At 70.6% G+C, this 56,476-nt stretch carries 54 protein-coding genes and 3 tRNA genes (2 of these 57 running past the window's edge); 24 read left to right on the top strand and 33 right to left on the bottom strand.

What is annotated here, in order from left to right; genetic code table 11:
* Positions 1-1,095, bottom strand: the 5' portion of a protein-coding gene (locus tag ABT129_RS00795; protein WP_351894854.1) for a 3-hydroxyacyl-CoA dehydrogenase. The gene continues 594 nt to the left of window position 1, outside the view; only the first 1,095 of its 1,689 coding nucleotides appear in the window; its start codon is at positions 1,093-1,095; the stop codon falls past the left edge of the window.
* 125 nt (positions 1,096-1,220) lie between these two features.
* Here ABT129_RS00795 and paaN point away from each other — a divergent pair, with 125 nt between their 5' ends.
* On the top strand, positions 1,221-2,918 hold the full coding sequence (gene paaN / locus ABT129_RS00790; protein WP_351894851.1) for a phenylacetic acid degradation protein PaaN: 1,698 nt from the start codon (positions 1,221-1,223) through the stop codon (positions 2,916-2,918).
* Between the two features lie 20 nt (positions 2,919-2,938).
* Here the strand turns inward: paaN and ABT129_RS00785 are convergent, their stop codons facing one another.
* Genes ABT129_RS00785 through ABT129_RS00775 form a run of 3 tightly spaced genes read right to left on the bottom strand, consistent with a single transcriptional unit; the run spans position 2,939 to position 5,735 of the window.
* Positions 2,939-3,661: a TrmH family RNA methyltransferase gene (locus ABT129_RS00785; RefSeq protein WP_351894849.1), complete on the bottom strand. Its 723-nt coding sequence runs from the start codon at positions 3,659-3,661 to the stop codon at positions 2,939-2,941.
* A complete protein-coding gene (locus ABT129_RS00780; protein ID WP_351894847.1) occupies positions 3,658-4,914 on the bottom strand; it encodes an HTTM domain-containing protein in 1,257 nt (418 codons plus the stop codon). The genes ABT129_RS00785 and ABT129_RS00780 overlap by 4 nt, the downstream gene beginning before the upstream one ends.
* Positions 4,911-5,735 (bottom strand): DUF5819 family protein, encoded by an 825-nt coding sequence (locus tag ABT129_RS00775; protein ID WP_502981598.1) that lies wholly within the window; start codon positions 5,733-5,735, stop codon positions 4,911-4,913. The genes ABT129_RS00780 and ABT129_RS00775 overlap by 4 nt, the downstream gene beginning before the upstream one ends.
* A gap of 112 nt (positions 5,736-5,847) precedes the next feature.
* Between ABT129_RS00775 and paaA the strand changes: the two genes are divergently transcribed.
* The 6 genes from paaA (at position 5,848) to ABT129_RS00745 (ending at position 10,694) form a co-directional block, all read left to right on the top strand.
* Complete coding sequence (paaA, locus tag ABT129_RS00770; RefSeq protein ID WP_351894842.1) at positions 5,848-6,870, top strand: 1,2-phenylacetyl-CoA epoxidase subunit PaaA; 1,023 nt, start codon at positions 5,848-5,850, stop codon at positions 6,868-6,870.
* Positions 6,867-7,154, top strand: a complete 288-nt coding sequence (gene paaB / locus ABT129_RS00765) for a 1,2-phenylacetyl-CoA epoxidase subunit PaaB (protein ID WP_015034815.1) — start codon at positions 6,867-6,869, stop codon at positions 7,152-7,154. The genes paaA and paaB overlap by 4 nt, the downstream gene beginning before the upstream one ends.
* Complete coding sequence (paaC, locus tag ABT129_RS00760) at positions 7,151-7,888, top strand: 1,2-phenylacetyl-CoA epoxidase subunit PaaC (protein ID WP_351894840.1); 738 nt, start codon at positions 7,151-7,153, stop codon at positions 7,886-7,888. The genes paaB and paaC overlap by 4 nt, the downstream gene beginning before the upstream one ends.
* A complete protein-coding gene (gene paaD / locus ABT129_RS00755; protein WP_351894838.1) occupies positions 7,882-8,379 on the top strand; it encodes a 1,2-phenylacetyl-CoA epoxidase subunit PaaD in 498 nt (165 codons plus the stop codon). The genes paaC and paaD overlap by 7 nt, the downstream gene beginning before the upstream one ends.
* Positions 8,380-9,468 carry a 2Fe-2S iron-sulfur cluster-binding protein gene (locus ABT129_RS00750; RefSeq protein ID WP_351894835.1) on the top strand — a complete coding sequence of 363 codons (1,089 nt, stop codon included), beginning with the start codon at positions 8,380-8,382 and terminating at the stop codon, positions 9,466-9,468. It abuts the gene before it with no gap.
* 92 nt (positions 9,469-9,560) lie between these two features.
* Positions 9,561-10,694, top strand: a complete 1,134-nt coding sequence (locus ABT129_RS00745; RefSeq protein WP_351894833.1) for an acyl-CoA dehydrogenase family protein — start codon at positions 9,561-9,563, stop codon at positions 10,692-10,694.
* 10 nt (positions 10,695-10,704) lie between these two features.
* Here the strand turns inward: ABT129_RS00745 and ABT129_RS00740 are convergent, their stop codons facing one another.
* From ABT129_RS00740 to ABT129_RS00725, 4 genes are all read right to left on the bottom strand, one after another.
* Positions 10,705-11,049, bottom strand: coding sequence for a rhodanese-like domain-containing protein (locus ABT129_RS00740; protein ID WP_351894831.1), 345 nt, complete (start codon positions 11,047-11,049; stop codon positions 10,705-10,707).
* A 54-nt stretch (positions 11,050-11,103) separates the two neighbouring features.
* Positions 11,104-11,982: a hypothetical protein gene (locus ABT129_RS00735; protein ID WP_502981597.1), complete on the bottom strand. Its 879-nt coding sequence runs from the start codon at positions 11,980-11,982 to the stop codon at positions 11,104-11,106.
* A gap of 44 nt (positions 11,983-12,026) precedes the next feature.
* Positions 12,027-13,493 carry a DUF2252 domain-containing protein gene (locus ABT129_RS00730; protein WP_351894829.1) on the bottom strand — a complete coding sequence of 489 codons (1,467 nt, stop codon included), beginning with the start codon at positions 13,491-13,493 and terminating at the stop codon, positions 12,027-12,029.
* Positions 13,494-13,659: 166 nt separating this feature from the next.
* Positions 13,660-14,757: an ABC-2 transporter permease gene (locus ABT129_RS00725; protein WP_351894827.1), complete on the bottom strand. Its 1,098-nt coding sequence runs from the start codon at positions 14,755-14,757 to the stop codon at positions 13,660-13,662.
* Positions 14,758-14,863: 106 nt separating this feature from the next.
* Here ABT129_RS00725 and ABT129_RS00720 point away from each other — a divergent pair, with 106 nt between their 5' ends.
* Positions 14,864-15,343 carry a MarR family winged helix-turn-helix transcriptional regulator gene (locus tag ABT129_RS00720; RefSeq protein ID WP_351894825.1) on the top strand — a complete coding sequence of 160 codons (480 nt, stop codon included), beginning with the start codon at positions 14,864-14,866 and terminating at the stop codon, positions 15,341-15,343.
* Positions 15,344-15,446: 103 nt separating this feature from the next.
* On the opposite strand, the gene ABT129_RS00715 is transcribed toward ABT129_RS00720, so the two are convergent.
* The 3 genes from ABT129_RS00715 to ABT129_RS00705 form a co-directional block, all read right to left on the bottom strand.
* Entirely contained in the window at positions 15,447-16,106 is a 660-nt protein-coding gene (locus tag ABT129_RS00715) for a response regulator transcription factor (protein WP_351894824.1), read from the bottom strand.
* 38 nt (positions 16,107-16,144) lie between these two features.
* A complete protein-coding gene (locus ABT129_RS00710; protein ID WP_351895271.1) occupies positions 16,145-17,920 on the bottom strand; it encodes a sensor histidine kinase in 1,776 nt (591 codons plus the stop codon).
* A gap of 309 nt (positions 17,921-18,229) precedes the next feature.
* Positions 18,230-18,316, bottom strand: a tRNA-Leu gene (locus ABT129_RS00705).
* Between the two features lie 421 nt (positions 18,317-18,737).
* On the opposite strand from ABT129_RS00705, the gene ABT129_RS00700 reads away from it, so the two are divergent.
* The 6 genes from ABT129_RS00700 (at position 18,738) to pknB (ending at position 26,909) form a co-directional block, all read left to right on the top strand.
* Positions 18,738-19,595, top strand: coding sequence for an FHA domain-containing protein (locus ABT129_RS00700; protein WP_351894821.1), 858 nt, complete (start codon positions 18,738-18,740; stop codon positions 19,593-19,595).
* Positions 19,596-19,605: 10 nt separating this feature from the next.
* Positions 19,606-20,130, top strand: coding sequence for an FHA domain-containing protein FhaB/FipA (locus ABT129_RS00695; RefSeq protein ID WP_351894819.1), 525 nt, complete (start codon positions 19,606-19,608; stop codon positions 20,128-20,130).
* A 179-nt stretch (positions 20,131-20,309) separates the two neighbouring features.
* A complete protein-coding gene (locus ABT129_RS00690) occupies positions 20,310-21,800 on the top strand; it encodes a Stp1/IreP family PP2C-type Ser/Thr phosphatase (RefSeq protein WP_351894817.1) in 1,491 nt (496 codons plus the stop codon).
* 26 nt (positions 21,801-21,826) lie between these two features.
* Positions 21,827-23,269: an FtsW/RodA/SpoVE family cell cycle protein gene (locus ABT129_RS00685; RefSeq protein WP_351894814.1), complete on the top strand. Its 1,443-nt coding sequence runs from the start codon at positions 21,827-21,829 to the stop codon at positions 23,267-23,269.
* Positions 23,266-24,732, top strand: coding sequence for a peptidoglycan D,D-transpeptidase FtsI family protein (locus ABT129_RS00680; RefSeq protein ID WP_351894812.1), 1,467 nt, complete (start codon positions 23,266-23,268; stop codon positions 24,730-24,732). The genes ABT129_RS00685 and ABT129_RS00680 overlap by 4 nt, the downstream gene beginning before the upstream one ends.
* 155 nt (positions 24,733-24,887) lie before the next feature.
* Complete coding sequence (gene pknB / locus ABT129_RS00675) at positions 24,888-26,909, top strand: Stk1 family PASTA domain-containing Ser/Thr kinase (RefSeq protein WP_351894810.1); 2,022 nt, start codon at positions 24,888-24,890, stop codon at positions 26,907-26,909.
* Positions 26,910-27,026: 117 nt separating this feature from the next.
* Here pknB and ABT129_RS00670 read toward each other — a convergent pair whose 3' ends face one another.
* The 6 genes from ABT129_RS00670 to ABT129_RS00645 form a co-directional block, all read right to left on the bottom strand.
* The gene (locus ABT129_RS00670) at positions 27,027-27,701 is read right to left on the bottom strand and encodes a class E sortase (RefSeq protein ID WP_351894808.1); all 675 of its coding nucleotides are present in this window, start codon (positions 27,699-27,701) and stop codon (positions 27,027-27,029) included.
* A gap of 38 nt (positions 27,702-27,739) precedes the next feature.
* Complete coding sequence (locus ABT129_RS00665) at positions 27,740-28,957, bottom strand: class E sortase (RefSeq protein ID WP_351894806.1); 1,218 nt, start codon at positions 28,955-28,957, stop codon at positions 27,740-27,742.
* A complete protein-coding gene (locus tag ABT129_RS00660) occupies positions 28,954-29,592 on the bottom strand; it encodes an aminodeoxychorismate/anthranilate synthase component II (RefSeq protein ID WP_351894804.1) in 639 nt (212 codons plus the stop codon). Before ABT129_RS00660 ends, ABT129_RS00665 begins: the two co-directional genes overlap by 4 nt.
* On the bottom strand, positions 29,589-29,750 hold the full coding sequence (locus tag ABT129_RS00655) for a hypothetical protein (protein ID WP_017240377.1): 162 nt from the start codon (positions 29,748-29,750) through the stop codon (positions 29,589-29,591). Before ABT129_RS00655 ends, ABT129_RS00660 begins: the two co-directional genes overlap by 4 nt.
* 64 nt (positions 29,751-29,814) lie before the next feature.
* On the bottom strand, positions 29,815-30,486 hold the full coding sequence (locus ABT129_RS00650) for a class E sortase (protein WP_351894800.1): 672 nt from the start codon (positions 30,484-30,486) through the stop codon (positions 29,815-29,817).
* Positions 30,487-30,510: 24 nt separating this feature from the next.
* Positions 30,511-31,278 carry a DUF881 domain-containing protein gene (locus ABT129_RS00645; protein ID WP_351894799.1) on the bottom strand — a complete coding sequence of 256 codons (768 nt, stop codon included), beginning with the start codon at positions 31,276-31,278 and terminating at the stop codon, positions 30,511-30,513.
* 140 nt (positions 31,279-31,418) lie between these two features.
* On the opposite strand from ABT129_RS00645, the gene crgA reads away from it, so the two are divergent.
* Positions 31,419-31,673 carry a cell division protein CrgA gene (gene crgA / locus ABT129_RS00640; RefSeq protein ID WP_351894796.1) on the top strand — a complete coding sequence of 85 codons (255 nt, stop codon included), beginning with the start codon at positions 31,419-31,421 and terminating at the stop codon, positions 31,671-31,673.
* A 294-nt stretch (positions 31,674-31,967) separates the two neighbouring features.
* On the opposite strand, the gene ABT129_RS00635 is transcribed toward crgA, so the two are convergent.
* Complete coding sequence (locus ABT129_RS00635) at positions 31,968-32,852, bottom strand: rhomboid family intramembrane serine protease (protein WP_351894794.1); 885 nt, start codon at positions 32,850-32,852, stop codon at positions 31,968-31,970.
* A 22-nt stretch (positions 32,853-32,874) separates the two neighbouring features.
* Entirely contained in the window at positions 32,875-33,402 is a 528-nt protein-coding gene (locus tag ABT129_RS00630; protein ID WP_351894792.1) for a peptidylprolyl isomerase, read from the bottom strand.
* A 175-nt stretch (positions 33,403-33,577) separates the two neighbouring features.
* Here ABT129_RS00630 and ABT129_RS00625 point away from each other — a divergent pair, with 175 nt between their 5' ends.
* A complete protein-coding gene (locus ABT129_RS00625) occupies positions 33,578-34,288 on the top strand; it encodes a DUF5324 family protein (protein ID WP_351894789.1) in 711 nt (236 codons plus the stop codon).
* A 488-nt stretch (positions 34,289-34,776) separates the two neighbouring features.
* Here the strand turns inward: ABT129_RS00625 and ABT129_RS00620 are convergent, their stop codons facing one another.
* Positions 34,777-35,163, bottom strand: a complete 387-nt coding sequence (locus ABT129_RS00620) for a DUF6344 domain-containing protein (RefSeq protein ID WP_351894787.1) — start codon at positions 35,161-35,163, stop codon at positions 34,777-34,779.
* A 152-nt stretch (positions 35,164-35,315) separates the two neighbouring features.
* Positions 35,316-35,954, bottom strand: coding sequence for a TetR/AcrR family transcriptional regulator (locus ABT129_RS00615; RefSeq protein WP_351894784.1), 639 nt, complete (start codon positions 35,952-35,954; stop codon positions 35,316-35,318).
* Between the two features lie 180 nt (positions 35,955-36,134).
* Here ABT129_RS00615 and ABT129_RS00610 point away from each other — a divergent pair, with 180 nt between their 5' ends.
* Positions 36,135-36,800, top strand: coding sequence for a hypothetical protein (locus ABT129_RS00610; RefSeq protein ID WP_351894782.1), 666 nt, complete (start codon positions 36,135-36,137; stop codon positions 36,798-36,800).
* A gap of 79 nt (positions 36,801-36,879) precedes the next feature.
* Here ABT129_RS00610 and ABT129_RS00605 read toward each other — a convergent pair.
* Positions 36,880-36,952: transfer RNA gene (locus tag ABT129_RS00605), tRNA-Ala, on the bottom strand.
* Positions 36,953-37,081: 129 nt separating this feature from the next.
* Here ABT129_RS00605 and ABT129_RS00600 point away from each other — a divergent pair.
* Positions 37,082-37,630: a helix-turn-helix domain-containing protein gene (locus ABT129_RS00600; RefSeq protein ID WP_351894780.1), complete on the top strand. Its 549-nt coding sequence runs from the start codon at positions 37,082-37,084 to the stop codon at positions 37,628-37,630.
* Between the two features lie 61 nt (positions 37,631-37,691).
* Positions 37,692-39,095: a serine/threonine-protein kinase gene (locus tag ABT129_RS00595; RefSeq protein ID WP_351894777.1), complete on the top strand. Its 1,404-nt coding sequence runs from the start codon at positions 37,692-37,694 to the stop codon at positions 39,093-39,095.
* 125 nt (positions 39,096-39,220) lie between these two features.
* Here ABT129_RS00595 and ABT129_RS00590 read toward each other — a convergent pair whose 3' ends face one another.
* From ABT129_RS00590 to dnaA, 11 genes are all read right to left on the bottom strand, one after another.
* Positions 39,221-40,630 carry a hypothetical protein gene (locus ABT129_RS00590; protein ID WP_351894775.1) on the bottom strand — a complete coding sequence of 470 codons (1,410 nt, stop codon included), beginning with the start codon at positions 40,628-40,630 and terminating at the stop codon, positions 39,221-39,223.
* A 104-nt stretch (positions 40,631-40,734) separates the two neighbouring features.
* Positions 40,735-40,869, bottom strand: a complete 135-nt coding sequence (locus ABT129_RS00585) for a DLW-39 family protein (RefSeq protein ID WP_003958712.1) — start codon at positions 40,867-40,869, stop codon at positions 40,735-40,737.
* A gap of 158 nt (positions 40,870-41,027) precedes the next feature.
* Positions 41,028-41,101, bottom strand: a tRNA-Ile gene (locus ABT129_RS00580).
* Positions 41,102-41,199: 98 nt separating this feature from the next.
* A complete protein-coding gene (locus tag ABT129_RS00575) occupies positions 41,200-41,766 on the bottom strand; it encodes a DUF3566 domain-containing protein (protein ID WP_351894772.1) in 567 nt (188 codons plus the stop codon).
* 106 nt (positions 41,767-41,872) lie between these two features.
* Entirely contained in the window at positions 41,873-44,491 is a 2,619-nt protein-coding gene (gene gyrA / locus ABT129_RS00570) for a DNA gyrase subunit A (protein ID WP_351894770.1), read from the bottom strand.
* A gap of 41 nt (positions 44,492-44,532) precedes the next feature.
* Positions 44,533-46,560 carry a DNA topoisomerase (ATP-hydrolyzing) subunit B gene (gyrB, locus tag ABT129_RS00565; RefSeq protein WP_351894768.1) on the bottom strand — a complete coding sequence of 676 codons (2,028 nt, stop codon included), beginning with the start codon at positions 46,558-46,560 and terminating at the stop codon, positions 44,533-44,535.
* A 384-nt stretch (positions 46,561-46,944) separates the two neighbouring features.
* Positions 46,945-47,499, bottom strand: a complete 555-nt coding sequence (locus tag ABT129_RS00560; protein WP_351894765.1) for a DciA family protein — start codon at positions 47,497-47,499, stop codon at positions 46,945-46,947.
* Positions 47,496-48,617 (bottom strand): DNA replication/repair protein RecF, encoded by a 1,122-nt coding sequence (gene recF / locus ABT129_RS00555; RefSeq protein WP_351894763.1) that lies wholly within the window; start codon positions 48,615-48,617, stop codon positions 47,496-47,498. The genes ABT129_RS00560 and recF overlap by 4 nt, the downstream gene beginning before the upstream one ends.
* Before the next feature lie 57 nt (positions 48,618-48,674).
* The gene (gene gnd / locus ABT129_RS00550; RefSeq protein ID WP_351894760.1) at positions 48,675-49,553 is read right to left on the bottom strand and encodes a phosphogluconate dehydrogenase (NAD(+)-dependent, decarboxylating); all 879 of its coding nucleotides are present in this window, start codon (positions 49,551-49,553) and stop codon (positions 48,675-48,677) included.
* A 109-nt stretch (positions 49,554-49,662) separates the two neighbouring features.
* Entirely contained in the window at positions 49,663-50,793 is a 1,131-nt protein-coding gene (gene dnaN, locus ABT129_RS00545; protein WP_351894758.1) for a DNA polymerase III subunit beta, read from the bottom strand.
* 1,009 nt (positions 50,794-51,802) lie between these two features.
* The gene (gene dnaA, locus ABT129_RS00540; protein WP_351894756.1) at positions 51,803-53,554 is read right to left on the bottom strand and encodes a chromosomal replication initiator protein DnaA; all 1,752 of its coding nucleotides are present in this window, start codon (positions 53,552-53,554) and stop codon (positions 51,803-51,805) included.
* A 397-nt stretch (positions 53,555-53,951) separates the two neighbouring features.
* On the opposite strand from dnaA, the gene rpmH reads away from it, so the two are divergent.
* The 5 genes in view from rpmH to ABT129_RS00515 are tightly spaced (at most 29 nt apart) and all read left to right on the top strand, a layout consistent with a single transcriptional unit that may run on beyond the window.
* On the top strand, positions 53,952-54,089 hold the full coding sequence (gene rpmH / locus ABT129_RS00535; RefSeq protein WP_006381191.1) for a 50S ribosomal protein L34: 138 nt from the start codon (positions 53,952-53,954) through the stop codon (positions 54,087-54,089).
* A 21-nt stretch (positions 54,090-54,110) separates the two neighbouring features.
* The gene (gene rnpA, locus ABT129_RS00530) at positions 54,111-54,482 is read left to right on the top strand and encodes a ribonuclease P protein component (RefSeq protein WP_351894753.1); all 372 of its coding nucleotides are present in this window, start codon (positions 54,111-54,113) and stop codon (positions 54,480-54,482) included.
* A complete protein-coding gene (gene yidD, locus ABT129_RS00525) occupies positions 54,479-54,805 on the top strand; it encodes a membrane protein insertion efficiency factor YidD (protein ID WP_015034858.1) in 327 nt (108 codons plus the stop codon). The genes rnpA and yidD overlap by 4 nt, the downstream gene beginning before the upstream one ends.
* Positions 54,806-54,808: 3 nt before the next feature.
* Positions 54,809-56,134, top strand: coding sequence for a membrane protein insertase YidC (yidC, locus tag ABT129_RS00520; RefSeq protein WP_351894751.1), 1,326 nt, complete (start codon positions 54,809-54,811; stop codon positions 56,132-56,134).
* Positions 56,135-56,163: 29 nt separating this feature from the next.
* A protein-coding gene (locus ABT129_RS00515; RefSeq protein WP_351894748.1) for a Jag family protein crosses the window boundary here: on the top strand, positions 56,164-56,476 show its 5' portion. It continues 200 nt past the right edge of the window; the window shows 313 of its 513 coding nt (coding positions 1-313); it begins with the start codon at positions 56,164-56,166; its stop codon lies beyond the right edge, outside the window.

Genomic DNA, 56,476 nt, shown 5'->3' with positions numbered 1-56,476 from the left:
CTCGGGCGCCTTCGCGGGCGGCGCCGTGTGCGGTGCGGGCCGCTCGGCCCCCTCCGCGTACGAGAACCAGCCCTGGCCCGTCTTGCGGCCGAGCCGTCCCGACTCCACGAGCCGCCGCTGGGCGAGCGAGGGGGTGAACTTGGGGTCCTGGTGGAAGGAGTCCCAGACGGAGCGGGTGACGGCCTCGTTCACGTCCTGGCCGATGAGGTCGGTCAGCTCGAACGGGCCCATGCGGAAGCCGCCGCACTCGCGCAGGGCGGCGTCGATGGTGGCCGGGTCGGCCGCGCCCTCCTCGTACACCCGCAGCGCCTCCGCGTAGAAGGGGCGGGCGACCCGGTTCACGATGAAGCCGGGGGTGTCGGCGCAGCGCACCGGCGTCTTGCCCCAGCCCTTCACCGTCTCGTACGCGCTCGTGGCGACGTCCGGTTCGGTGGCGAAGCCGCTGACGACCTCGACGAGCGGGAGCAGCGGCGCCGGGTTGAAGAAGTGCAGTCCGACGAACCGGCCGGGCAGCCGGAGGCCTCCCGCGATGGCGGTGACGGAGAGGGAGGAGGTGTTGGTGGCGAGAACGGCGTCGTCGCCGACGACCTTCTCCAGGTCGGTGAAGAGCCGCTGCTTGACGGGCAGCAGCTCGACGATCGCCTCGACGACGAGCGCCGCGTCCGCGAGTTCGTCGAGTTCCCGTGCCGCGTGGAGCCGTCCGACGGCCGCCTCGCGCGCGGTGGCGTCCAGGCGGCCCTTCTCGACGAGCCGGTCGAGGCGGGCGGTGAGCGCGGTCACGGCCTCCTCGGCCCGGCCGGGGGCGCTGTCGTAGAGGCGGACGGGGTGACCGGCGACCAGGGCGACCTGGGCGATGCCCTGGCCCATGGTGCCCGTGCCGACGACGGCGACGGTACGGTCCCGCGCGACGGCTCCCCGGAGCTCCTCGGCTCCGGCCGGCGCGGTGCTCCCGGTCTCGGCGGCAGCCCCGGTCGCCGAGGCCTTCCCGGGCTCCCCGATGTCCTCGGTCCTCCCCGGCTTCCCGGGCTTCCCGGCGGCGGCAGGCTCACTGGCGGTCACGTCGTCGCTCCCCCTGACGGTCACGTTGGCGCTCATAGGAGTGATCCTCCCCGATGGGTTTTCCACAGGATCGACGGACCCCCCTTGTCCCGACCGATCGTTCGGTTACTCTAACTCCGTACGCGTCTCCCTGCCCAGCTCGACGAGGAGTTGGTCCATCGATGGCCACCGCCCAGCTGACCACCGACCGTCTGGCCGAGAAGCACCGGTCCACACTCGACCAGGCGCTCGCCACCATCCGGACCCGTGCCTACTGGTCGCCGTACCCCGAGCACCCGAAGGCGTACGGAGCGGACGGCTCGCTCGACGCGGCGGCCGGTCTCGCCGCCCACCAGGCCCTGCTGAACACCCGGTTCGAGCTCGACCAGCCCGGCACGGACGGCTGGACCGGAGCCGAGACCTCGCCGTACGGCCCGTCGCTCGGCATCGAGTACCCGCACGCCGACATCGACGTCCTGCTCCCCGCGATGCGCGCGGGCACGGGCGCGTGGCGCGACGCCGGGGCCGAGACCCGCGCCCTGGTCTGCCTGGAGATCCTCGCCCGGATCTCCGCCCGCACCCACGAGTTCGCCCACGCCGTCATGCACACCAGCGGGCAGGCGTTCATGATGGCGTTCCAGGCCGGCGGCCCGCACGCCCAGGACCGCGGTCTCGAAGCCGTGGCGTACGCGTACGCGGAGCAGACCCGCACCCCCGCCGGGCGCGCCGAGTGGTCCAAGCCCCAGGGCAAGCGCGACCCCCTGGAGCTGAGCAAGGAGTTCACCCCGGTCGGCCGCGGCGTCGCCCTGGTCATCGGCTGCAACACCTTCCCCACGTGGAACGGCTACCCGGGCCTGTTCGCCTCCCTCGCCACCGGCAACCCGGTCCTGGTCAAGCCGCACCCGCGCGCGGTGCTCCCGCTCGCGCTCACCGTCCGCGTCGCCCGTGAGGTGCTCGCGGAGGCCGGCTTCGACCCGAACCTGGTCGCGCTCGCCGTCGAGCGGCCGGGCGAGGGCATCGCCAAGACCCTGGCCGTGCGCCCCGAGATCCGCATCATCGACTACACGGGCTCGACCGCCTTCGGCGACTGGCTGGAGACCAACGCGCGTCAGGCGCAGGTCTACACCGAGAAGGCCGGGGTCAACACGGTCGTGGTCGACTCCACCGACGACTACAAGGGGATGCTCGCCAACCTGGCCTTCTCGCTGTCCCTGTACAGCGGCCAGATGTGCACCACCCCGCAGAACCTGCTGATCCCCCGCGACGGCATCACCACCGACCAGGGCCCCCGGTCGTACGACGAGGTCGTCGCCGACCTCGCGGCGGCGGTCGGCGGTCTGCTGGGCGACGACGCCCGGGCGAACGGTCTGCTGGGCGCCCTGGTCAACCCGGACGTGAAGGCGCGCCTGGAGGCCGCCGCGGGCCTCGGCGAGGTGGCCCTCGCCTCCCGTGAGGTGGTGAACCCGGAGTACCCGGACGCCGTGGTCCGTACCCCGGTCATCGTGAAGCTGGACGGCTCCAAGCCCGACGCGGACGCCGCCTACTTCTCGGAGTGCTTCGGCCCGGTCTCCTTCGCCGTCTCGGTGGACTCCACCGAGGACGCCCTGGAGCTGCTGCGGCGCACGGTCCGGGAGAAGGGCGCGATGACGGTCGGGGCCTACACGACCTCGGCGGAGACCGAGCGCGCGGTCGAGGAGGTCTGCCTGGAGGAGTCGGCCCAGCTCTCGCTGAACCTCACGGGCGGGGTGTACGTGAACCAGACCGCCGCGTTCTCCGACTTCCACGGCTCCGGCGGCAACCCGGCGGCGAACGCGGCCCTGTGCGACGGGGCCTTCGTCTCCAACCGGTTCCGGGTGGTGGAGGTCCGCCGCCAGGCCTGATCCAGGCGCGCGTGGGGGCCCTACGGGGCCTCCACGCCCCCTTGCGGGCTCTCGATCTCTGCGTACCGCTGCACCCACGCGTGCATGGCGACGGCGGCGGCCGCCCCCGCGTTGATCGACCGGGTGGAGCCGAACTGGGCGATCGAGCAGACCATCTCCACATGGGCGCGGGCCCCCTCGGTGAGTCCCGGCCCCTCCTGCCCGAAGAGCAGCACACAGCGGCGGGGCAGCACGGTCCGCTCCAGCGGGACGGCGCCCGGCAGGTTGTCGATACCGATGACGGGGATGCCCTCGGCCGCCGCCCACGAGGTCAGCGACTCGGTGTCCGGGTGGTGCCGGACGTGCTGGTAGCGGTCGGTGACCATGGCGCCGCGCCGGTTCCAGCGCCGGCGGCCCACGATGTGGACCTCCTTGGCCAGGAAGGCGTTGGCGGTCCGCACCACCGAGCCGATGTTGAAGTCGTGGCCCCAGTTCTCCACGGCCACGTGGAAGTCGTGGCGCCGGGTGTCCAGGTCGGCGACGACCGCTTCCCGCGTCCAGTACCGGTAGCGGTCCACGACGTTGCGCCGGTCGCCGTCGGCGAGCAGCTCGGGGTCGTACCGCTCGCCCTCGGGCCACGGCTCCGGGTGCGGCCCGACGCCGATCTCGGGGCCGAAGCCCTCGTCGTACTGGGCCGGCTCGGCGTCCTCGGCCGCGGCCCGGGCTGCCGCCCCGGCTCCGGGCTTCTCTTCGGTGGTGCTCACCCGACGAGGGTACGGGGGCCGTGCTCCTCACCCGTACGGCGCTGCTCGGGCAGCTTCTCGACGGGCGCCCGCCGCAGCAGCCGGTCCCGGCCGCGCACCACCCACGCGCCGAGCGCCACGAGGAAGGGCGTGGGCAGGAACACGGCGTCGGCGGAGATCATCGCGAGCGAGAAGACGGGCAGACCGAGCAGGACGGCGATGCCGGCGTGCTCCAGCATCATCACGACCAGCAGGACGTTCTTGACCTTGCGGTGGAAGAGCGTGAAGGGGAAGGCGACCTGCACGATCACCGTGCCGTAGGTCAGCACCAGCACCATGACCCCGCTGGCCCCGAGCAGCTCGGACAGGGCCGGCCAGGGCGTGAAGTAGTCCAGGTTGAGCGGGTAGAACAGCGCGGTGCCGTCCTGCCAGCGCGAGCCCTGGATCTTGTACCAGCCGGCCGTGGCGTAGATCAGACAGACCTCCGCCATGATCACGACGAGGGCGGCGTTGTGCGCGAGATGGGCGAGGGCGTCGAGCAGGGTGCGCGGCTCCTCGGAGGCGTACCGGCAGACCAGCCACCACAGGCCGTTCCCCAGCCACAGGACCCACAGCAGCACCGGCAGCCACCACTCGCCGGTGACCTCGCTGAACCAGGTCGTGGCGAGGAGGAAGCCGCCGAGGACGGTCCACAGGAGCGGGCCGACGCGATCGTCGCGCGGCGGCTCCCCGGCCCGGGCGGCGCGGGCCTCGCGGGCCGCCCGGCGGGCGTCGAGGGACCAGACCTGGGCGCAGCGGGTCAGCACGAGGTAGAGCGCGGCGAGGTGGAGGACGTTGTCGCCGCCGTCGCCCACGAAGACGGAGCGGTTCTGCAGCGAGAGCACCCCGACCATGAAGACCACCGAGACGGCCCGGGTGCGCCACCCCACCAGGAGCAGTGCGGCGGAGAGCACCGCGAGCCCGTAGACGAGCTCGAACCAGAGCCGTCCGTCCGACCACATGAGCACGGTGAAGGCCCGGTTGTCGGCGATCAGCCGCTGGGCCATCTCCCAGGACCAGGGGCCGTCGGGGCCGTACAGCTCGTGCCGGTGCGGCAGCTCGCGGAGCAGGAAGATCAGCCAGGTCAGCGAGAAGCCGATCCGCACGATCGCGGTCTGGTACGGGCCGAGGGAGCGGCCCGTGACGGTCTGGAGCGCGCGGGCGAGCCGGCGCTCGAAGGGCTCGCGGGCGGGCGCGCGCGGGGGGGAGTCCGGGGTGGGGGTGGGAGTGCTCATCGGCCCGCCTCCGTGCGGCTGCGGTCGGCTCCGGCGGGCCGGTCGGCGTCGGTGACCCGCCACCACGGGAGGTCGCGGTAGGAGGGGGCGGTGTCGCTCTTCTCGGTCGACCACCGGGGAGGGGGCACGGGCCGGGTGACGGTGCGGAGCTGGACGCGCCGCACGTCACCGGTGAGCGCCTGTCCGTCGGGGCCCCGGAGGACGGGGAGGGCGTCGAGGCGGAGCATCGCGATCCGGCGCATGTACTCCTCCGAGAGGCGGCCGCGCATCCCGTTGGGGGTGTGGTCGTCGGAGTGCGAGTTCAGGTAGAAGTCGATGGCCCGGCGGAGCTCGTTCTGCTGGGCGTGGCTGGGCATCGGGTTGTGGCGGATCGCCTCGATGTCCTGGGCCGTGAGGTTGATCCAGCGGGTGGTGCGGCGGGCGCCGTCGTCGGCGGTGACCTCGGCGCGGACCTCGACGGCGGTGTTCTGCTGGAGCGGGTTGGGCGCGAAGAGCTTCCAGTTCTGTTCGAACTCGGGGTAGATCCAGTCGTCGACGGCCTGGCCGTGCCGCTTGGTCACGGTGTTGGACGGCGCCACGTGCAGGAACACCATCGCGAGGTGGACACAGGTGAAGACCGTGGCGACGGCGAGCGCCACGGCGAGGACGACCTGGTAGGGAAGCGACAGGGCCATGATCCCGGTGGCCGCCCGCCCGTCCGGGGACGAGCTCTCCGGGGCGGCGGTCCGGGGGTCCGCCACGGGGTCCGCCGGGGGGTCCTCCCGGGCTTCCGAACGGTCGTCGTTCACCTCAGCCGCGTCCTTTTCGACGTACGCGTCCATCCCGCCCCGATCCCGATCGGCCCACCTCGGTTATCCACAGGGTTGACACCATACGGGCCGCCGACTCACCATTGAAGTCATTCAACCGAACGATCGGTCGGTAGGGGGTCCGATGACCGCAGTGACGGCAGGGACGACGGAGACCACGGGCGTGCCCGGTGTGTCGGACGCGGCCGTGGCGGCGGAGCAGGCCGCCTACGAGGCCGTGTTCGACGCCGCCGTGGCCGCCGACGAGCGGATCGAGCCGCGCGACTGGATGCCCGAGGCCTACCGGGCCTCGCTCGTCCGGCAGATCGCGCAGCACGCCCACTCCGAGATCATCGGCATGCAGCCGGAGGCGAACTGGATCACCCGCGCGCCCTCGCTGCGGCGCAAGGCGATCCTGATGGCCAAGGTGCAGGACGAGGCCGGCCACGGCCTGTACCTGTACAGCGCCGCGGAGACCCTCGGCACCAGCCGCGACGAGCTGCTCGACAAGCTCCACTCGGGCCGCCAGAAATACTCCTCGATCTTCAACTACCCCACGCTGACCTGGGCCGACGTCGGCGCGATCGGCTGGCTGGTGGACGGGGCCGCGATCACCAACCAGGTCCCGCTCTGCCGCTGCTCCTACGGGCCGTACGCCCGGGCGATGGTCCGGGTCTGCAAGGAGGAGTCCTTCCACCAGCGCCAGGGGTACGAGGCGCTGCTCGCCCTGTCGAACGGCACCGAGGCCCAGCACGCCATGGCGCAGGACGCGGTGGACCGCTGGTGGTGGCCCTCGCTGATGATGTTCGGCCCGCCGGACGACGAGTCGACCCACACCGCCCAGGCGATGGCCTGGAAGATCAAGCGCCACACCAACGACGAGCTGCGTCAGCGCTTCGTCGACATCGCCGTGCCGCAGGCCGAGGCCCTCGGACTCACCCTCCCCGACCCCGACCTCCGGTGGAACGAGGAGCGCGGGCACTACGACTTCGGCGCGATCGACTGGGCCGAGTTCTGGGACGTCCTCAAGGGGAACGGCCCCTGCAACGACCAGCGGCTGAGCAGGCGGCGCCAGGCCCACGAGGACGGCGCCTGGGTCAGGGAAGCGGCGGCGGCCCACGCGGAGAAGCACAAGAGCACCGGCAAGCACGGGGAGGCACAGGCATGACGAGCGACGGTTGGCCCCTGTGGGAGGTGTTCGTGCGCTCCCGCCGCGGGCTGTCCCACACCCACGCGGGCAGTCTCCACGCGCCCGACGCGGAGATGGCCCTGCGCAACGCCCGTGACCTGTACACCCGCAGGAGCGAGGGCGTGTCGATCTGGGTCGTCCCCTCCACGGAGATCACCGCCTCCTCGCCCGACGAGAAGGACCCCTTCTTCGAGCCGGCCGCGGACAAGCCCTACCGCCACCCGACGTTCTACGAGATCCCGGAGGGGGTGAAGCACCTGTGAGCACCCCCGACACGAGCGAGGTCTCCGCGATCGCCGGAGCCGCGCTCGCCCTCGGCGACGACGCTCTCGTCCTCTCCCACCGACTGGGGGAGTGGGCGGGATCGGCCCCCGTCCTGGAGGAGGAGGTGGCCCTGGCCAACATCGCGCTCGACCTCCTCGGCCAGGCCCGCGTCCTGCTCTCCCTCGTCGGCGACGAGGACGAACTGGCGTACCTCCGCGAGGAGCGCTCCTTCCGGAACACGCAGCTGGTCGAGCAGCCGAACGGCGACTTCGCCCACACCATCGCCCGCCAGCTCTACTTCTCCACCTACCAGCGCCTCCTGTACGGGCAGCTGGCCTCCGGCGGCGGACCCTTCGCCGGTCTCGCGGCGAAGGCCGTGAAGGAGGTGGCCTACCACCAGGACCACGCCGAGCACTGGACCCTGCGCCTCGGCGACGGCACCGACGAGAGCCACGAGCGGATGCGGAGCGCCTGTGACGCCCTGTGGCGGTACACGGGCGAGCTGTTCCAGCCCGTCGAGGGGCTCGACGTGGACCACGCGGCCATGGAGAGCGCCTGGCTGGCCTCGGTGACCGACGTCCTCGACCGGGCCACGCTCACCGTGCCCGAGGGGCCGCGCACCGGCGCCTGGGCCGCGGGAGCGGGCCGGCAGGGGCTGCACACCGAGTCCTTCGGACGGATGCTCGCCGAGATGCAGCACCTGCACCGCAGCCACCCGGGCGCGTCATGGTGACCATGACGGCGCTCGAAGAGGAACTGAGCCGGATCGCCGGCGCCGTCCTCGACCCCGAGCTGCCCGTCCTCACCCTGGCGGAGCTCGGCGTCCTGCGCGGCGTCCACGTGACCGGCCCCGGCCGGGTCGAGGTCTCGCTCACCCCGACGTACACGGGCTGCCCCGCGGTCGAGGCCATGTCCTCGGACATCGAGCGCGCGCTCCACGATCACGGAGTGCCGGAGGTCTCCGTCGTCACGGTCCTCGCCCCCGCGTGGTCCACCGACGACATCAGCGAGGAAGGACGGCGCAAGCTCGCCGAGTTCGGCGTCGCCCCACCGCGCCCCCAGGGCCCGGCCGGCGGCCCGGTGGCGCTGACCCTGGCGATCCGCTGCCCGCACTGCGGCTCCACCGACACCGAACTCCTGAGCCGCTTCTCCTCGACCGCGTGCAAGGCGCTGCGCCGCTGCACCGCCTGCCTCGAACCGTTCGACCACTTCAAGGAGTTGTAGATGGCGTCCTCAGGTTCCGGACGGGCCGGGTTCCATCCGCTCCGGGTGAGCGAGGTCGAGCGGCTCACGGACGACTCCGTGGCCGTCACCTTCGAGGTCCCGCCCGAGCTCCACGAGACCTACCGGCACCTGCCCGGCCAGCACCTCGCGCTGCGCCGCACGGGCGGGCAGGGGGAGGAGATCCGGCGTACGTACTCGATCTGCGCCCCCGCCTCCCCGGCCGGCGAGCCCCCCGTCCTGCGCGTCGGCATCCGGCTCGTGGACGGCGGCTCGTTCTCGACGTACGCGCTCAAGGAACTGGCCGTCGGTGACCTCGTCGAGGTCATGGAACCCATGGGCCGCTTCTCGCTCGCCCCGCGCCCCGGGCACTTCGCGGCCGTCGTCGGCGGCAGCGGCATCACCCCGGTCCTGTCGATCGCGGCCACCCTGCTGGCCCGGGAGCCCGAGGCGCGGTTCTGCCTGATCCGGAGCGATCGCACCGCCTCGTCCACGATGTTCCTCGACGAGGTCGCCGACCTGAAGGACCGCTTCCCGGACCGCTTCCAGCTGGTCACCGTGCTCTCCCGGGAGGAACAGCAGGCGGGACTGCCGTCGGGCCGTCTCGACCACGAGCGGCTCGCCGAGCTGCTGCCCTCGCTGCTGCCGGTCGGCGCGATCGACGGCTGGTTCCTCTGCGGCCCGTTCGGGCTGGTGCAGGGCGCCGAGCGGGCACTGCGCGGTCTCGGGGTCGACCGGGGCCGGATCCACCAGGAGATCTTCCACGTCGACGACGGTTCGGCGCCCGCGCCCGCCCCGGCGGCCGACGCCCCCGCGCACGCCACGCTGACCGCGACCCTGCACGGCCGCTCCGGCACCTGGCCGGTGGACCGCGGCGAGACGCTCCTCGACACGGTGCTCCGCTCCCGAGCGGACGCCCCGTACGCCTGCAAGGGCGGGGTGTGCGGCACCTGCCGTGCCTTCCTCGTCGGAGGAGAGGTGAGGATGGACCGGAACTTCGCGCTGGAACCTGAGGAGACCGAGGCCGGATACGTGCTGGCCTGTCAGTCCCATCCGGTCACTCCGGACGTGGAGTTGGACTTCGACCGCTGACGGAGTCCGGCGCCGCCATTCCCTTCCACTAGAACCTGTTCTATCTTGACGAACCGTCAGGACGAGCAGGGGCACAACGGGAGGGCAGGGCAGTGGACTTCACCTTCACCGAAGAGCAGCAGGCGGCCGTCGAGGCGGCCAAGGCGGTCTTCTCGGGCGTCGCGCCCGACGCGGTACCGAGCCCCGCCCTCACACCGGGCGCCGTCTCCGAGGACCTCGACCGACCGCTCTGGTCCCGTCTCGCCGCCGCCGACCTGCTGAGCCTCGTCATCTCCCCCGCGTACGGCGGCGGCGGGCTCGACCCCGTCGCCCTCTGCCTCGTCCTGCGCGAGTCGGCCCGCGTCCTGGCCCGCGTCCCCCTCCTGGAGACCGGCGCCGTCGCGATGACCGTCGAGCGGTACGCGCCCCGGGAGAAGGCCGCCGACCTGCTCCCCCGAGTGGCCCGCGGCGAACTCGTCCTCACCGCCGCCTCCCAGGGGCGCACCGGCCACGACCCCGCCGAGCGCGCCGTCACCGCGCGCCGCGACGGCACCACCTGGATCCTCGACGGCCTGCAGACCGCCGTCCCCTGGGCCCACGGCGCCGACCTCGTCGCCGTACCGGCGCACACCCCCGAGGGGAACACCGTCCTCGCCCTGCTGCCCCGCACGCACGACGGCCTCGCCCTCACCGCGCAGTACTCCACCAGCGGCGAACTCCTCGCCGAGCTGACGCTCGACTCCGTGCGCCTCGACGACGCCGACGTCATCGACGCCGAGGGCGCCTGGGAGTGGCTGCGCCAACTCCTCACCACCGGAACCTGCGCGCTCGCCCTCGGCCTCGGCGAGGCCGTCCTCACCATGACGAGCCAGTACACCGGGAAGCGCGAGCAGTTCGGCCACCCCGTCGCCACGTTCCAGGCCGTCGCCGTCCAGGCCGCCGACCGCTACATCGACCTGCGCGCCATGGAGGCCACCCTCTGGCAGGCCGCCTGGCGTCTGGCGAGCGGAGCCGAAGGGGCGCTCCCCGCCGCGGGGGACATCGCCGTCGCGAAGATCTGGGCCTCCGAAGGGGTACGGCGCGTGGTGCAGACCGCCCAGCACCTGCACGGAGGCTTCGGCGCCGACACCGACTACCCCCTGCACCGGTACCACGCCTGGGCCAAGCACCTGGAGCTGTCCCTCGGCCCCGCGGCGGCCCACGAGGACGCCCTGGGCGACCTGCTGGCCGCCCACCCCCTCGGCTAGCCGGTACGCGTCAGAGGACGAAGGCCGGGCTGTCGTTCCCCGTCACCATCGGGCGCCCGGCGCCGTCCCAGGCGAGCATCCCGCCCTCGATGTTCACCGCGTCGAAGCCCTGCTGCACCAGGTACTGCGTGACCTGCGCCGACCGGCCGCCGACGCGGCACATCACATACGCGCGCCCGTGCTCGGCCACGGCCTCCGTCACCTCACCGAAGCGGGCCACGAAGTCGCTCATCGGCACGTGCACCGCGCCCTCGACGTGACCGGCTGCCCACTCGTCGTCCTCCCTGACGTCCAGCACCAGGGCATCGGCCGGCACGGCGGCCGCGTCCACCGAGGGCAGCGGGGAGAAATTCATGGGACCGGCCTTCTCTCGTCAGTTCCGCCCGAGGTCTCGGACGCACGGAAAAACCTACTGCACCAGCTCGGCCAGCTCGTTCTCCCGCTCGGAGACCTGCGCGAGCAGCTGCTCGGCGATCTCCTCCAGGAGCCGGTCCGGGTCGTCGGGCGCCATCCGCAGCATCGCGCCGATCGCGCTCTCCTCCAGCTCGCGCGCCAGCGCAGACAGCATGTCCTTGCGCTCGGCCAGCCACTCCAGGCGCGCGTACAGCTCCTCGCTCTCGCTGAGCCGCTCCTCGGCCGGCGCGGGACCGGCCTCCCACTCCGCGGAGAGCTCACGGAGCAGCGCCTCGTCACCTCGGGCGTAGGCGGCGTTCACCCGCGTGATGAACTCCTCGCGCCGCTTCCGCTCGTCCTCCTCGCGGGCCAGGTCGGGGTGGGCCTTACGGGCCAGCTCCCGGTAGAGCCTGCGGGCCTCCTCGCCGGGTCGGACCCGCTTCGGCGGCTGCACCGGGCGGCCGGTCAGCATGGCCTCCGCCTCGGAGGAGAGGCCGTCGGAGTCGATCCAGTCGTGGAACAGCTCGTCCACCCCGGGCATCGGCATGACCGCCGCGCGCGCCTCCTGCGCCCGCCGCAGATCCTCCGGGTCCCCGGTGCGCGCCGCCCTCGCCTCGGCGATCCGGGCGTCGAGTTCGTCGAGCCGCGCGTACATCGGGCCGAGCTTCTGGTGGTGCAGCCGCGAGAAGTTGTCCACCTCGACGCGGAAGGTCTCGACGGCGATCTCGAACTCGATGAGGGCCTGCTCCGCCACCCGCACGGCCCGCTCCAGCCGTGCCTCGGGGCGCTCGTCACCCTGCGGATCCGGCGCCCCGTCGGGCGCACCGGTGGTGGCCGCGTCCTCGACGCCGTCCTGGCCCTGGTCCACGTCGCTGTCCTCGCTCCGGCTCGTCACCCTCCAAGCGTACGGGGCCGGTGCACCGGCCCCGCCGCAGGAGGTCAGACGCCCAGCTCGGCCGCGATGCGGCCGGAGCGGACGGCGGCGAGCAGCTCGGCGTGGTCGGCGGTGGTGCGGTCCGCGTACGACACGGCGAAGGCGGCGACGGCCTCGTCGAGCTCCTCGTTCTTGCCGCAGTACCCGGCTATCAGGCGCGGATCGGCGCTGTGGGCGTGGGCGCGCGCGAGCAGGGCCCCGGTCATCCGGCCGTAGTCGTCGACCTGGGCGACCGTGAGTGCGGCGGGATCGACGCTGCCCTTGCGGTTGCGGAACTGGCGCACCTGGAAGGGACGCCCCTCGACCGTGGTCCAGCCGAGCAGGATGTCGCTGACGACCTGCATCCGCTTCTGCCCGAGCACCACCCGTCGCCCCTCGTGGCCGGGATCCGACACGGTGAAGCCGGCGGCCGGCAGGTGGGGCAGCAGTGCGGACGGCCGGGCCTCCTTCACCTGGAGGACCAGCGGCTCGCCCCGGTGGTCGAGGAGCAGCACGACATAGGAACGGGTGCCGACGCTGCCGGTGCCGACCACGCGGAAGGCCACGTCGTGGACGGCGTACCGCGCGAGGAGCGGGAGCCGGTCCTCGGACACGGTCTCCAGGTAGGGGCCGAGGGAGGCGGCGACGGCCTCCGCCTCGGCGTCGGGGACCCTGCGCAGCACCGGGGGAGCGTCCACGAACCTGCGGCCGCCGCCCTCGGCATCGGTGACGGCCTCGGTCGACCGGGCCGCGAACCGGGCGCTGGTGTTGTTGCGGGCCTTGGCGGAGACCCGCTCCAGGGTGCCGAGGAGGTCGCGGGCGTCGGTGTGCGAGACGAGTTCCTCGTCCGCGATGGCGTTCCAGGCGTCGAGGGCGGGGAGCCGGGCGAGCAGCCGCATGGTGCGCCGGTAGGCGCCGACGGTGTCGAAGGCGGCGGCCCGGCACATCTCCTCGCTCGCGCCCACCTCCCGGCCGGCGAGGACCAGGGAGGTGGCGAGCCGCTTGAGGTCCCACTCCCAGGGGCCGACGACGGTCTCGTCGAAGTCGTTGAGGTCCATGACGAGCCGGCCGCGGGCGTCCCCGTAGAGCCCGAAGTTGGCGGCGTGCGCGTCGCCGCACAGCTGGGCCGCGATCCCGGTGACGGGGGTGTCGGCGAGATCCTGGGCCATCAGCCCGGCCGATCCGCGGAGGAAGGCGAAGGGGCTCGCCGCCATCCTGCCGACCCGCATCGGCGCGAGTTCGGGGACGCGGTCGCGGTTCGACTCCTCCACGGCCCGCACGGCGTCGGGCCGGTCGGCGGCGAGGGCCGGCCGCCGGTGCTCGGAGCGCGGGACCCGCTCGCGCAGCTCCTTGCCCCGCTCCTTGGGGGAGCCTTCGGCGTTCTCCCCTATGGCGGCGCGGCGCGCGAACCCCGGCACGTGCGGCACGCGCACGGTGTCCGGCCCTCCGTCCGTCCCACGCTGTCCCGCCACCTCGGCCCGGATCTCGTCCATGGCACGCCCTCCCCCGATGCGAAAGTCCAACATCATTCGGCCTGACCGTACCGCCGCCGCCGAACAGCCGTCTCCCCCTGTGGACAGGCACCTGTGGACAACCGGCGGCCCCTCGGCCCTCCGAGCCCGAGAGCCCAGACCGCGAGAGCCTCAGACCGCGCGAGCCTCAGACCGCGACGGCCTCCTCCATCTCCTCCTCCTCGGCACGCGCCTCGGCACGCGCCTCGGCACCGCCCCCCGGCTCGGCCACCCCGGACGCCGTCCCGGCCACCCCGGACCCCGGCGCGGCCGCCCGTGCCCGCCCGGCCTCGGTGATCCCGGCGGCGACGACGAGGGCGGCTCCCGCGAGCAGCCAGAGCGCGAGGACGAGAACGTGCCCGCCGAGCGCGTGGCCGCCGAAGTACACATGGCCGCGCACTCCCTCGACGAAGCCCGCGCCGTTCCAGAAGGCGTGCAGCGAGCCGAAGAAGCCGGGCTGGAGCTCGGGCCGGTAGATGCCGCCGGAACTGGTGAAGTTGAGCATCACGAAGAGCACCATGACGCCGAGCGTGGTCCAGCGGCGCAGGAAGGTGTGGAGGCCGACGCCGACGAGCAGGATGCCCGCCGCGTACAGCCAGGACATCGCCCACACACCGCCGAGCCCTTGGTCGACCAGATGGAAGACGGGCCCGGCGAAGAGCGTGCCGATCAGGCTCACGACGAGCGACATCCCGGCGGCGAGCAGGACCCTGATCCGCAGGGGCAGGACGGCTCCGGCGCCGCCGATCACGGCGACCGAGGCGTACGCGCCGATGCTGAGGGCGACGAGCAGGAAGAAGACGCCCTGCCCGGTGGGGTCCCCGGATGCCGTGGGGGCGATGTCGGTGACCGCGAGCGGCGCGTCCTGCGCGGCGGCGACCTTGGTGAACACCTTCTCGACGGCCATGGCGCTCGTGTCGGAGGAGGCGGAGGCCACGATCAGTTCGGGCTTCTCGCCGGGGACGTAGGCGCCGAAGCTGCCCTGCTCGCGCAGCGCGGTGATCGCCGTGTCCCGGTCGGCGACGGTACGGACGTCCAGCGCGCCGGCGCCCTTGTCGTGGAGGGTCTGCGCGAGGACCTGGGCGGAGGGTCCCGAGCCGACGACGTCGACGCGCAGATCGTGGGGTGCGGGGGCGTGGAAGGCGCCGAGGTAGGCGAGTCCCATGCCGACGCACATCAGCAGCGGGGTGAGCAGATGTCCGAGGACATGCCGCAACGCACCGCCGGTGTTCGGTCCTGCGGACACCGAAGACCTCCATGGTTGGCTTTTACAACTAAAGAACCGTTGTACTATACAACTGGAAGCGCGTGACGGGCCAACCGTGTTCGCACGACGACGAGGGAGCCCCACCATGACCGGCGAAACGACCGGCGACGCACAGCCACCGCGTGAGGCGTCGGTGAACGTCATCCAGCGCGAACTGACGGCCTTCGCCCGCCGGGCCCGCGCCGCGGCGGCCCGGGTCCACCCCGAGCTCCCGCTCGTCTCGTACACGCTCCTCGCCCACATCGAGGAGCGGCGCGGCTGCCGCGCGACCGATCTCGCGGCCCACTACCTGCTGGACAAGTCGACGGTCAGCCGCCAGATCGCGGGCCTGGAGAAGCTCGGCTTCGTCGAGCGCCGCCCCGCACCCGACGACCACCGCGTGCACGTCCTGCATCCCACCGAGGAGGGCACCAGGGTCCTCGCCGCCGCCCAGACGAGCCGTCACGCGGCCTACCAGGAGCGCCTCAAGGACTGGTCGGCCGAGGATCTCGCCCGCTTCGCCGCCTATCTCCTCCGCTACAACGCGGCAGGCCCGAACGGCCTCCCGGACAGCCCCCCACACTGACCCGGAACGCGGCGGCCCGGACAGCCCCGCGCTGACCGGTAACGCGGCGGCCCGGACGGCCCCCCGCGCCGACCGGGCCCGACCGCCGCGGGGATCAAGCTCCCTACAGCCCCGCGTCCCGGGCCAGCAGCGCCGCCTGCACCCGGTTCTCGCAGTCCAGCTTCGCGAGGATCCGGCTCACGTACGTCTTCACCGTGGCCTCGCTCATGTGCAGTCTCTTCCCCGCGTCGGCGTTGGAGAGCCCCTCCCCGAGCAGCGCCAGCACATCGCGCTCCTTCTCGCTCAGGCCAGCCACCCGCCCGCGCGCCTCCTCGGCCCGCGCCGCCTCCCGCCCCGTGGCGAGCCGCTCCACCACGTGCCGGGTCGCCGCCGGTGACAGATACGCGTCACCCGCCGCGGCCGCCCGCACCGCCCGGATCAGCTCCGCGGGAGCCGTGTCCTTGAGCAGGAACCCGGCACCCCCGTGCTCCAGGGTCCGCAGCACGTTCTCCCGCTCCCCGAAGGTCGTCAGGACGATCACCCGGGCCGCCGGCGCCGCGCGCCGCAACTCCGGGAGCGCCGAGAGACCGTCGAGCACCGGCATCTGGATGTCGAGCAGCACCACGTCGGCGGCGTGCGCCCGCGCCGCCTCGACCGCCTCCCGCCCGTTGGCGGCCTCGGCGACGACCTCGATCTCCGGGTCCGAGATGAGGATCATCCGGATCCCGGCCCTGATCAGAGGCTCGTCGTCGGCGACCACGACCCTGATCGGCTGCCCTGCCACAGCTACTCCCCCACGGCTTCGGTACGGGCGGGTCGGTACTACCGCGCCTCGACCTCGTACGACTTCTTCTCGATCAGCTTGCCGTCCTGGAAGCAGAACCGGAAAACGGGCTCCTTGTCGAAGCTCTCGCTTATCTCCGAGGACATCAGCACCAGACATTCGGCGCCCTCCGGCCGTGCGGGTCCCCTGCCGCTCAGCCCCGCGGTGGCGATCGTGTCACCCGAAGGAAGCCGGTCGCGGACGTCCTTCTCCGCCATCCCGACCTTCACCGCGTCGTACTCGGCGGGATCGATCATGCCCTCCTTCAACGAACCCATCAGGAAGTAGACGCCGAAGCCCCCCGCCACCAACAGCAGCACGAACGCCGCGAACGCGATCCCACAGCCCAGCGCGATCGAACCACCCGTGCTCCTGCTCCTGCCCCCGCGCATCGCCATGGCAAGCTCCCGCTCCGTCAGCGTCCAGTCGGCCGGTCCGACCGCGACCGGACGACCATCTCCCCCCAGCGGCTTCGTGGTCTGCTGCCGGAAGTCGTCGGCCTCGTCGACCAAAGGCGCTGCCTCCGCGACGGGCGCCGCCCCGTACGGCAGCATCCCGGCCACCCGGAACCCACCGCCGTCGGCCGGACCCGCGTGACACATGCCACCCACCAGCCGGGCCCGCTCGGCCAGGCCCGTCAGCCCCTGCCCGCCGCTCACCACGTCCTTCGACGGCTCGTCCGTGGGCTGCTCGTTGAGGACCTCCACCACGAAGGTGTCCGGCTCGTACCGCAGCTCGACACCGATCGACGCCCCCGGCGCGTGCTTGTATGCGTTGGTCAGGGCCTCCTGGACGATCCGGTACGCGGCGTGGTCGGCCGCGGGCGCCAGAGACCGCTCCTCCCCCGACCGTCTCAGCCCGACCGAGGTGCCGGCCGCCCGCGCCGCCTCCACCAGCCCCTCGATGCCCGCGATCCCCCGCGCGGCCCGCCCCGTCTCGTCCCCGGCCCGACCGGGCGCCGCCGCCCCGTCGACGGCCTCGATCCCGTCGCGGAGGATGCCGACGACCTCCCGCAGCTCGTGCATCGCGGTCACCGAGGCGTTCCGCAGGACGCCGACCACCTCGCGCTGCCGCTCGCTGAGCCCCCGGTCCACCTCCAGGGCGCCCGTGTGCACGGCGATCAGGGCCAGCTGGTGCCCGAGGCTGTCGTGCATGTCCTGGGCGATCCGCTGCCGCTCCCGCAGCCGCGCGTGCCAGGCCACCATGGTCCGCTCCCGCAGCAGCTGGGCGTTGCGCTCCTGGAGCGCGTGCAGCAGGCTCCGCCGCTGGGTCCAGTAGCGATGGGCGAGCCCGGGGGCGAGGGTGGTGCCCAGGTAGTAGAGGGTCGCGGTGAAGGCGATGGTGAGCAGCCGGTCCCGGTCCCAGGGCCCCAGGACGCTCCCGCCGACGTTCAGGACGAAGGCGGCGATGTACGCGGCGAGCGCGCGCCCCGCACCCGCGATGTACCGCCCGGACGACCAGCCGACCACGAGCAGGAGAGGCCCGAAGCCGGGCACGAAGGGCGTGAGCCCCGCGGTCAGGACCAGGACGCTCGCGGGCAGTGCGCGCCGCACCAGAGACAGCGCGGCGGAGCCGACGGCGACCGCGACCAGCTGCCAGCCCTCGCCGCCCAGGAGGTCCTCGGTCCCGGCGCCGAGCAGCGCGAGGACCGCGGCGAGTGCCACCTCTCCGGTGATCCTGCGCCCCGACCAATGTCCCGGCACCGCGAACCGGGCCCACCCCGCGGCGAGCAGGTCCCCGATCCGGTACGAAATCCCGGCCCCCGACTTCGACATAGCGTCCACGCTCGAACCGTAGGCCGTGCCCCGACGCCCCGGCGTCTCTCTTTCGTCTCGTCCCCGAACGACAAAAGTCGCACCCCGGGCGGCCGCCCCACCCCCGGCGGAGCGCCAGACCGTGAACCGAAGCACCAGGCCCACCGACCCCGGACCGCCGCCCGCCAGCCGCAGCCACAAGCCACCCGACCACCCACAACCCGCCAGCCACCAGCCGCCAGCCACCAGCCGTGGGCTACCTCACACCCGACCGACCATCACGGGAAACGCGAAGCGGTCGGCATCGTTGGACGATGCCGACCGCTTCTCTGGTGCGCGAGGGGGGAGTTGAACCCCCACGCCCTTTCGGGCACTGGAACCTGAATCCAGCGCGTCTGCCTATTCCGCCACCCGCGCATTGGGTGTGCTCCGGGCTCTCTCACTTTTCGGTGCGATCGCCTGGCGACATCAGAAGATTAGCACGTCGCAGACCGTGGATTCACATCCGTTGTTTGGGCTCCGCTCACGGAGACCAAGGTGAGGGAGGGACCGGAGGACAGCCGGGGTGCGGAGGGGATCCAGGAGACGTGGGAAGTAGAAGGAGAGAGGAGGGGAAGGCGGGGGAGGAAGGGGACGGACCGCCCCCGACCCCGACCGAGCCTCCGCTCCCACAGCCGGGTGCGGGACACTGTCCACAGCCCACCTCTACGATCCATGGGGTGAGCCTGTGAGAGGTGACACTCGTCCACAGGGCAGAGAAGGGGAACCAGCCGATTTCCCGACGCGTGGATACGATCAGTAAGCAGTACCAGGACGACAACGACCGAGGAGGTGCCCCATGGGAGTCATGAAGCGTTTCGAGCAGCGTCTCGAAGGTCTGGTCAACGGCACCTTCGCCAAGGTCTTCAAGTCCGAGGTCCAGCCCGTCGAGATCGCCGGCGCACTCCAGCGCGAGTGCGACAACAACGCGCAGATCTGGAACCGCGAGCGGACCGTCGTCCCCAACGACTTCATCGTGGAACTGAGCACGCCCGACTACGAGCGCCTCAGCCCCTACTCGGGCCAGCTCGGCGACGAGCTCGCCGGCCTGGTCAGGGACTACGCGAAGCAGCAGCGGTACACCTTCATGGGACCGATCAAGGTCCACCTGGAGAAGGCCGAGGATCTCGACACCGGCCTGTACCGCGTCCGCAGCCGCACCCTGGCGTCGAGTACGTCACAGCCGCAGCCGCCCGCGGGCGGACAGCAGCAGCCTCACCAGCAGCAGGGCCCGGGGCAGGGTCGCGGCGGCTACGGGTACCCCCCGGCCGGCGCACCGCCCATGCCCGCGGCCCCGCCGCCCGGCGCCCCCGGCCACCGTCCGGCAGCGGCCGCGAGCGGTGCCGGCGCCGGTACGCACGGCGGCTCGGGCGCCCGTGCACGCCACTGGATCGAGATCAACGGCACCCGCCATCAGATCTCCCGCCCGACCCTGGTCCTCGGCCGCAGCACCGACGCGGACGTGAGGATCGACGATCCCGGCGTCTCCCGCCGGCACTGCGAGATCCGGACCGGAACGCCCTCGACGATCCAGGATCTGGGATCCACCAACGGCATCGTGGTGGACGGGCAGCACACCACCCGCGCTACGCTCCGCGACGGCTCGCGGATCGTCGTGGGCAGCACCACCATCGTTTACCGGCAAGCCGAAGGGTGAAGCGGGGGCAATGTCAGAGCTGACCCTGACGGTCATGCGGTTGGGTTTCCTGGCCGTTCTGTGGCTGTTCGTCATCGTGGCCGTACAGGTCATCCGCAGCGACCTATTCGGTACGCGGGTCACCCAGCGCGGTTCACGGCGCCAAGAGGCGCGCCCGCAACAGCAGCAGGCGCGGCAAGCCGCCGCGCCTCCGCAACAGCGTGGCCAGCAGAACACGGGCGGCGGGCGCCAGCGCCGTGGCGCCCCGACCAAGCTGGTCGTCTCCGAGGGCACCCTCACCGGCACGACCGTCGCCCTCCAGGGCCAGACGATCACGCTGGGCCGGGCGCACGATTCGACGATCGTGCTGGACGACGACTACGCGTCCAGCAGGCACGCCCGGATCTACCCGGACCGGGACGGCCAGTGGATCGTCGAGGATCTCGGGTCCACGAACGGTACGTACCTGGACCGGAACCGCCTCACCACCGCCACACCGATTCCGCTGGGCGCGCCGATCCGCATCGGCAAGACCGTCATCGAGCTGCGGAAGTAGTGCTACATCATGAATAGGCGCGAGCGGAGCGAGCGAGTCGGGACGGTCCCCGCCACAGGCCGTGCCGCGCTCCCGACCGGAGCGACTGAAGCGACCGGCGTGACCGGAGCGACCGGAGGGTGGGCAGTGTGGGTCGAGACCGGCTGTACCCCGATGCAGCGGCGACAGGGCAGGTGCGCATGACTCTGTCCCTGCGATTCGCCGCGGGCTCGCACAAGGGCATGATCCGCGAGGGCAACGAGGACTCCGGCTACGCCGGTCCCCGCCTGCTCGCCATCGCCGACGGCATGGGCGGCCAGGCCGCAGGTGAGGTCGCCTCCTCCGAGGTGATCTCCACCCTCGTCACGCTCGACGACGACGTCCCGGGCTCCGACATCCTCACCTCGCTCGGTACGGCGGTGCAGCGCGCCAACGACCAGCTCCGGATGATGGTCGAGGAGGACCCGCAGCTGGAGGGCATGGGCACCACGCTCACCGCCCTGCTGTGGACCGGCCAGCGGCTCGGTCTGGTGCACGTCGGCGACTCGCGCGCCTATCTGCTGCGCGACGGCGTGCTGACCCAGATCACCCAGGACCACACCTGGGTGCAGCGGCTCGTCGACGAGGGCCGCATCACCGAGGAAGAGGCCACCACCCACCCGCAGCGCTCGCTCCTCATGCGCGCGCTCGGCAGTGGCGACCACGTCGAACCCGACCTCTCCATCCGTGAGGTCCGGGCCGGCGACCGCTATCTGATCTGCTCCGACGGCCTGTCCGGCGTGGTCTCGCACCAGACGCTCGAAGACACCCTCGCGAGCTACCAGGGTCCGCAGGAGACCGTGCAGGAGCTGATCCAGCTCGCGCTGCGCGGCGGCGGCCCGGACAACATCACGGTGATCGTCGCCGACGTCCTCGACGTCGACGGCGGCGACACCCTCGCCGGCCACCTCAACGACACCCCGGTCATCGTGGGCGCGGTCGCCGAGAACCAGGCCGCCCAGCTGAACGACGGCGGGGCCATGCAGACCCCCGCCGGCCGTGCCTCCGGCCTGGGCCGCCCGACGCCGCAGCAGCAGCCCCCCGGCGGCTTCGGCCCGCCCGGCAGCGGCGACGGCCACGGCTACGGCGGCATGCCCCCGCAGGGCTCCTTCGAGTCGTACACGGACGACGACTTCGTGAAGCCGCGCACCGGCCGCAAGTGGCTCAAGCGCTCCTTCATCCTGGTCCTCGCCCTGGCGGTCGTCGGCGGCGGTGCCTACGGCGGCTGGCGCTGGACGCAGACGCAGTACTTCGTCGGTTCCAAGGACCAGCACGTGGCGCTCTACCAGGGCATCAGCCAGGACCTGGCGTGGGTCTCGCTGTCGAAGGTCGAGAAGGACCACCCCGAGATCGAACTCAAGTACCTCCCCGCCTACCAGCGGAAGCAGGTCGAGGACACGATCACGGGCGGCAGCCTCGCCAAGGCCGAGACGAAGATCGCCGAACTGGCGGCCCAGGCCTCGGCCTGCAAGAAGACCGAGCAGCGCCGCGCCGCCGCCGAGAAGGCCGCCGACCAGGCGAGCAAGCCGCCGGCCGAGAAGCCCGACGGCGCCGCCACCCCCGAATCCAAGCCCACCACAGCCGCTCCCTCCCCGGGTCCCACCCTCACCGCGGAGGAGCAGAAGCTGGCCTCGAACTGCGGCAAGCAGTAAGCACCCGTAGGGGGCCTTTCACCACCATGAGCGTTGTCACCAACACGACCACCATCGGCGCGATCGAGGCGCCGAGCCGCCGCAACACCGAGCTGGCGCTGCTCGCGTTCGCCGTCATCATCCCGGTGTTCGCGTACCTCAACGTGGGCCTGGCCATCGACGGCAAGGTCCCGGCCGGCATGCTCGGGTACGGCCTCGGCCTCGCCCTGCTCGCGGGCGTCGCGCACCTCGTGGTGCGGAAGTGGGCCCCGTACTCGGATCCGCTGCTGCTGCCCCTCGCCACCCTGCTCAACGGCATGGGTCTGGTGCTGATCTGGCGACTGGACCAGTCGCCGCGGCTGATCGCCACGTCGATGCGGCTGTACAAGAGCTTCAGCCCGGACGCTCCCAGCCAGATGATGTACTCGGCGATCGGCATCGCCATGTTCGTCGGCGTGCTGCTGCTGCTCAAGGACCACCGGGTCCTCCAGCGCTACACGTACATCTCGATGGTGGTCTCTCTCGTCCTCCTGCTGCTGCCGCTCGTTCCGGGCCTCGGCGCGGACGTCTTCGGCGCCAAGATCTGGATCAACGTCGGTGGCTTCTCGATCCAGCCCGGCGAGTTCGCCAAGCTGGTCCTGGCGGTGTTCTTCTCCGGCTATCTGATGGTGAAGCGTGACGCGTTGGCCCTGGCCAGCCGCCGCTTCATGGGGCTCTATCTGCCGCGCGGCCGTGACCTGGGCCCGATCCTGACGATCTGGGCGGTCAGTCTCCTCATCCTGGTCTTCGAGAACGACCTCGGTACCTCGCTGCTGTTCTTCGGCATGTTCGTGATCATGCTGTACGTGGCGACCGAGCGGACCAGCTGGATCGTCATGGGTCTGCTGATGGCAGCGGGCGGAGCGGTCCTCGTCAGTTCGTTCGCCAGCCACGTGCAGTCCCGTGTGGCGGCCTGGCTCGACCCGTTCGAGTGCCTGAAGACGGCACCGCCGAACACCAACATGGCGTACGCCTGCGACCAGATGACCGAAGTACTCATGTCCTTCGGTTCCGGCGGAATCCTCGGCACGGGCCTCGGCCAGGGCAACTCGGACCTCATCGGCTTCGCCGCCAACTCCGACTTCATCTTCGCCACCGTCGGCGAGGAGCTCGGGCTCGCCGGTGTGATGGTCTTCCTGCTCCTGTACGGGCTGATCGTCGAGCGCGGTGTCCGCACCTCCCTGGCTGCCCGCGACCCCTTCGGCAAGCTGCTCGCGATGGGCCTCTCCGGCGCCTTCGCGCTCCAGATCTTCGTCGTGGCCGGCGGCGTGATGGGCCTCATCCCGCTCACCGGTATGACGATGCCGTTCCTCGCGTACGGCGGTTCCTCGGTGATCGCCAACTGGGCCCTGATCGGCATCCTGATCCGGATCAGCGACACCGCCCGGCGCCCCGCGCCCGCGCCCGCCCCGTCCCCCGACGCCGAGATGACCCAGGTGGTCCGTCCGTGAACAAGCCCCTGCGGCGGGTCGCTGTCTTCTGCGGCCTGCTCATCCTCGCTCTGCTCCTGCGGGACAACTGGGTGCAGTTCGTCCGAGCCGACGAACTGAACTCGCACCCCGACAACACCCGTGTCCGGATCGAGCGGTACGCGAACGAGCGCGGCAACATCATCGTCGACGGCAAGCCGGTCACCGGCTCGGTGGACTCCAAGGACCCGTACTACAAGTTCAAGCGCACCTACACCGACGGCCCCATGTGGGCCCCCGTCACCGGGTACGCCTCGCAGGCCTACGACGCCAACCAGATCGAGAAGATCGAGGACGGCATCCTCACCGGCAACGACGACCGGCTCTTCTTCGACCGCACCCTCGCGATGTTCACGGGTGACAAGAAGAAGGGCGGCGACGTCGTCACCACCCTCAACGGCGCCGCGCAGAAGGCCGCCTTCGAGGGCCTCGGGAAGAACACCGGCGCCGTCGTCGCGATCGAGCCGAGCACCGGCAAGATCCTGGCGATGGCGTCCACCCCCTCGTACGACCCCTCCTCCTTCGCCGGCTACTCCGGCAAGGACGAGAAGGCCTGGGTCGCGCTCGAGAAGGACAAGAACAAGCCGAAGCAGAACCGCGCGATCCGCGAGATCTACCCGCCCGGCTCCGTCTTCAAGGTCGTCACCGCCGCCGCGGCGCTGGAGAACGGCAAGGTCAACGACATCAACGCGGCGACCGACACCCCGGACGGCTGGAAGATCCCCCTCTCCAACAAGGAGATGGTCAACCACGCCAAGGGCTGCGCCAACGCCAGCCTCACCCGGGCGCTGGAGATCTCCTGCAACTCGGTCTTCGCCAAGCTCGGTGACGACGTCGGCGTCGACAAGATGAACGAGATGGCCGAGAAGTTCGGTTTCAACGCCGAGCAGTTCACCCCGGTCCGCTCCTCCGCCTCCGTCTACGACAAGAAGGCCGACCGCGGCGGAAACGCGCTCTCCTCCATCGGCCAGTTCAACACCGCGACGACCCCGCTCCAGATGGCGATGGTCACGGCGGCGATCGCCAACGACGGCAAGCTGATGAAGCCGTACATGATCGACGAGCTGCGCGCGCCCAACGTCGACCTGCTCAAGAAGAACGAGCCGGAGGAGATGAGCCGCCCGGTCTCCCAGGAGAACGCCCAGCTCCTCCAGCAGATGATGGAGAACGTCGTCACCAAGGGCACCGGTGGCAACGCCGACCTGAACATGGACGGCGTCAAGGTCGGCGGCAAGACGGGTACGGCCCAGCACGGCGACAAGAACGCGAAGCGTCCTTACGCCTGGTTCATCTCGTACGCGAAGACCGCCGAGGGATCCCCGGTCGCGGTCGCCGTGATCGTGGAGGACTCCGCGGGCACCGACCGCGAGGACATCAGCGGTGGCGGCCTGGCCGCCCCGATCGCCAAGGCCGTCATGAAGGCGGTCCTGAAGACCCGGGGCTGATGCCTCGGCCCTGTACGAGCGAGGTACCGGTCAGGTATCAGCTACCGGCCCCGGGCGGAACGTCTTCCCGGGGCCGGTAGCGTATGCGCGAACAGCACACACCGCCGGACCACCCATGGGTGCGGTCGGGACAGACGGAGAGGGCTGGATTAGCTATGGAAGAGCCGCGTCGCCTCGGCGGCCGGTACGAGCTGGGCCCGGTGCTCGGCCGTGGTGGCATGGCCGAGGTGTACCTCGCCCAGGACTCCCGGCTCGGCCGCACCGTCGCCGTGAAGACGCTGCGGGCCGACCTGGCCCGCGACCCGTCCTTCCAGGCCCGGTTCCGCCGTGAGGCACAGTCCGCCGCCTCGCTGAACCACCCGGCGATCGTCGCGGTGTACGACACCGGCGAGGACTACGTCGACGGGGTCTCCATCCCGTACATCGTGATGGAGTACGTCGACGGTTCGACCCTGCGTGAGCTGCTGCACTCCGGGCGCAAGCTGCTGCCCGAGCGCACCCTCGAGATGACGGTCGGCATCCTCCAGGCGCTGGAGTACTCGCACCGCGCCGGGATCGTGCACCGTGACATCAAGCCGGCGAACGTCATGCTGACGCGCACCGGCCAGGTCAAGGTCATGGACTTCGGCATCGCGCGCGCCATGGGCGACTCGGGCATGACCATGACGCAGACCTCCGCGGTGATCGGCACGGCGCAGTACCTCTCCCCGGAGCAGGCGAAGGGCGAGCAGGTCGACGCCCGCTCCGACCTGTACTCCACGGGCTGCCTGCTGTACGAGCTCCTCACCGTCCGTCCCCCCTTCATCGGCGACTCCCCGGTCGCGGTCGCGTACCAGCACGTCCGCGAGGAGCCGCAGCCGCCGAGCAACTTCGACGGCGAGATCACGCCCGAGATGGACGCCATCGTCCTCAAGGCGCTGGTCAAGGACCCCGACTACCGCTACCAGTCCGCCGACGAGATGCGCGCGGACATCGAGGCGTGCCTCGACGGTCAGCCGGTCGCGGCCGCCGCCGCGATGGGCATGGGAATGGGCATGTCGGGCGCGCCCTCGTACGGCGGGGGCTACGGCTACCCGCCCGAGGACCAGCCGACCACGGCGCTGCGCCAGGCCGACCCGGCCGGTCAGACCTCGATGCTGCCCCCGATCAACCCGGACGACGGCGGCTACGGCTACGACGACCGTCCGGACCGTCGGCGCGGCGGCCAGAAGAAGTCGAACACCTCGACGATCCTGCTGGTCCTCGCGGGCGTCCTGGTGCTCGTCGGCGCGATCTTCATCGGTGTCTCGCTGTTCGACAAGAAGGACGGCACCCGGCAGGTCAACGTCCCGCAGCTGGTCGGCCTGACGGTCGAGGCGGCGAACGGGGACGCGGCCAACTCCGAAGTGAAACTGCAGCAGGCCGGCACCGAGCGCTGCGAGCAGCCCAAGGGCTCCGTCTGCCGTCAGATCCCGGTCGCGGACGGTTCCGCCAAGATGGACACCGGCGGCACGATCCAGGTGTACGTCTCCGAGGGCTCCCCGCTCACGGAGGTCCCGGACGTCATCGAGCAGTCCCAGGAGCGGGCCGAGGAGTCCCTGAAGGCCAAGGGCTTCAAGGTCAAGGTCGAGCAGGAGGAGTCCAGCGAGGACCCCGGCACGGTCCTTCGCCAGGACCCGGACGGCGGCACCAAGGCGGAGAAGAACTCCGAGGTGACGATCACCGTCGCGAAGCAGAAGCTGTCGACGGTCCCCCAGGTCGTCGGCAACCCGCTCGCCCAGGCCGAGCAGCAGCTGAAGACGCTGGGCTTCGTCGTGGTCACCGAGTACGTGGACTCCGATCAGCCCAAGGACCAGGTCCTGAAGCAGACGCCGGACGGCAACAGCTCGGCCGCGGCGAACTCCGAGGTGAAGCTCCAGGTCTCCAAGGGCCCGCAGCAGACTCAGGTCCCGATCCCCGGCGACCTGACGAACCGGCCGTTCAAGGACGTCAAGGCGCAGCTCGAAGGCATGGGTCTGACGGTGGTCCAGAAGGGCTCCGACAAGGAGGACGCGCTGGTGGTGGGCACGAACCCGCCCGCGAACACTCCGGTCAACACCGGCTCCGCGGTCGAGGTCTTCACCATCGGCGGCGGCGGGAACGGCAACGGAGGCGACGGGAACAACGGGGACACCAACGACGGCGGCTGGTTCGGCTAGCCCCTCGCACCATCGGCTGACACCCCCGTGACGACGGGAGAGCCCCGGCATCCAGGACGGATGCCGGGGCTCTCCCGTTGTGCCCGACCGGACACCGCCAGGCGCTGCCCGGCCGGCTCAGCGCAGCTCGGCCGGAGGCGTCCGGTCGCGGTCGACCTTCTCCGTGCGCTCCAGCTCGCCCCAGACGATGTACCGGTAGTCGGAGGTGTACATCGGGGTGCAGGTGGTCAGCGTGATGAACCGGCCCGGCTTGGTCTTCCCCGATTCCTTCGGGACGGGCTGGAGGACGTCCACGTTGTACTTCGTGGTCTCCGGCAGGGTCTTGTAGACCTTGTAGACGTACCAGGTGTCCTTCGACTCGAAGACGATCGAGTCCCCGTTCTTCAACTTGTGGATGTTGTGGAACTTGGCTCCGTGGCCGTCCCGGTGCGCGGCGAGCGTGAAGTTGCCCTGCTTGTCCTGCGGGAGGGCGGACTTGATCGGGTCGGTGTAGTAGCCGGCGACGCCGTTGTTGAGGACGCCGCTGCCGGTGCCCTGCTTGACCAGGACCTCGCCGTTGTTCATCGCCGGCACGTGCAGGAAGCCGATGCCGTCCTTCGTGTCGAGCGCGCCGGGGCCGTCGGCCCAGCGGTCGCGGACCTGGGCGCCGTCCTGGTCGGCGGCGCGGTCGGCGAGGACGTTCGTCCACCACAGCGAGTAGACGACGAAGAGGCCGAGCACCAGGCCCGCCGTGATGAGGAGTTCGCCGAAGAGGCTGATGATCCCGGCGATCCGATTACGCACGCGTGCCACTAGGTCGTCCCGTCGTCCCGTCCGGAGGTTGTGGGGTCTCAGCCTACGAGCGCCTGCGGCTTCCCCTTGCTGCGCGGGCGTTCCTCGACCAGCCTTCCCCACACGATCATGCGGTACGTGCTGGTGAACTCGGGCGTGCAGGTGGTCAGTGTGATGTACCGGCCGGGCTCGGTGAACCCCGATCCCTTGGGCACCGGGTCGATCACGGAGACGTTCGAGGGCGCGGTCTGCGGCAGGATGCTCGCCATCTCGTACGTGTAGTACGCGCTCCGCGTCTCGACGACGATCGGGTCGCCGGGCTTCAACTGGTTGATGTAACGGAACGGCTCGCCGTGCGTGTTCCGGTGGCCCGCGACCGCGAAGTTGCCCTGTTTGTCGGACGGCATGGCCGTCTTCAGCTTGCCCTCGGCGTAGTGGCCGGCCATGCCCTTGTCGAGGACCTTGGCCTTGCTGATGCCCTCGGCGACGGGGACGACCACGTCCAGCTTGGGGATGTACATGATGGCGAAGCCCTCGCCGGGCTGGAAGGCGTCCGGCTTGGCGTCGTCGCCCTTGGCCCAGGTGTCCTCGATCTGCTCCTTGGCCCGGTCGGTCTCCTGACCGGCGAGGACGTTCGTCCACCAGAGCTGGTAGGTGACGAAGAGCAGCATGACGACGCCGAAGGTGATGAAGAGTTCCCCGACGGCCCGGCTGGCGACGACGCCGACGCTGTCCTTGGCGGCGCGGGCCGCGCGCCGGGCCTCGACGCGGGAGAGCGGCCGACCCTCCGGTGCGGGGGGCCCGGAGTTCGCGGGGGGCCCGGAGTTCGCGGGGGCGCCGCTCCGGCTCCTGCCCCGGCCGCCCTTGGCGGCCCGGCGGCGCTCGGCGCGTCCGGGCCCGGGGAGGGTCTCCACGGCCCGTAGGGGCATCGTCTCGCCCGGGGAGGTCCGCTGGGGCTCCTTCGCCTCGTCCGGCTCGTACGGGGCCGCGTAGGGGCTCTCCTGGACGTCCTCGTAGGAGGACGGTTCCTCGTACGCGTACGGCTCGGCGGCCGTGTAGGACGCATCCGGTACGTAGGCCTCGGCGGGCGCGTACGGCTGCGCGGGGGCGTACGGGCCGGCTTCGGGCGCGTACGGGTCCGCGGGCGGCGCGTACGGGGCGGCGCCCGCGTGCTGATCAGCGGGGGCGTGCGGATCGGCGGGGGCGTACGGCGCCGCGGGTATCGGCTCCGGCCCCGGTTCGTTCGTCGCACGGAACCACGGAGAGCCCGTCGTCACGCGACGGCCTTGCCCACCACCGGCGCGAGCCCCGCCGACCGCGCGACCGCCCCCTTGTCACCGCACTGCTCCAGCCAGTTGGCCAGCATCAGGTGCCCGTGCTCGGTGAGGACGGACTCGGGGTGGAACTGGACGCCCTCGACGGGCAGTTCGCGGTGGCGAAGGCCCATGATGATGCCGTCCGCGGTCCGCGCGGTGACCTCGAGCTCGGCCGGAAGCGCGGCGGGCTCGGCGGCCAGCGAGTGGTAGCGGGTCGCGGTGAACGGCGAGGGCAGGCCCGCGAAGACGCCCTGGCCCTCGTGCGTGACGAGGGAGGTCTTGCCGTGCAGCAGCTCGGGCGCGCGGTCGACGACCCCGCCGTACGCCACGGCCATGGACTGCATGCCGAGGCAGACGCCGAAGACGGGCACGCCGGTGGACGCGCAGTGCCGGACCATGTCGATACAGACTCCGGCCTGTTCGGGCGCGCCGGGCCCGGGCGAGAGCAGAACGCCGTCGAAGCCGTCCTGGGCGTGGCTCAGCTCGACCTCGTCGTTGCGGAGGACTTCGCACTCGGCGCCGAGCTGGTAGAGGTACTGAACGAGGTTGAAGACGAAGCTGTCGTAGTTGTCGACGACGAGAATTCGCGCGCTCACTGGCCGTCCACCGTCACATCGTTGAACGGAAGCAGAGGCTCCGCCCAGGGGAACACGTACTGGAAGAGGACGTAGACGACCGCGAGGACCAGCACGATCGAGAGCAGCGCCCGCACCCACGCGTTGCCCGGCAGATGCCGCCAGATCCAGCCGTACATGACGTCGACCGCCCCTTCTGTTCGTTACGGGGACCAGAGTACGGGGCGAGGGGGGCGTGAGGGGTCAGCTGTCCAAAGCCTGTGGACGACCGTCGGCGACCGGCCGGGTGGCGTCGAGGTGGGCCCAGACCACCAGCCGGTGGCTGCTGCCCCACTCGGGCTCGCAGGTGGTGAGGGTGAGGTAGCGGCCGGGCCCGTCGAAGCCCGACTCGCGGGGGACGGGATCGATGACGCCGACGTCGGTGGGGACGGTCCGGTAGGGCGCGCGGTCGATCCGGTACGTGAACCAGGTCGTCCCGTCGGTGAGGACGACGGCGTCGCCCTCGCGGAGCCGGGGGAAGTCCTTGAAGGGGTCTCCATGGGTGCGGCGGTGTCCGGCGACGGCGAAGTTGCCGGTCTCGCCGAGCCGGGCGGTGCCGGCGTAGTGGCCGAGCCCCTTCTTCAGGGTGCCGGGCTCGGTGCCCTGGAGGACGGGCCACTCCCAGTCCTTGCCGAGGCGGGGGACGTACATGACGGCGATCCCCTTGCCGGGGGCGTACGGCGGCCGCACGCGCGCGGGACCGGGCGAGGCCGCGACGGGGGTGCGCGCCCACTCGCGCTGGAGGGTGTCGATCTGGGCGGCGCCGGCGATGTCGGCCTGGACTCCGGTCCAGTACAGGACGTACACGACGAAGAGGACGATCAGGGTGCCGACGGTCAGGCACAGCTCGCTGAAGGTCCTCACGACGAGACGCAAGCGGCCCTCCCGCTCTTCCCGCTGTCAGCTCACCGGCTTCGCGTAGTGGAGGTCCACTGTGCCCGAGTACCCGGGAAGAGTCACCGCCCTGTGCTCGTCGACTTTCCAGCCCAGCCCGTACGCCTTCACGTACAGCTGGTAGTTCTGGATCGCCGGGGAGCCCGAGAGCGCCTTGCTCAGCTTCCCCCGGTCGCCGACCGCCGTGATCTTGTACGGGGGCGAGTAGACGCGGCCCTGGAGGATCAGGGTGTTGCCGACACAGCGCACCGCGCTGGTCGAGATGAGCCGCTGGTCCATGACCCGGATGCCCTCGGCGCCGCCCTGCCACAGGGCGTTCACGACGGCCTGGAGGTCCTGCTGGTGGATGACGAGGTCGTTGGCCTGCGGCTCGGGGTATCCGGGGGCCGCCTGGGCGTTCGGCGGGGCATCATTGAGAGTGACGGTCAGACCGGAGCCGGAGACCTCGGTGGTGCCCGCCGCGGCCTCAAGGGCGTCGAGTCGCGCGTCCTCCGCGCGCGTGGACCCGTCGTCGCGGGCGGCGAGGGTGTCGACCTGGGAGCGGAGGGCGGAGGTCGAGTCGTCGAGGCCGGCGTTCTTGTGGCTGCGCTCCTCGATGAGGTCGGAGAGCCGCAGGAGCGAGGCGTCGGTGCGGATGTTGGTGCCCTTGGCGGTGTTGAAGCTGGTGACGAAAATCAGTCCGGCCAGGGCGAAAACGGCAAGCGTGAGCACCCGGACGGGGCGCCACCTCGCGGTGCGGCCCGGCCCTTCGGGAGTGCCGACGGAATTGCTCAACGTACCCTGATCCCCTTCGGTGCCGCGGAACCACTACGCTAACGGACGCCTGGGGGACTCAGTCGTCCTCCTTCGTCACATCCCGGCGCCAGCCACAGTTCCCTGCGCGGTCACGCAGCGCATCGACAGGAGAGTCCCTCGTGCCGAAGTCACGGATCCGCAAGAAGGCCGACTTCACGCCCCCGCCCGCGAAGCAGGCCACCACGATCAAGCTGACCAATCGCAGCTGGGTGGCGCCTGTGATGCTGGCGCTGTTCGCCATCGGTCTGGTGTGGATCGTGGTCTTCTACGTCACCGATGGATCGATGCCGATCGAGTCGATCCGGAACTGGAACATCGTGGTGGGCTTCGGCTTCATCGCGGCCGGCTTCGGTGTCTCCACACAGTGGAAGTAGCGGCGATCTAGCGCCCGCACCGGCCGCTCGTCAAGCTCTCCCCTGAACTTATCCACAGCGTTGTGCACAGCACTGGATAACTTACGAAGATCTGTGGATAACTCGCACGAGGTTGACGCCGGTATGACCGGAATCACCCTCGCATGAGACCAGAACGCCCCTCACCTCCCTGGAGAAATCCCAGGTCAGAGGTGGGGGGCGTGGTCTTTCCCCACAGAGTGGCCCTACGTCGCCACGCACTGTGGATAACTCTGGGGAAAGCTCACAGGGAAGCTCTTCCACAGCCCTGTGCGCTCAGGTGAGCGCCGCCGAGCGGGCCAGTACGACCCCCAGATCGATCAGGAGCACCAGTCCACAGGCCCCGTACTGCACGAGGTCCCGGCGGGCCCGGGGCGCGTGCACCAGGGCGTACGTCACCAGGGCGCCCGCGACCAGTCCACCGACGTGGGCCTCCCAGGAGATCCCCGGACGGGTGAACGTCAGAAGGAGCGACAGGGCCACGAAGAGGATCACCGGCCGCATGTCGTGCCGGCGCCTGCGGGCCAGCACCACCCAGGCGCCGATGAGCCCGTAGACGACGCCCGAGGCGCCGAGGGAGGGCTGGTTGGGCTCGGCGACGGCGTAGGCGAGCGCGGAGCCGGAGAGACCGGAGAGCAGACAGAGGAGCGCGAACCGGATCCTGCCCAGCTCGGGTTCGACGATCCCGCCGATCACCCACAGGCCCAGCACGTTGAAGAGGATGTGCCAGACCTCCTGGTGGAGCACGGTGGAGGTCAGGAGCCGGTACCACTCGCCGTCCGCGACGCCCACGATCTCGCCGAGCGCCGGGCTGAAGGCGTAGCCGATGAGCACGAGCTCGTCGACGAGCCGGTCGCCGAACACCAGGACGGCCAGGTAGACCGCGAGGTTGATTCCGATCAGGATCTTGGTGACGAAGCGGTCGTCCGCCGCCACCCGGCCGCCCGCGAGCGTCCTCGGCTGGTTGGCGTCGGGGGCGTGTCCGGTCCCCGAGCCGTTCCGTACGCAGTCGGGGCACTGGAAGCCGACCGACGCGGAGACCATGCACTGCGGGCAGATCGGCTTCTCGCAGCGGGTGCAGCGGATGCCGGTCTCGACCTCGGGATGGCGGTAACAGCGCGGCACGCCGGAGTGCGGTTCCCCGGAAGGTCGCGGGTCCATGAGAGGTACCGTTCCTTCCGCCTCAGCGCTTCTCGATCACCACGGACTCGACGACCACGTCCTGGAGCGGACGCTCGGTGTGCGGGTCGGTCGCGGTGGCCGCGATCGCGTCCACGACCTTCCGGCTCTCCTTGTCCACGACCTCGCCGAAGATCGTGTGCTTGCGGTTCAGCCAGGTGGCGGGGGCGACCGTGACGAAGAACTGCGAACCGTTGGTGCCCGGTCCCGCGTTGGCCATGGCCAGCAGGTACGGGCGGTCGAAGAAGAGCTCCGGGTGGAACTCGTCGGCGAACTCGTAGCCGGGACCGCCCGTGCCGTTCCCCAGCGGGTCGCCGCCCTGGATCATGAATCCCTTGATCACGCGGTGGAGGACCGTGCCGTCGTAGAGCGGGTCCGTGGAGACCGTCCCGGTCGCGGGGTGCGTCCACTCGCGCTCACCACCGGCGAGCTCGACGAAGTTCCGGACCGTCTTCGGGGCGTGGAACGGCATCAGCCGCACCTCGATGTCGCCCAGGCTCGTCTTGAGGATCGCGTACAACTGCTCGGCCACGGTCGCCTTCCGTCCACGTCATGTCGCGTCATGTCACGTCTGTCTCTGGCGTGTCCGATCCTCGCATGCCCCGGATGCCCGCCCCACATGCCGGACTTCGATCCGGCGGGCATGATTTCGAAAAGGATGGAAAGGCGAAATCCCGACATCGTCGCCACCGAGGAGGAGGAATCCCGTGACCCGCATGGACAGCGTGCGCGCCGCCACAGGTTCGGCGAAGGAGAGCGTCCTGCACGCCGCGGAAGTGGTGGCGCCGTACGCCGGCACGGCCAAGGACCAGGCGTCGCACTACGCGCTCGAGGCGCGTGACCTGCTCGCTCCGAAGGTTTCCAAGGCCGCTCAACAGGCGCGGGCGCAGGCTCGTGTGCAGTACGACTCGTACGTCGCACCGCATGTTCCGCCGCGGGTCGACGCGGCCGCACACCGTGCGGCGGTCAAGACCCGCCGGGCCGCCCGTCAGGCGGCCGACTACACCGTTCCGCGCGTCGAGCACGCGGTCGCCGCGACCGGTCCCGTCATCGACGAGGCGGGGTCGCGTTCCACTGCCGCCTGGGCCGCGCTGCGCGGTCAGGTGACGCCGGAGGACATCCGGAAGATCGTGAAGAAGCATGAGCGCCGGGCCAGGGCCGGACGCCTCGCCAAGGGCCTGTTGGTCCTGGGCGTTCTCGCCGGCGGCGCGTACGCCGCCTGGAAGTGGTGGGACAAGCAGGCCAATCCCGACTGGCTGGTCGAGCCGCCCGCTCCCACCGAGGTGGACGAGGGCACCGTACTGACGTCTGTCGACGACAGTGGGGCTCCCCTCGACCCGGAGGTGGAGGCCAAGGAGACCGAGGCCGAAGCCGCGGCCGCAGCCGAGAAGGCCGCCGAACGCGACAAGCGCCGCTGATCGACCGGGGTACCGCTGGGTCCTGCCGGGTCCTGCTGAGCTCTACGGGGTTCCGCGGGGTCTGGCTGGGGTTCCGCGGGGCCTTGTCGTGGGGTTCTACGGGTCTTGCGGGGTCCTGCTGGGGTTCTGTTGAGCCCTACAGGGTTCCTGCCGGGCCCTACTGAGGTCTGCTCGGTCTTACTGAGTTCTGCTCGGTCTTGCTGAGATCTGCCGGGCCCTACCGAGGTCTGTCGCGTCCGGCTGACGTCTGTTGCGCCTGGCTGGGGTCTACGTGGTCCCGCTGGGGTCCTACGTGATCCCGCTGGGGTCGTGCCGGCCGTGCTGGCCTTGCTCGTCTTGCTCGTCTTGCTGGGCTTGCTGGTCCTACTGGAGTTCTCCGGGTCCTGCGCGGTCCCGCTGGGGTTCTGCCGGTCTAGCCGGTCCTCCGGCTCTCCTGGGCAGGCGTCCCGCGAGGAGGTGCGGGGGTGCGCGTCGGCGTCTCCCCGCACCTACGCGGCCGAGGTGAGCGCCAGATCCCTCAGCGCGGCCGGCTCGTCGTTCTCGGCCACGGCGGTCGCGCCGGTCGCGGAACGGTTCCGGGAGGCGGGGGAGGAACCGTGCGCCTCGGCGGCGATGCGCTGCTTGATGGTGGGCGGCAGGGTGCGGTCCCCGGCGAGCGGCCACCGATGGGCCCGCTGGGCCGGTACGGAGGCGAGTGCGGTGCGCTCCCCGGCGGCGCGGACGGTGGCGGCGGCGGGGCCGACCGGCTCCTCGGGCTGCTGCACGGCCGGCTGCTGGGTCGCGGCGGCGGTGCCCGCCAGGCCGACGGAGGCGAGCAGGGCGAAGAGGACGGAGATGAAGGCGGTCCAGAACTGCTTGACCTTGGCGGTGGCCATGGCCCCTCACTTTCGTGATGTTCTCGGATGGTTCATTTCGGTTTGCGCGCTTTACGTACTTTCCTCATGATGTGGATGCGCGCCCGATTTCCACGGACCGCCGCCGTCGCCGCGCAGTTCTTCCGATGAACACCACCCGTCCGGACCAGTGGTCACTCCGGAGCGGAGAGCTCCAGGCCCGCGGGGACGGCCTGAAAGGCCCGTTCGACGCCCTGGAGCAGGGCGCGGAGCCCGCCCCGGCCGCCGGAGTCGATCCAGGCGCGAGCGGCGATGTTCCACCCGGTGCCGGTGAGTTCCGCGAGGACCTGGGGCCTGAGGTCGTCAGCGGGCAGCCCGAGCCCGGCGGCCAGCAGGTCACCGATCCGCCGCTCGGCCTCGGCACGGTGGTGCGCCACGTGCGCGAGCAACGCCGGCTCCTTGAGCACCAGCCGCCGGGTGGCGGCGTAGCGCTCCGCCCACTCCGCCCCGAGGCCGGAGACGGCCCCGCACAGGATGTCCTGGAGCTCCACGAGAACGGGTCCGGACATCGCGCGCCCCTCCAGCGCGGCGACGAAGGCCGACCACAGCTCTACCTCGGCCTCGATGGCCGCCGCCTCCTTGGCCGGGAAGGTGCGGAAGAAGGTGCTCTTCGACACCTCCACCTCGTCGACCAGGTCCTCCACCGTGGTCGCGTCGAGGCCCCGCTCGGCGAACATGCGCAGCGCGGTGGCGGCGAGCGTCCGCCGGGTGCGCAGCTTCTTCCGCTCCCGGAGCGGCAGCGAACGGTCATCGGGCGGGGTGGGGGAGGCCATGACCGTCACCCTAGCCAGGCGGACTCCCAGTCCCCCTGGGCGCTCGCGCCCAACTGGGACCGGGTGTCATCGGGTACCGGGCACTCGGGAGGGTCTCCCACTCCACGGACCGGATTCGCCGATACTCCGCTGATGAGGTTGGGTGTCCATGCCAACTGATCGGGTTCAAGAGGAGTGCGTGTGAAGGCTGTTGTACGGGGGACCGCTGTCGCGGCGACGCTGGTGCTGGCGCTGACGGGCTGTGACGACGGGGCCGGCCCCGCGTCGGGAAGCGGGAAGGCGACCGCTTCCGCCCCCGCGGAGAAGCGGCAGGAGCCGACGAAGGCCGTCGAGGTCTGGGTGGACGCGACGGGGCTGTACTACGCGCTCCCGACCGAGGCGAGCGTGGGCGATGTGTTCGTCGGCAACGAGCCCGTCGTGGCCCAGGAGGGCCAGGCGCTGGGAGCCTGCTCCGAGGAGACCGGGTCGCCGTGCACCGGCGTCCAGGCGGTCGGCCACAAGGAGATGGAGGCACGTGGTGGCTCGGACGATACGCGCGTGGAGTTCACGCTCTTCACGTTCGCCTCGGGGAAGGAGGCCGCCGTGGCGATGAAGGGCCTCGCGGAGAAGCAGCGCGCGTCGGGTGCGGAGGACGGAGTCCCGTCGACCCCGCTGACCGTGAACTCCGATGCCGACGAGACCGCAGCACTCAAGGGCGAGACGAACGCCCACGTGATCCTCCGCGTGGGCTCCGTCGTGGGCCACGTCTACGCCAACTTCACGGAGCAGGCCGACCTGGAGCACGTCACCAAGGTCCAGATCGCCCGGATCAGGGCCGTCGCGGCGGGCAAGAGCCCGGACCTCTGATCCCTGCCCCGCCCTCCCCGTACACACGAAAACACCCCCTTCGAAGTGCGTTTCCGCAGTTCGAAGGGGGTGTTTGCCGTGGAGCCTAGGGGAGTCGAACCCCTGACATCTGCCATGCAAAGACAGCGCTCTACCAACTGAGCTAAGGCCCCGGAACGAGGACAGCGTACCGGGTCACCCCCCATGTCCGGCAAAAGGATTGGGACTCCCGGTCGGCGACCACTCTCCGTAAGATGCTGATCGAGGTTCGCAGTGGCGAACCGCAGGGATGGGGAGAAGTAATGGACGCAGCGCAGCAGGAAGCCACGGCCAGAGCCAGAGAGCTTCAGCGCAGTTGGTACGGAGAGCCGCTGGGGGCGCTCTTCCGTCGGCTGATCGACGATCTCGGACTCAATCAGGCCCGGCTGGCGGCCGTGCTCGGACTGTCCGCGCCCATGCTGTCCCAGCTGATGAGCGGCCAGCGCGCCAAGATCGGGAACCCGGCCGTCGTCCAGCGTGTCCAGGCACTTCAGGAGCTCGCCGTGCAGGTCGCCGACGGCAGCGTCAGCGCCGCCGAGGCCACCGACCGGATGGACGAGGTCAAGAAGTCGCAGGGCGGCTCCGTCCTCACCAGCACCGGTCAGGCCAGCACCGGCTCCGGCGCTCCGACCGTCCGCCGGGTGGTCCGCGAGATCCAGTCGCTGCTGCGCTCCGTAGCCGCGGCGGGCGACATCATCGACGCTGCCGACTCTCTCGCCCCGGCCCACCCGGAACTGGCAGAGTTCCTCCGGGTGTACGGCGCCGGGCGCACCGCGGACGCGGTCGCCCACTACGAGTCGCACCAGAACTGACGCGGTCGGCAGCCGGCCGGCATCGCCGCAGGACGAGGCAACGGGGAGCGGACACAGCACGATGGGTGAGGTCTTCGCTGGTCGGTACGAGCTGGTCGACCCGATCGGACGGGGCGGGGCGGGCGCCGTGTGGCGTGCCTGGGACCACCGGCGCCGCCGCTATGTGGCGGCCAAGGTGCTCCTGCAGAGCGACGCGCACACGCTGCTCCGCTTCGTCCGCGAGCAGGCGCTGCGGATCGACCATCCGCACGTCCTCGCCCCGGCCAGCTGGGCGGCCGACGACGACAAGGTCCTGTTCACCATGGACCTGGTCGCCGGCGGCTCCCTGGCCCACGTCATCGGCGACTACGGCCCGCTGCCGCCCCGTTTCGTCTGCGTCCTGCTCGACCAGCTGCTCTCGGGCCTGGCCACGGTGCACGCCGAGGGGGTCGTGCACCGTGACATCAAGCCCGCCAACATCCTCCTGGACGTCACCGGCACGGGGCGGCCCCACCTGAGGCTCTCCGACTTCGGCATCTCCATGCGCAAGGGAGAGCCGCGCCTCACCGAGACCAACTACGTCGTGGGGACGCCCGGGTATTTCGCGCCCGAGCAGCTCCTCGGCGCGGAGCCGGACTTCACCGCGGACCTCTTCGCCGTCGGTCTGGTCGCCCTCTATCTGCTCCAGGGCCGCAAGCCGGACTCGCAGGCCCTCGTCGGGCACTTCCTCGCGCACGGCACTCCCGGCGCGCCCGAGGGCATCCCGGAGCCTCTGTGGCAGGTGCTCGCCGGGCTGCTCCAGCCCGATCCGCAGGCCCGCTTCCGGACGGCCACCGGAGCGCGCAAGGCGCTGAGCGCCGCCGTCGAGATGCTCCCCGAGCCGCGTCCCGACGAGGAGCCGGTCGAGATCTTCGACCAACTGGGTCCCCTGCCGTCCGGATTCGGCCCCCAGGGCCCGACCGGCCTCACCGACACCGCTGCCCCCACCAGCCCCGTCGGCCCCGCCGGTCACCCGGACCCCGCAGCGGCCGCAGGAGCCGCCCAGGGCGCCTCCACGAGCCCCTCCCGGGCCGCCGGGCCCGATTCCGTACCCACGTCCTCCCCCACGCCCGTACCGCAGCAGCAGCCCCCACAGCCGCAGTACCAGCCCCAGCACCAGGCCACCCCCCAAGGCGCCCCGGCGTCCGCGCCGCTGCCCGGGCCCTCCGAGACGGGCAGCTTCCACCTGCCCCCGCCGGTCGCGCACCCGATCCCCTCCTTCGGACAGGCACCCACCGCCGCGGCGCCGTACGGACAACCCCCTACTCATCCATACACCGCTCGACCCGATCAGGTTCCCGGCCGGCACGCACCGCCCCTGCCGGCCCCCGCGACGCCGCCCGCCCCCGTACACCGACCGGGACCGCCCCCGAAGGTGGCGATCCCGGTCGTCCTGCTCGCGCTGCTCTGCTTCGCGGTCGGTTTCTGGGCCCTCGCCCAGACCTGATCCCAGGCCTGATCTCAGAGCTGATCCCAAGCCTGATCCCGGACCCGAGCCCCGTACCGGGACGGCAGCCCCGCACCGGGGACCTCAGGCGTACCGACCGACCAGCGCCCCCAGTGGCCGGCTGCCTACCCGGTCCGTCGGCGCGCCACCAGAGTCCACGCGCCGAGTCCCAGCAGCAGCACCGTGCCGCTGCCGATGCCCGCCGCCGCGACGACGCGCATGGAGTCGCCGCTGTCCGCCGCCGCCCCGGCGGCGCCGTTCGCCGCCGCCTCCTTGTCGTCGGCGGTCACCTTGAACGGCCCGGGGTCACCGTCGTACCCGGGTCCTGGCTTCGCACCGCCCCGCAAGGAGACCCGCAGGGTCAGCGGCACGGTCCCGTCCCCGTACTCCTCGGCCACCGCCGGGCTGAGCGTGGCCGACAGGTAGTACCAGCCGGCGAAGCGCATCCCGCTGGTGGCCTCGTCGTACGAGGTGCGGTTCTCGTGGGCCACCGGCCGCAGCGCGTCGAGCGCCAGCGTCGACTGCTTCCCGGAGTAGCTGAGGGTCTTCTCGTCGACGTGCCCCAGCGCGGGGTTCTCGAGGGAGAGGATCAGGGCGTTGCCGATGTACTCGTCGCTCGCGGCGCTGCTGCCGAGTTCGGCGCTGGCGAAGAGCTGCTGCCCCCAGTCGACGGGCACGCGGTAGAAGAGCGTCTGCCCCGGCCGGATGTCGGACCGCCACTCGCCCTGCTCCAGCGAGGTGGCGTCATGGACGCCGGAGCCGCCCTGCCGCGGCTTCGGGCCGCCCGCGGGCGGCGCGGGCGTACCGGAGGCCCAGGCATCGGGGAGTTCGGTCGGTCCGGCCTTCTTCAGGACCGGCTCCGTCACGTACCGGATCTCCAGGCCCCAGTCGTCCGGGCTGGAGGTCGCCTTCCCCTCCCGCTCGACGAGCACGTAGTGGGCGCCCGCGCGCTGGCAGGTGGAGCTGTCCGCGTTGATGACGCGCCGGGCGTACGCGGCGAGCGGCCTCGTGTACTCGGCCGAGGTGAAGTTCACCTGCTGGTAGCCGCACTCGGTGCCGGAGCCGTCCTGCAGGCTCACCTTGAAGCCGTCGCCGTATTCGACCTTGCCGCCGGTCCTGGGAACCGCGACCACGGAGACGTACGCGTTCCGCTTGTCGTCCAGGTCGACCCGGTAGTAGACCTTGCCGTCCTTCTTGAGCGTGTCGCGGTAGGTCTGCCCGGTCTTCAGCTGTGCCGCGTCGGAGCTCGAAGCGGCCCCCGCGACCTGCTGGGCCCCGCTGTCGAAGGTGTAGGGCGGGAAAGCGCCCCCCTCGGCCGCGGGCGCCCGCCCCGGCAGGCCGGCCAAGGCCTGACCCTGCACGCCGGCCGAGACCTGACCGGGCACCGCTGCCAGCGCCGGTCCCGGCGCCGCCGCCAGCGCGTCTCCCGGCACCGCCGCCAGCGCCTGACCGGGTACCGCCGCCATCGCTCCCACCGCCGCGGCCGCCGTGAACAGGGCCCCCGCCCTCCGGCCGAAGCCGGCCTGCGTCTTCACGCGCTCCTCCTCCTCGCTCAGGCAAGTCGCCCATGTGCTCAGGCAAAGCGAAGCCCCGGCCCGCTCACGCGCGGCCGGGGCTTCACCCACTGACGGTCTTCGTCTCACACACCCGAACCTGCGGGCACGGAGTCGGTCGCCTCCGTCCACAGATCCTGCTCGGCGCGATCCGCCTGGATCTGGCGGTACACGAGGAGCCCGCCGATGGCGGCCAGTGCGACCAGGAGAAGCTTCTTCACCGCGCGACCTCGTCTTTCGTTGACGTAGGAGACTTCTGACGCCCACTCTACACATCGACCGATACCGATCGGTGACCTGTACGAGCTTCAAACCTCTCTTCGTCCCGGGAAACGAAAATCGACCCGGACGGAGGAACCGTCCGGGTCGATCGACACTGTGGGGCTAACAGGATTTGAACCTGTGGCCTCATCCTTATCAGGGATGCGCTCTAACCAACTGAGCTATAGCCCCGCCGCGCTCTGCGGTGTATGTCCCGCGCGCTGACTCCTGAACATTAGCGCACGTGGGGGCCAGTCCCAAAATCCGTTCCCGGACCGGCCCCGCGCGTCCTACTCGTCCTCGGCGAGCGTGAGCTCGACACCGCCCACGAAGCCGGCCGAGAGGTTGTAGATGAACGCGCCCAGGGTCGCCAGGGCGGTCATCAGGACCACGTCGATCACGGCGATCACCGAGGTGAACATCAGCACCCGCGGCAGCGACAGGAACGACTGCAGGTCGAAGCCGTTGGACTCGTTGGAGCCCGTGGCCTCGCTGATCGTGCCGCCGACCGTCGAGAAGACGCCCATGGCGTCCATGACCATCCACAGCACCGCCGCGGCGACGATCGTGCAGATGCCCAGCGCGATGGAGAGCAGGAAGCTCACCTTCATCACCGACCACGGGTCGGCCTTGGCCACCCGCAGCCGCGCCTTGCGCGTACGGGGCGTCGTGCGTGCCCCCGTACGCGGCCGGCGCACGGCACCGGTCTGCCCGCCCGCCGTGCCGCCCGACGCCGGAGCGCCGTATGCCTGCGGCGGGTGGTAGGGCCCGCCCGGCTGCTGCGCACCCGTGCGCTCGCCGGGCAGCGGCCCGTTGTAGCTCTCGTACGAGGACTGCTGCCCTCGAGTGTCCGTCACCGCAACCCCCTGGGAGTCCGTGGCGGGGCCACGGGCGCCGTTCGCTCCAGCACCAGCAGAAGCTCCGGCGGCCGCCGATCCGGCGCCCGTGGCTCCACTCACGCTCTTACTCCTCGTGCTCCCCGGCCGAGGGCTCCGTGCCCTCGACTGCCTCGGTCTCGACCACCACGGTCTCGACCACCGCGGCCTCGGACGCCTCCACGGCGTCGTCGGCGTCATCGACGTCGTCGTCGCTGCCGGCCTCGGCGTTCCGTGCGATGCCGACGACGGCATCGCGCTTGCCCAGGTTGATCAGCTGGACGCCCATGGTGTCACGGCCGGTCTCCCTGACTTCGTTGACTCGCGTGCGAATCACACCGCCGGACAGCGTGATGGCGAGGATCTCGTCCGTCTCCTCGACCACCAGCGCGCCCACGAGCGAGCCACGGTCCTCCACGATCTTGGCGGCCTTGATACCGAGGCCGCCACGGCCCTGGACGCGGTACTCGTCGACGGGGGTGCGCTTCGCGTACCCGCCGTCGGTCGCGGTGAAGACGAACGTACCGGGCCGGACGACATTCATCGAGAGCAGTTCGTCGTCCGCGCGGAAACTCATCCCCTTGACGCCCGAAGTGGCGCGTCCCATCGGGCGCAGCGCGTCGTCCGTGGCGGTGAAGCGGATCGACTGCGCCTTCTTGCTGATGAGCAGCAGATCGTCCTCGGCCGAGACCAGCTCGGCCCCGATCAGCTCGTCGTCGCTGCCGTCCTCGGTCTCCCGGAGGTTGATCGCGATGACGCCGCCGGAGCGCGGCGAGTCGTAGTCCTTCAGCGCGGTCTTCTTGACCAGACCGGCCTTGGTGGCGAGCACCAGGTACGGCGCGGCCTCGTAGTCGCGGATCGCCAGGATCTGGGCGATCTGCTCGTCCGGCTGGAAGGCGAGCAGGTTGGCCACGTGCTGGCCGCGCGCGTCCCGCCCGGCGTCGGGCAGCTCGTACGCCTTGACCCGGTAGACCCGGCCCTTGTTCGTGAAGAAGAGGAGCCAGTGGTGGGTGGTGGAGACGAAGAAGTGGTCGACGATGTCGTCCTGCTTCAGCTTCGTGCCGCGCACGCCCTTGCCGCCGCGCTTCTGCGAGCGGTAGTCCTCGGTCTTGGTCCGCTTCACGTAGCCACCGCGCGAGATGGTGACGACGATGTCCTCCTCGGCGATCAGGTCCTCGATGGACATGTCACCGTCGAAGGGCACGAGCTTGGAGCGGCGGTCGTCGCCGAACTTCTCGACGAGCGCGGCCAGTTCCTCGCTGACGATCGCGCGCTGGCGCTCCGGCGAGGCCAGGATCGCGTTGTACTCGTTGATCTTCGCCTGGAGCTCGTCGTGCTCGGCGACGATCTTCTGACGCTCCAGGGCGGCGAGCCGGCGGAGCTGCATCTCCAGGATCGCGTTGGCCTGGATCTCGTCGATCTGGAGGAGGTCCATCAGGCCCCCGCGCGCGACCTCGACCGTGTCGCTGCGCCGGATGAGCGCGATGACCTCGTCGATCGCGTCGAGCGCCTTGAGCAGACCGCGCAGGATGTGGGCGCGCTCCTCGGCCTTGCGCAGCCGGAACTTCGTCCGGCGGACGATGACCTCGATCTGGTGCGTCACCCAGTGGCGGATGAACGCGTCGAGCGAGAGGGTGCGCGGCACGCCGTCGACGAGCGCGAGCATGTTCGCGCCGAAGTTCGTCTGCAGGTCGGTGTGCTTGTACAGGTTGTTGAGGACGACCTTGGCGACGGCGTCGCGCTTGAGCACGATGACCAGGCGCTGGCCGGTCCGGGACGAGGTCTCGTCGCGGACGTCGGCGATGCCGCCGACCTTGCCGTCCTTCACCAGGTCGGCGATCTTCTGCGCGAGGTTGTCCGGGTTGGTCTGGTACGGAAGCTCCGTGACCACCAGGCACTGGCGGTTCTGGATCTCCTCGACCTCGACGACGGCGCGCATCGTGATCGAGCCGCGGCCGGTGCGGTACGCCTCCTCGATGCCCTTGCGGCCGACGACGAGCGCGCCGGTGGGGAAGTCGGGGCCCTTGATCCGCTCGATCAGCGCGTCGAGGAGCTCCTCGTGCGTGGCCTCGGGGTGTTCGAGGGCCCACTGGGCGCCGGCCGCGACCTCGCGCAGGTTGTGCGGCGGGATGTTGGTCGCCATGCCGACCGCGATGCCGGCGCTGCCGTTGATCAGCAGGTTCGGGAAGCGGGACGGCAGGACCGTCGGCTCCTGGTTGCGGCCGTCGTAGTTGTCCTGGAAGTCGACGGTCTCCTCGTCGATGTCCCGGAGCATCTCCATCGACAGCGTCATGAGCTTGCACTCGGTGTACCGCATGGCGGCGGCCGGGTCGTTGCCCGGGGAACCGAAGTTGCCGTTGGAGTCGACGAGCGGCATGCGCATCGACCAGGGCTGGGCGAGGCGGACGAGCGCGTCGTAGATCGAGGAGTCGCCGTGCGGGTGGTACGTACCCATGACGTCACCGACGACGCGGGCGCACTTGTAGAAGCCCTTCTCGGGCCGGTAGCCGCCGTCGTACATCGCGTACAGCACGCGACGGTGGACGGGCTTGAGACCGTCCCGTACGTCGGGCAGCGCGCGGGACACGATGACGGACATCGCGTAGTCGAGGTACGAGCGCTGCATCTCGGTCTCGAGCCCGACGGGCTCGATCCGCAGTACGGGCTCCTGGTCCTCGGTGGTGCCGGGAGTGATTTCGTCGGCCATTGCTGGTCGTCAGTCCTTTCGTACGGTCAGCTGGGACCGACTCAGATGTCGAGGAAGCGAACGTCCTTGGCGTTCCGCTGGATGAACGAGCGGCGTGCCTCGACGTCCTCGCCCATGAGCACCGAGAACAGGTCGTCGGCCTGCGCGGCGTCGTCCAGGGTGACCTGGCCGAGTACGCGGTGCTCGACGTCCATGGTGGTGACGCGCAGCTCCTCGGCGTTCATCTCGCCGAGACCCTTGAAGCGCTGGATCGAGTCTTCCCGGATCCGCTTGCCGCTCTGCTTGCCCAGCTCGACGAGCGCGTCCCGCTCCCGGTCCGAGTACGCGTACTCGAAGTCGTCCCGGCCCCACTTGATCTTGTAGAGCGGCGGACGGGAGAGGTAGACGTGACCGGCCTCGACCAGCGGTCGCATGAAGCGGAAGAGGAAGGTCAGCAGCAGGGTGTTGATGTGCTGACCGTCGACGTCGGCGTCCGCCATCAGGATGATCTTGTGATAGCGGAGCTTCTCGATGTCGAAGTCCTCGTGCACACCGGTGCCGAAGGCCGAGATGAGGGCCTGGACCTCGGTGTTCTGCAGGATCTTGTCGATCCGGGCCTTCTCGACGTTCAGGATCTTGCCTCGGATCGGCAGGATGGCCTGGTACATCGGGTTGCGGCCGGACTTGGCCGAGCCGCCGGCGGAGTCACCCTCGACGATGAAGATCTCGCACTTGGCCGGGTCGTTCGACTGGCAGTCGGAGAGCTTGCCCGGCAGCGACGCCGACTCCAGGAGGCCCTTGCGGCGGGTCAGGTCGCGCGCCTTGCGGGCGGCCACGCGCGCGGTGGCGGCCTGGATCGACTTGCGGATGATGTCCGCGGCCTCGACCGGGTTGCGGTCGAGCCAGTCGTTGAGGTGCTCGTAGACCGCCTTCTGGACGAAGGTCTTGGCCTCCGTGTTGCCCAGCTTGGTCTTGGTCTGGCCCTCGAACTGCGGCTCGCTCAGCTTGACCGAGATGATCGCGGTCAGACCCTCGCGGATGTCGTCGCCCGTGAGGTTGTCGTCCTTCTCGCGGAGCAGCTTCTTGTCACGCGCGTACTTGTTGATCAGCGAGGTCAGCGCCGCACGGAAGCCCTCCTCGTGCGTGCCGCCCTCGTGGGTGTGGATGATGTTGGCGAAGGAGTAGACGCCCTCGCTGTAGCCGCTGTTCCACTGCATCGCGACCTCGAGGGACAGGCTCTTGTCCTTGTCCTCCGCCTCCAGGTCGATGACGGTCGGGTGGACCAGCTCGCCCTTGCGCGAGTTGAGGTACTTCACGAAGTCGACGATGCCGCCCTCGTAGTGGTACTTCACCGTGCGCGCGGTGGGCTCGGCGGCCTCCGCCTCCGGGTCGTCGGCTCCGACCGTGGCCTTCGCCGAGTCGCGCTCGTCCGTCAGCGTCAGGGTGAGGCCCTTGTTGAGGAAGGCCATCTCCTGGAAGCGGCGCGCGAGCGTCTCGAAGGAGTACTCGGTGGTCTCGAAGATGTCGGGGTCGGCCCAGAACGTGACCGAGGTGCCGGTCTCGTCGGTCGCCTCGTGCTGCGCGAGGGGCGCGGTCGGGGCGCCCATCTTGTAGTCCTGGGTCCAGCGGTGGCCGTCCGTCCTGATCTCGACGGAGACCTTGGTGGACAGGGCGTTCACGACCGACACACCGACACCGTGCAGACCGCCGGAGACGGCGTAGCCGCCGCCGCCGAACTTGCCGCCCGCGTGCAGCACGGTGAGCACGACCTCGACGGCCGGCTTGCCCTCGGAGGCCACGATGCCCACGGGGATGCCACGGCCGTTGTCGACGACGCGCACGGCGCCGTCGGCCAGGATCGTCACGTCGATGGTGTCCGCGTGCCCGGCCAGGGCTTCGTCGACGGAGTTGTCGACGACCTCCTGCACCATGTGGTGCAGACCGCGCTCACCGGTCGAGCCGATGTACATGCCAGGGCGCTTGCGCACGGCATCCAGGCCTTCGAGGACCTGGATATTGCTGGCGGTGTACTGGTTGTTCTCGTTGGGGTCGCCGGAATCGGCCACGAAGCGCCCTTTCTGGCACAGCACAGGCCGTTCTCCGGGCATGCGGGAGCGGCTGCGTCGTTCGACTTGTTCCGCAGGGTGGCGGGATTGTCTCCCAGTCTACCGGTAGCGCCGACAGTCATGGGGGTTTGCCGGTGCCTGAGTCCGCATGTGCCGCCCTGAGCGGGAGCGAGACGACTCCCCATATCCGGATAGGGGCTTCAGAGCCCTCTGACGGCCACCCAGCGCTTCGACCCGTAGCGCGGTGTGGGCATACCCCCCACCCCTGTCGTGGGCATGCCGATCACCCGGTCGGGGGCATGCGCACGGCGGGGCGGAACGGGTGGGCACGACGCCACCGGCACGGTGCCCCCGGACCGGACCCGCACCACAGCGGACCGCTCGCCGGAGGCCGGGCCGACCGGCGCTCTAGCCGTACGTGTCTCCCGGGCCCACGGACCCCGGCGCCCGCAGCGGTCCGTACTGCCGCCGCGGCGCCCCCGGCCCGAGCACCTTGATCACGCGGACCGTCCCGTGCCCGAGGTCCTCGTTGAGACGGGCCACCAGGCGGGGCGCGAGCAGCCGCAGCTGCGTCGCCCAGGCCGTCGAGTCGCACTGCACGGTGAGCACGCGCGCGTCCGGCTCGTCGTCGAACTTCAGCGGTACGCAGTGCTTGGCCAGGTCCTCGCCGACGATCTGCGGCCAGCGGCCCATGACGCCGCCGACCGCGGCCGGCGTCTCCCAGCCCCGCTCGGTGATCAGTCGGTTGATCGCCGCGCCGAGCGCCATCGGGTCGCGCCCGTCGGCGCGCGCGCCGGAGCGCAGTCCGCCCCCGCGCCGGGCCTGCTTCTTCTGCTGGGCGGCCGCGCCCCTGGCCTTGGCCTGCTCCTTGGCGGCCCGCAGCGCGACCCGCGCCAGGTCGACACCCGAGGACTCGGGCACCGAAGGCTTGTCCACAGGCTGGGGAAGGTTCTCGTCGCTCATACGCGCTCCACCGTCCCTCCGGCCACCTCGTACCGCGTCCCCGCGAGGACCCCCGGCACGTCGTCGTCCACCGCGGCCGTCACCAGGACCTGCTCGCCGCCCGCCACCAGCTCCGCCAGCCGCTCGCGCCGCCGCGCGTCCAGCTCGGCGAAGACGTCGTCGAGGACGAGGACGGGCTCGTTGCCCTCGGACCGCAGCAGGTCGTACGAGGCCAGCCGCAGCGCCAGCGCGTACGACCAGGACTCGCCGTGGCTCGCGTACCCCTTGGCGGGCAGGTCTCCGAGCTTGAGGAGCAGTTCGTCGCGGTGCGGTCCGACCAGCGTGACGCCCCGCTCGATCTCCTGCTTGCGCACCTCGGCGAGCGCGGCGAGCAGCTGTCCGTACAGCTCCTCGCGGGTGTGCCCGGTGCCCGGAGCGGACGGCCGGTACTCCAGCAGAATCGGTCCGCCGCCGGGTGCGAGCTGCTCGTACGCCTTGTCGGCCAGCGGCTGCAGTACGGCGATCAGGTCGAGCCGCTGCGCGAGCAGCTCGGCCCCGGCCCGCGCCAGGTGCTGGTCCCAGACGTCGATCGTGGACAGGTCCATGCCGCGGCCGCCGTGCCGACGGGCCATCGCGGCCGACTTCAGGAGGGTGTTGCGCTGCTTCAGCACGCGCTCGTAGTCGGAGCGCACCCCCGCCATGCGCGGCGTGCGCGCCGTGATCAGCTCGTCGAGGAAGCGCCGGCGCTCGCCGGGGTCGCCCTTCACCAGGGCGAGGTCCTCGGGCGCGAAGAGCACGGTCCGTACGATCCCGAGCACGTCACGCGGCCTGACCTGCGAGGACCTGTTGATACGGGCACGGTTGGCGCGGCCGGGGTTGAGTTCGAGCTCGATCAGCTGGGAGCGCTCGCCCTGGGTGACGGCGGCGCGGACGACCGCGCGCTCCGCCCCCATCCGCACCAGCGGGGCGTCGGAGGCGACGCGGTGGCTGGAGAGGGTGGCGAGATAGCCGACGGCCTCGACCAGGTTGGTCTTGCCCTGGCCGTTGGCGCCGACGAAAGCGGTGACGCCCGGGTCGAGCGGGACCTCGACCCGGGCGTAGGAACGGAAGTCGGCCAGCGACAGATGCGTGACGTGCATGGTGGGGCGCCGACCTTCTCCCGGCGGCTGTGCACCGCCGGGTGCACAGCCTGTGGATTACTTCTTGGACTCGACCGCGTGGCCACCGAACTGGTTGCGCAGCGCGGCGATCATCTTCATCTGCGGGGAGTCGTCCTGCCGCGAGGCGAACCGCGCGAAGAGCGACGCGGTGATCGCCGGCAGCGGTACGGCGTTGTCGATGGCGGCCTCGACGGTCCACCGGCCCTCGCCGGAGTCCTGGGCGAAGCCGCGGAGCTGGTCCAGGTGCTCGTCCTCGTCCAGCGCGTTCACCGCGAGGTCCAGCAGCCAGGAACGGATGACCGTGCCCTCCTGCCAGGAGCGGAAGACCTCGCGCACGTCGGTGACGGAGTCGACCTTCTCCAGGAGCTCCCAGCCCTCGGCGTAGGCCTGCATCATCGCGTACTCGATGCCGTTGTGAACCATCTTCGCGAAGTGGCCGGCGCCGACCTTGCCCGCGTGGACCGAGCCGAACTCGCCCTCGGGCTTGAGCGCGTCGAAGATCGGCTGGACCCTCGCCACGTCCTCGGCCGAGCCGCCGTACATCAGCGCGTAGCCGTTCTCCAGGCCCCAGACGCCGCCGGAGACGCCGCAGTCGACGAAGCCGATGCCCTTGGCCGCCAGCTCCTCGGCGTGCTTCTCGTCGTCCGTCCAGCGCGAGTTGCCGCCGTCCACGACGATGTCGCCGGGGGAGAGCAGTTCGGCCAGCTCGTCGATGGTGGACTGGGTCGCGGCACCGGCCGGGACCATGACCCACACGACGCGGGGCCCCTTGAGCTTGCCCACAAGCTCTTCGAGGCTGTGGACATCGGCGAGGTCCGGGTTGCGGTCGTATCCGATGACGGTGTGGCCTGCGCGGCGGATGCGCTCACGCATGTTGCCGCCCATCTTGCCGAGACCGACGAGACCGAGCTCCATCAGAGATTCCTTAAGCGTCGTGTGCGGTTTACCCGGGTCCGAGCCTACGCCCGGACCCGGGTGCACACCTGTGGGGTCAGCCGCTCAGGCGACGCCCCCGATCAAGGCGTCAGCCGCTGAGGCGCACCGGCATGATCAGGTACTTGTAGGCCTCGTCCGCCTCGGCGTCCACAGCGGGCTTGCCGCTCAGCAGCGCCGGCTTCGTGGAGGTCGTGAAGGAGAGCTGGGCGACCGGGGAGTCGATCGCGCTCAGGCCGTCCAGCAGGAAGGTCGGGTTGAAGGCGATCGAGATGTCGTCGCCCTCCAGCTGCGCGTCGACGCGCTCCACAGCCTGTGCGTCGTCGCTGGAACCGGCCTCCAGGATGAGCACGCCCTGCTCGAAGCTGAGGCGGACCGGGGTGTTGCGCTCGGCCACCAGGGCCACGCGCTTGACGGCCTCCACGAAGGGGGCGGTCTCGATCACCGCCACCGAGTTGAACTCGGTGGGGAAGAGCGTCCGGTACTTCGGCAGGTCGCCTTCGAGCAGCCGGGTGGTGGTGCGGCGGCCCGCGCCCTCGAAGCCGATGAGGCCCTCGCCCTTGCCGGAGCCCGAGAGCGCCAGGGTGACCGTGTCGCCACTGGTGAGCGCCTTGGCGGTGTCCAGGAGGGTCTTCGCGGGCACCAGGGCGACCGCGGAGGCGTCGGGGGACTCGGGCTTCCACAGGAACTCGCGGACCGCGAAGCGGTAGCGGTCGGTGGAGGCGAGGGTGACCGTGTCGCCCTCGATCTCGATGCGCACACCGGTGAGGACGGGCAGCGTGTCGTCACGGCCGGCGGCGATCGCCACCTGCGCGGCGGCGGAGGCGAAGACCTCACCGGGGACGGTGCCGGTCGCGGTGGGCATCTCCGGCAGCGCCGGGTACTCCTCCACGGGCAGGGTGTGGAGGGTGAAGCGGGAGGAGCCGCAGACCACGGTCGCCCGTACACCGTCTGTGGAAATCTCCACGGGACGGTTGGGGAGGGCGCGGCAGATGTCGGCGAGCAGTCGGCCGGAGACCAGGACGGTGCCGTCCTCCTCGACCTCGGCCTCGACGGAGACCCGTGCCGAGACCTCGTAGTCGAAGCTCGAGAAGCTCAGCGCGCCGTCCTGGGCCTTCAGCAGAAGGCCCGCGAGAACGGGAGCCGGCGGACGGGCCGGGAGGCTGCGGGCCACCCAGGCCACCGCCTCGGCAAGTACGTCGCGCTCCACCCGGATCTTCACCGGAACCGCCTCCTGCTTGTTGCTGGCTCTTCGTCGACTGCGGGAACCAGTCTGACGTACGCCGCCGACACTCGGTGCTGCTCGGGGTCAAGTCGCGACGAGAGCGCGTCGGAGCTCCGGCGCCGAGTTGTGCACAGGCCCCACTTCGAAGCGGATTCCTAGCTAACTCTAAGTGGGAGTAGTAGTAGGGCCTGTGGAAACGGTGGATAACGTCGTTTTCGCAGGTCAGACCCAGTTTTTTGTCCACTGCGCCTGTGGGTGGAGCCGGTGGACAACTGGGGTTCTCTGTGGACACCCGAAAGTTCTGCACACCCGGTACACAGGCCACGGGGAGTTCTCCCCAGCGCTGTCCCCAGCTTTACCCACGTTCCCCACAGCCCAACCGCCCTCCTTGGTGTGACGGCTTTCACTCGACGCGGTGAGAGGGGGTGATTCGTTGCCGAACAGTGGACAGGGGTGTGGAGAAGCTGTGGGCAACGGACCCCTGCCTGTGGGTTGCCAGTGGACAACCGTCCGGGCCCCCTGTGGACGAAAGATTCATCCACAGGCTGTGGAGATCTTTTACCAACAATTCCACAAGGGTCTGACCTGGGGTGATGATCTGTCAGCAGGCCGGCCTGTGGACACGATCCGGATAACTCGACAGTCCCCACCCTGTGGACGGGAGATCATCCCCCAATCTGTGGAGAACCCGCCACCGGAACGGCGTAATCGAACACCCCGGTCGGCGCACGGGTCCCGGGGACGCTTCCGGAACGTCTCCGGAGCGCCTCCCGGACACCTCTGAGAGGCTCCGGGAGCGCCTCTCAGAGGTCTCGGAACGACTCCAGGGCTCTCCGGGAGCACACCTGGGGACGCCTGGAGCACCTTCCTGAGGGCTCTCCGGAAGCACCCCGGGAACGACCGAGGGCGCCCCGGGAGGTGTCCCGGGGCGCCCTCGGCAGGCCGTTGCGGCACGGCTCGGAAGCAGGAGGAGCGGGCTCGCGGAGAGCCCGCCCAGCTCGTTCCGTCAGCCGTTCTTGATGCGGTTGGTGAGTTCGGTGACCTGGTTGTAGATGGAGCGCCGCTCGGCCATCAGCGCGCGGATCTTCCGGTCCGCGTGCATCACCGTCGTATGGTCACGGCCGCCGAACTGCGCGCCGATCTTCGGCAGCGACAGGTCCGTGAGCTCGCGGCACAGATACATGGCGATCTGCCGGGCCGTCACCAGGACGCGGCTGCGCGAGGATCCGCAGAGGTCCTCCACCGTCAGCCCGAAGTAGTCGGCCGTGGCCGCCATGATCGCCGGCGCGGTGATCTCCGGCGACGAGTCCTCGCCACCCGGGATCAGGTCCTTGAGGACGATCTCGGTCAGCCCCAGGTCCACCGGCTGCCGGTTGAGGCTCGCGAAGGCCGTCACCCGGATCAGCGCGCCCTCCAGCTCACGGATGTTCCGCGAGATCCGGGAGGCGATGAACTCCAGCACCTCCGGCGGGGCGTTGAGCTGCTCCTGCACCGCCTTCTTGCGGAGGATCGCGATGCGCGTCTCCAGCTCGGGAGGCTGCACGTCGGTGGTGAGGCCCCACTCGAAGCGGTTGCGGAGCCGGTCCTCCAGGGTCACCAGCTGCTTGGGCGGCCGGTCCGAGGAGAGCACGATCTGCTTGTTCGCGTTGTGCAGGGTGTTGAAGGTGTGGAAGAACTCCTCCTGCGTCGACTCCTTGCTCGCGAGGAACTGGATGTCGTCGACGAGCAGGATGTCCACATCGCGGTAGCGCTTGCGGAACGCGTCGCCCTTGCCGTCGCGGATCGAGTTGATGAACTCGTTCGTGAACTCCTCGGAGCTCACGTACCGCACACGGGTGCCCGGGTAGAGGCTCCGCGCGTAGTGCCCGATCGCGTGCAGCAGGTGGGTCTTGCCGAGGCCCGACTCCCCATAGATGAAGAGCGGGTTGTACGCCTTCGCCGGCGCCTCGGCCACCGCGACGGCGGCCGCGTGCGCGAAGCGGTTCGAGGAACCGATGACGAAGGTGTCGAAGAGGTACTTGGGGTTCAGCCGCGCGTGCTGCTCACCGGGGGCACCGGCGCCCTGCTGGGAGGAACCGTGGCCGCCGCCCGGTCCGCCCCCGGGACCGCCCGGCCGGGGACCGGGACGGGCACCGTGGTTCTGCGGGTCGGGCAGCTCGGCCCGCTCGGGGCGCTGCGGCTCGTAGCCGCGGGGCGGCTCGTCGTAGCGCGACTGCCGGGACTGGTCGGGACCGGTGTACGGAGCGCGCTCCTGGTAGCCGCCCATCCGGGGCTGCTGCCAGGACAGGTCCTCCTGGGTGCGCGGCCAGGAGCCGGGGTCGGGGCGCTGCTGCGAGTAGTCCGGGTAGGCCGGGCGAGCGGTGGGCAGGCCGTCGTCGGACATCGGCCGGTGGCCGTAGCCGTCGTACTTGTCGTACGGCTCGGGCTGCGGGCGCTCGTCGTAGCGGGACTGCTGCACCGGGGGCGCCGGCGGAGTCGGCTCACCGACGGAGTCGTCGACGGTGATCGCGATCCGGATCGGGCGGCCGCACTCACGGCTGAGGGTCTCGCTGATCAGCGGGGCGAGCCGGCCCTCCAGGACCCGCTTGCCCCACTCGTTGGGCACGGCGAGCAGCGCCGTGTCCGCGACGAGGGCGAGCGGCTGGCAGCGCTCGATCCACTGCTTGTCCTTGGGCTCGATCCCCTGCTGGCCCTCTGCGAGGAGTTGCTCCAGGACGCGTGGCCACACTGCGGCAAGATCGGCAGGTACGTCAGCCACAGGGCACGCTTTCTCGCAGGTCCCACGATGGTGTGGTTCTCGGGGGACGGTGGGTCGGTGTCCGTGAGGACGGGGTCCGTGAGGACAGGTGAGGACAGAACGGAAAAGATTGTGGAGTCCGTCCACGGTAGTCGCGGCGGCTGACGTGGTTCAAGTTGTTGTCCACAGCCTGTGCACAATGGGGGGTGGCGACAAGTCGGTTTGACCGGATGGCGTAGCCGCGCGTACCGTAACCAGGTCGAGTTGTCGATGGCTGCTGCCGCCTGCCTCCGATGGGCAAAGATCACGGTCTGTGATCGTGTAGCGGTGCACTCGGGCGTATTGCGAGCTACTCGTGGGCGCACGGTGACAGCCAGGCGATGTCCCGCCATCTACGAATCATTTCTGGAGCCCCCGAGTGAGCAAGCGCACCTTCCAGCCGAACAACCGTCGTCGTGCGAAGACCCACGGCTTCCGCCTGCGCATGCGCACCCGCGCCGGCCGCGCCATCCTGGCGAACCGCCGTGGCAAGGGTCGCGCGAGCCTGTCCGCCTGATCCACTTAAACAGGTCATGACGTGCTGCCTACCGAGAATCGGCTGAGGCGGCGCGAGGACTTCGCAACCGCGGTACGCCGAGGTCGCCGGGCCGGTCGCCCGCTCCTCGTCGTCCATCTACGCAGCGGTGCAACGGACCCGCACGCGCCTGGGGAGAGCGCTCCCCCGACGCGTGCGGGTTTCGTCGTGAGCAAGGCCGTAGGTGGTGCGGTCGTACGTACCCAGGTGAAGCGTCGTCTGCGGCATCTCGTCCGCGACCGCCTCACCGAGCTGCCCCCCGGTAGCCTGGTGGTCGTACGGGCGTTGCCCGGAGCCGGCGACGCCGATCACGCACAGCTGGCCCGAGACCTGGACGCCGCTCTCCAGCGGCTGCTGGGAGGGGGCGCGCGATGAAGTACCCGCTGCTGGCTCTCATCAAGCTGTACCAGTGGACGATCAGCCCTCTTCTGGGGCCCGTCTGCCGGTACTACCCGTCGTGTTCCCACTACGGATTCACGGCCATCGACCGGCATGGCGCGATCAAGGGCACGGCCCTGACCGCCTGGCGGATCCTGCGGTGCAACCCGTGGTCGCCCGGCGGTGTGGACCATGTCCCCCCGCGGAAGCGCCCTCGCTGGCACGAAATGCTGAGGAACGCGCTGCGCGGCGACAAGGGCGGGTCCACCGCCGAGACGAGCCCGGCCGCCGAGACCTCGCCCAATGCTCAAGGAGCCTGATTAGTGGACACGATTGCCAGTCTGTTCAGCTTCATCACCTGGCCCGTTTCCTGGGTCATCGTCCAGTTCCACAAGGTGTACGGGGCGATCTTCGGCCCTGACACGGGCTGGGCCTGGGGCCTGTCCATCGTGTCTCTCGTGGTGCTGATCCGTATCTGCCTGATCCCGCTGTTCGTCAAGCAGATCAAGTCGACCCGGAACATGCAGGCGCTCCAGCCGAAGATGAAGGCGATCCAGGAGCGCTACAAGAGCGACAAGCAGCGTCAGTCCGAAGAGATGATGAAGCTGTACAAGGAGACGGGTACCAACCCGCTCTCCTCGTGCCTTCCCATCCTGGCGCAGTCGCCGTTCTTCTTCGCCCTGTACCACGTGCTCTCCTCGATCGCCTCGGGCAAGGAGATCGGCGTCATCGACGGCCCGCTGCTCGCCAGCGCCCGTCAGGCCCACATCTTCGGTGCTCCGCTGGCCTCGAAGTTCACGGACAGCGCCGCTGAGGTCGCCGCTCTCGACGCCTCGCTGACCTCGGTCCGCATCGTCACCGCGATCATGATCGTCATGATGTCGGCCTCGCAGTTCTTCACCCAGCGCCAGCTGATGATGAAGAACGTCGACCTCTCGGTGAAGACCCCGTACATGCAGCAGCAGAAGATGCTCATGTACATCTTCCCGGTGATCTTCGCCGTCATGGGCATCAACTTCCCCGTCGGTGTCCTCGTCTACTGGCTGACCACCAACGTGTGGACCATGGGCCAGCAGATGTACGTGATCAACCAGAACCCGACGCCGGGCAGCAAGGCTCAGGACTCCTACCTCCAGCGCCTCCTGAAGAGCATCACGCAGCACGGCGAGGTCCGCGGTCGCCGCCGCAAGACCATCGTCAAGGTGATCGTCGCCAAGAGCACCGCCGACCGCAACGAGAACGAGCGCCGCTTCTTCTCCGGGCTGACCAAGGCCGGCTTCGCCGCTCAGGCCGACGGCACCGTGATCAAGAGCGACACGATCGAGGCCGAGGCCGAGGGCGGTGCCGCCGCCAGGCGCCAGCAGCCCAAGCGTCAGAGCAAGGCCCAGCGTCAGGCGGCCGCCGCCCAGCACACCCTGGCGAAGGACACCGAGGAAGACTCCGAGCCGGCCGCCGAAGAGGCGCCCACCACCTCGCTCGAGAAGAAGCCCCAGGGTCCGGCCAAGACCGCTGCGAAGGATGAGCCGAAGGACGAGGAGGGCGACAAGCCCACGCGTCCGAGCCGCGCCAACTCCGGAAACTCCCGCCAGGGCAAGTCCGGTCAGCGCAAGGGCCAGCAGCGGCCCAAGCACCCGTCCTCCAAGAAGTAAGCCTCGCCGAAGCAAGAAGGAGTCCATCCGTGACGGAAGGCACCATCTCCGCCGCCGCCGAGGGTGGCGACACCCTGACCCGCCTGGAGCAGGAGGGTGAGATCGCGGCCGACTACCTCGAGGGTCTGCTCGACATCGCCGATCTCGACGGCGACATCGACATGGACGTCGAGGCGGACCGGGCCGCGGTCTCGATCATCAGCGACTCCAGCGGCCGCGAGCTGCAGAAGCTCGTGGGCCGCGACGGCGAGGTCCTGGAGGCGCTCCAGGAGCTGACCCGCCTGGCAGTGCACCGGGAGACCGGTGACCGCAGCCGTCTGATGCTCGACATCGCCGGCTTCC

Source organism: Streptomyces sp. NPDC002057, assembly GCF_040296665.1.
Classification (GTDB): Bacteria; Actinomycetota; Actinomycetes; order Streptomycetales; family Streptomycetaceae; genus Streptomyces.
The sequence above is the reverse complement of the archived record's forward strand: the minus strand, read 5'-3'. Positions and strand labels throughout refer to the sequence as shown.

Coding starts and splice junctions, on each gene's coding strand:
- paaN (WP_351894851.1), top strand. CDS start 1,221: ATGGCCACCGCCCAGCTGACCACCGACCGTCTGGCCGAGAAGCACCGG.
- ABT129_RS00780 (WP_351894847.1), bottom strand. CDS start 4,914: ATGAGCACTCCCACCCCCACCCCGGACTCCCCCCCGCGCGCGCCCGCC.
- ABT129_RS00775 (WP_502981598.1), bottom strand. CDS start 5,735: ATGGACGCGTACGTCGAAAAGGACGCGGCTGAGGTGAACGACGACCGT.
- paaA (WP_351894842.1), top strand. CDS start 5,848: ATGACCGCAGTGACGGCAGGGACGACGGAGACCACGGGCGTGCCCGGT.
- paaB (WP_015034815.1), top strand. CDS start 6,867: ATGACGAGCGACGGTTGGCCCCTGTGGGAGGTGTTCGTGCGCTCCCGC.
- paaD (WP_351894838.1), top strand. CDS start 7,882: ATGGTGACCATGACGGCGCTCGAAGAGGAACTGAGCCGGATCGCCGGC.
- ABT129_RS00750 (WP_351894835.1), top strand. CDS start 8,380: ATGGCGTCCTCAGGTTCCGGACGGGCCGGGTTCCATCCGCTCCGGGTG.
- ABT129_RS00740 (WP_351894831.1), bottom strand. CDS start 11,049: ATGAATTTCTCCCCGCTGCCCTCGGTGGACGCGGCCGCCGTGCCGGCC.
- ABT129_RS00730 (WP_351894829.1), bottom strand. CDS start 13,493: ATGGACGAGATCCGGGCCGAGGTGGCGGGACAGCGTGGGACGGACGGA.
- ABT129_RS00720 (WP_351894825.1), top strand. CDS start 14,864: ATGACCGGCGAAACGACCGGCGACGCACAGCCACCGCGTGAGGCGTCG.
- ABT129_RS00710 (WP_351895271.1), bottom strand. CDS start 17,920: ATGTCGAAGTCGGGGGCCGGGATTTCGTACCGGATCGGGGACCTGCTC.
- ABT129_RS00700 (WP_351894821.1), top strand. CDS start 18,738: ATGGGAGTCATGAAGCGTTTCGAGCAGCGTCTCGAAGGTCTGGTCAAC.
- ABT129_RS00695 (WP_351894819.1), top strand. CDS start 19,606: ATGTCAGAGCTGACCCTGACGGTCATGCGGTTGGGTTTCCTGGCCGTT.
- ABT129_RS00690 (WP_351894817.1), top strand. CDS start 20,310: ATGACTCTGTCCCTGCGATTCGCCGCGGGCTCGCACAAGGGCATGATC.
- ABT129_RS00685 (WP_351894814.1), top strand. CDS start 21,827: ATGAGCGTTGTCACCAACACGACCACCATCGGCGCGATCGAGGCGCCG.
- pknB (WP_351894810.1), top strand. CDS start 24,888: ATGGAAGAGCCGCGTCGCCTCGGCGGCCGGTACGAGCTGGGCCCGGTG.
- ABT129_RS00655 (WP_017240377.1), bottom strand. CDS start 29,750: ATGTACGGCTGGATCTGGCGGCATCTGCCGGGCAACGCGTGGGTGCGG.
- ABT129_RS00635 (WP_351894794.1), bottom strand. CDS start 32,852: ATGGACCCGCGACCTTCCGGGGAACCGCACTCCGGCGTGCCGCGCTGT.
- ABT129_RS00620 (WP_351894787.1), bottom strand. CDS start 35,163: ATGGCCACCGCCAAGGTCAAGCAGTTCTGGACCGCCTTCATCTCCGTC.
- ABT129_RS00615 (WP_351894784.1), bottom strand. CDS start 35,954: ATGGCCTCCCCCACCCCGCCCGATGACCGTTCGCTGCCGCTCCGGGAG.
- ABT129_RS00600 (WP_351894780.1), top strand. CDS start 37,082: ATGGACGCAGCGCAGCAGGAAGCCACGGCCAGAGCCAGAGAGCTTCAG.
- ABT129_RS00595 (WP_351894777.1), top strand. CDS start 37,692: ATGGGTGAGGTCTTCGCTGGTCGGTACGAGCTGGTCGACCCGATCGGA.
- gyrA (WP_351894770.1), bottom strand. CDS start 44,491: ATGGCCGACGAAATCACTCCCGGCACCACCGAGGACCAGGAGCCCGTA.
- ABT129_RS00560 (WP_351894765.1), bottom strand. CDS start 47,499: ATGAGCGACGAGAACCTTCCCCAGCCTGTGGACAAGCCTTCGGTGCCC.
- recF (WP_351894763.1), bottom strand. CDS start 48,617: ATGCACGTCACGCATCTGTCGCTGGCCGACTTCCGTTCCTACGCCCGG.
- gnd (WP_351894760.1), bottom strand. CDS start 49,553: ATGGAGCTCGGTCTCGTCGGTCTCGGCAAGATGGGCGGCAACATGCGT.
- yidD (WP_015034858.1), top strand. CDS start 54,479: ATGAAGTACCCGCTGCTGGCTCTCATCAAGCTGTACCAGTGGACGATC.